Source organism: Corynebacterium sp. HMSC059E07 (assembly GCF_001814395.1).
GTDB classification, from domain to species: domain Bacteria; phylum Actinomycetota; class Actinomycetes; order Mycobacteriales; family Mycobacteriaceae; genus Corynebacterium; species Corynebacterium hesseae.
In genome coordinates this window covers 1-56,292 of the sequence record NZ_KV816315.1, presented here as the reverse complement: position 1 = coordinate 56,292, position 56,292 = coordinate 1, and the positions used below count along the sequence as shown (strand labels likewise).

Below are 56,292 nucleotides of genomic sequence, written 5' to 3'. Positions count from 1 at the left end.
GCGTCGCGCCCAGCGCCAGCATGTCCTCGTGCGTGTGCCCTGCGCACAAGGAGACGACGTGCATGCCGCGAGCGAGTACCCCGAGTAAGTCCCCCAACTTCATGCCTCACACACTAAACCGCCCCTAACTATCCCGCAACCGGAACGCTAAACTCCCAGCTCACGGAAGCTCTAGGTGCGGGAGCGGGAAGCAAAGGCCGCGATGGCTCGCCAGCCAAAGAAGAACAGCGCCGACATTACGGTGGCCACGATGAGGAAGGACCAGTGTGGCAGGCGGCCGTTGACCAGCATCCACAGGGCCATGCCGCCAATGATGGCGCTCAGCCACACGACGACGCCCTCTTTCCACAGGCCGCTCAGCTTCGACGCCATGATGATGACCCAGCCCACGAGTGCGCCCACGGTCCACGGCCAGAAGGCATCAACCCACGAGCTAAAGCTCAGACCACCGTGCGCCAGGCGGGCGCAGATGGCGAAGAGGGCGAGAGCGAGGACGTCGATAAGCGGGGCAACGCGCATTTAGGATTCCTTCCGGTTCAACGCCGCGTAAGAGAAGCCATCGCGGGCGTAGTGGGCGAAGTAGATGACCCATCCAATGATAGTGATGAGCGCAAAGGAAATAAGCCGGTAGATGATGGCCGCGGAGGTGGCGTGCACCACGGTCAGGCCCGTGGCCACCAGCGGGGTGATGAGCGCGGCCTCCACCGTACCCACGCCACCCGGGGTGACCTGCGCGGAGCCAGCCAGCTTCGCCGCGAGGAAGGCCAGGGCCACACCGGCCAGGGTGGTGTCATCGGCGCCGGCGCGCAGCCACGGAATCTCCCCGGTCACCGCCCACACGGATGCCCACAGTGCGCCCATATCGGCCAGGCGGTGAACCAGCGACGCCCCGGCAACCACAGCAAAGGGGCCACGCGAAAGGTGGACCTCGCCCAGGTTGCGGACCTCCTGGATCGCGCGGTCCCGCTTCGGGCCGGGCCGCAGCTTGCGCAGCCAGCGTTCAAGGGTCACCGGGTGCGAGGTCAGCCAGAAAATGCCGCCGAGCGCCGCGAGCATGAGGACAACCGTGGTGATGAGCGACCCCAGCGCCATATCCGCGTTGAGGAAAAACACCCCGACGAGCCCAATGAGCGCGAGGAACATCGAGCTAATAATCGAGGACAAAAACAGGAAGTAGCTGCACAGCGCCACCGACGCACCCCAGCGGCGCTGCACCTGGAAGGTGAGCAAGGCCGAAAAGGCAGGGCCCGCCGGCAAGGTCGTGGACCAGGCATTGGAGGCCAGCGTAATGGCGTAGGTCTCGCGCAACGGCACCTTGACGCCGCCCGCGCCGATGAGCCGCTTCATCACTTCCGCCATGCCCGCGATGGAGAGCAGCGCGAAGAACACCACCAGCACCACGGGGAAAGGCTCAGCGTGGCGCAGGCGGTGCAGCCCCTCGGAGATGAAGTCCAGCTGGTCGCGGAAGAACCACGCCAGCGCGGCCAGAATCAGCAGGGAGATTATCCAGGTCAGCCAGTTCTTTTTCATCGACCATCCGTGGACTTAAGGCGCTTGACCAGCTCGGAGAAGGGGATGAGCTCGGTGTCGGTGTCGGCGCTGCGGTCCCCGCGTACAGGAGCATCGCTTGCCGACGCCTCCTCGACCTGCTCAGCCGTAGTCACAGGGGAGTGGGGCGCGTCGTCCTGCGCAGCCGGTGCGGCCTCTTCGTTGTTCAGTACTGGGGCGGTGGGCACCGGCTCGGCAGCTGGGGAGTTCTCGCCGCCGAGGCGGTGGGTCAGGCGTGTGAGGAAGCGCGGGGCCCACCAGTTGTCCTCGCGCAGCAGGTGCATGACGGCGGGGACGAGGAGCATGCGGACGATGGTGGCGTCGATAAGCAGTGCAAAAATCATGCCGAAGGCGATGTATTTCATCATCACGATGTCGGAGAAGCCAAAGGCTCCCGCGACCACAATCATGATGAGCGCGGCCGCCGTGATGATGCCGCCGGTGTGCGCGGTACCCGCCGCGATGGCCTCGTCCGTGGAAGCGCCCCGGCGGCGGGCTTCTACCATGCGCGAGACTAGGAAGACCTCGTAGTCCGTGGACAGGCCAAAGACGATGGCGATGATGAGCACCAGAATCGGGCTCATGAGCGGACCAGCGGTGAAGTTGAGCAGGCCGGAGCCGAGGCCATCGACGAACATGAGCGTCAAGATGCCCAGCGTTGCACCCAGCGAGAGCAGCGTCATGATGATGGCCTTGAGCGGCAGGATGAAGCTGCCGAAGACCAGCGCCATGAGGATGAAGGTGGCCAGCACCACGTAGAGGGCCATCCAGGGTAGCGTGTCGAAGAGCGCGTCGAGGGACTCGACTTCCATGGCCGGGGTGCCGCCGACATAAAGCTCCACGCCGTCGGGTGCCTCAATGTTCTCGAGCTCGTGGACGATTCGTGCGTAGTCCTCGCGGTCCTGGATACCGGCGCCGAGGACGGTGGTGCCGTCGACGGTCGCGGTCTTCGGGCCCATTGGCTCGGTAAGGCCTTGGATGGAGCGGGCTTGCATGACGACGTCGACAAGCTGCTCATTCGTCGCGTTCTTCACCACCAGCTTGACCGGCTCGGTGCGGAAGGAGGGGAACTGCTCGTTGAACTGATCCTGCGCCACGCGCGCGTCTTGGTTGGGCGGCAGGTAGGTCTCGTTGATACCGCCGAATTTCACGCCCAGCACCGGCAGGGCCAGCGCGATGAGCAGGGCGCAGATGGCGGTGGTCATTAGACCCGCGCGGCCCATGGCCCAGCGTGGCATCCGGTACCACCACGTGTCCTCGATGCGGCGCCCGCGCCGCGAGGTCTTTCGCACAGTCCACTTATCGATATTGTGACCCAGCATGCCAAACAACGACGGCAGCACCATGACCGACAGGAGTGCGGCGAGGCCGACGGCGGAGATGGAGCCGTAGGCAACGGACTTGAGGAAGGCCTGCGGGAAGAGGAAGAGCCCGGAGAGGGACACGGCCACCATCGCGGCGGAAAAGACCACGGTCTGGCCGGCGGTGGCGGTGGTAATCGCCACGGCCTCCTTGGTATCGCGGCCCTTGTCCAGCTCCTCGCGGAAGCGCGAAACCATGAACAGGCCGTAGTCGATGGCCAGGCCCAAGCCCAGCAGCGTGACGACGGCCTGCGCAAACACGTTGACCTGCTGGAAGCCGGCGAGGATCGAGAGGATCCCCAGAGAGCCCAGGATCGACAGGCCACCCACGACGAGCGGCATGAAGGCCGCGACGACGGAGCCGAAGACTACGAGGAGCAGCAGTCCGACGAGCGGCAGGGCGGCTTTCTCCGCGCGGGAGATGTCTTTGGACATGCCTTCATCCAGTGCGTCGGCCACGGCGGTGGCACCCGCTACCTGCACAGGGACGTCGGCAGCGTGCAACGAATCCTCGATGGCGCGGAAGTCCTTGAGGGTCTGTTCGCCGTCGCCTTTCAGCCCGATGGCGGCGAAGGCCGTGGAGTGATCCTGCGTGATGAGGTTCGGGTTGCGCTTATCAAAGTAGCTGGTCACGGAGTCGATCTGCTCCGGGTGCTGCGCCTTGAGCTCATCCAGGAAGGCCTTGGCTTCGGTGGCGTGGGCATCGGGGTCATCGAAAAGCAGGATGACGTCGCCGGAATTGTCCCGGCCGAAAGTCTCGAGCTCGATCTGCGCCGCGCTTGTCGACGCCGCCGAGGGATCCTCCCAGCCCTCCTGGCTCATCCGGTCACCCAGGCGGGTGCCGAAGCCGAAGAAGAGGCCGAGGATGAGACCCACGATGATGAGCGGGATGACCTTGCGGTGGGCATAGGAGAAGCGGCCCCAAGAATAAAACATGCGGCTCCTAATTGTGCTCGGGCGCGCGGTCCGGCAGCAGCGCGGACAGCGGGCGGAAAGGCTGCAGCCAGGCGCCGCCTGGAGGCAGGTTGTCCAGGTTCACGCGCGGCAGCGGTTCGCGGAAGACACCCTCGATGTCTTCGAGGTCGACGAACTCGATATCGGGATGGGTCAGCGCCCAGGAGGTGTGCTCGTGGAATCCAAGCACGCAGGTGGGCAGGCCGGAAGCGGAGAGCTGCTCAAGCAGGTGCTGGAAGTTCTGGCCGTCGGCAGAAGCCACGATGACACCGGAGAGGTTCTCGCGGTTGGCCTTGATGTATTCGACCATGTCGGGGTCGACATCATCGTCCTCGTGGAGCTTTGGCTTGGCAAACACGGCGAAGCCGACGTTGCGGATAGCCTCGACCCAGGGGCGGATGACGTCGGCGCCGCCGGGGCTGACGTTGGTGAAAACGGCGGCCTCAGGGGTGGCGTCGTTATCGAAGGCCAGGTCCACCAGCCAGCGGCCGATGGCGTCGAAACGCGGGCGGTAGGCGGCGGTGGGGCGCCCCCCGAGGATGGCGCCGAGCCCCATGTCCATGTTGGGTGCGTCCCACACCAGAAGGTAGGTTCCGGCCATTACTTCTTCTCCCACAGGTACTCGGTGATGACGTGTTCCTTATCCAGGCCTTTGCCCTCAAACTTGGTGATGACCTGACGGTCGGTGAGGATGGGGCACTCCGGCCAGGGCCAGCCCTTGTAGTCGAGGGAAGGCTCGACCTCGACGAGCTCATTAATCCATTCGGCGTAGCCGGCGTGGTCGGTGGCCACGTGGAGCACGCCGCCGGGTTTCAGGCGGGAAGCAAAGAGGTTGAGCGTGCCGGATTGGATGATGCGGCGCTTGTGGTGGCGGGCCTTGGGCCACGGATCCGGGAAGAAGATGCGGATACCGTCGAGGGACTCGGGCGCGAACATGCGCATGAGAACCTCGATGCCATCGCCGCGGACCATGCGGATGTTCTCAATGTCGTTGCGGATGATGGAGCCCAGCAGCTTGGCCAGGCCCGGCTTGTAGAGCTCGACGGCGATGATATTGGTGTCCTGCTCGAGTGGCGCCATGGCTGCGGTTGAGGTACCGGTGCCGGAGCCGATCTCGACGATGGTCTTCGCCCCCTCGCGGCCGAACCAGGCGGGGATGTCGAGGGGTTCGTCGGCAAGCAGGCGCCCCAACCTAGGCCAGTGCTCCTCGAAGAGGGCGTTCTGGTTGTCGGTGAGGGTGCCGCGACGGAAGGTCACGTTGCCGAGGCGTGGGTAGTCCAAATCATTGTTGAACTCGGCGTTGAAATCCGTCTGGAGGCCGCGGCCGTGAGGCATCTGCGCGGCGGGATTTTGGGAAGAGTCTGCGCTATTCATCAGTTGACATTGTTCCCTTAAGCAGGGGTGAGGGGCAACGTGCCGCGCCGTGGAGGGTGGAGGGGCACCTCGGTGGAGGCCACACAGGTCGCGGTGGGGGTAATAGGACGGGCGTACGGGATGAGCGATCCACAGAAACAGAACCCCCGTATGGGGGCGATTGAGGCCGGTGGGTGCCACATTTCACACTCCGCTGTCCTCGACATAGTCGATATGAACTGGGTGGATATAACCGGGGTGGCGGGCATTACACATTCTGTTATCACCAGTGTCCGTACTCTGGTTGGTGAAACGTCGTTGGAACCTTCGGCGAAATAAAGCACCCTGGCCACACCGACCACAGGAGAATGTGAGATGACCGCAACTATTAAGGGCCTTGTAGGTGAACTGCCCACGAAGAACGAGAAGCTTATTTCGTGGATCAGTGAGAGCGTCGAGCTCTTCCAGCCGGAAGAGGTCGTCTTCGTAGACGGCTCCCAGGAGGAGGCTGACCGCCTCGCCGCCGAGCTAGTGGAAAAGGGCACCCTGATTAAGCTCAACGAGGAGAAGCGCCCGAACTCCTACCTGGCTCGCTCGAATCCTTCGGATGTTGCCCGCGTGGAGTCCCGCACCTTCATCTGCACCGAGACTGCTGAGGACGCTGGCCCGACCAATAACTGGGCCCCGCCGGCAGCCATGAAGGAAGAGATGACCGAGGCCTTCCGCGGCTCCATGAAGGGCCGCACCATGTACGTCGTGCCGTTCTGCATGGGCCCGATTAGTGATCCGGACCCGAAGCTCGGCGTGCAGCTCACCGACTCGGCTTATGTTGTGCTCTCCATGCGCATTATGACCCGCATGGGCCAGCAGGCCCTGGACAAGATCGGGGACAACGGCGACTTTGTCTACGCCCTGCACTCCGTGGGTGCCCCGCTGGAGCCGGGCCAGGAGGACGTCGCCTGGCCGTGCAACGACAAGAAGTACATCACGCAGTTCCCGGAGACCAAGGAGATTTGGTCCTACGGTTCCGGCTACGGCGGAAACGCCATCCTGGCCAAGAAGTGCTACGCGCTGCGCATCGCTTCCGTCATGGCGAAGGAAGAGGGCTGGATGGCAGAGCACATGCTCATCCTGAAGCTCACCAACCCGGAGGGCAAGAAGTACCACATCGCGGCCGCCTTCCCGTCCGCCTGCGGTAAGACCAACCTGGCCATGATTACCCCGACGATTCCGGGCTGGTCGGCAGAGGTCGTGGGCGATGACATCGCGTGGATGAAGCTGCGCGAGGACGGCCTGTACGCCGTCAACCCGGAGAACGGCTTCTTCGGCGTGGCACCGGGCACCAACTACGATTCCAACCCGATTGCCATGAAGACGATGGAGCCGGGCAACACCCTGTTCACCAACGTCGCGCTGACCGACGACGGCGATGTCTGGTGGGAGGAAATGGGCGAGGCCCCGGAGCACCTCATCGACTGGCACGGCAACGATTGGACCCCGGCTTCCACCACCAAGGCGGCGCACCCGAACTCCCGCTACTGCGTGCCGATTACGCAGTGCCCGTCCGCTGCACCGGAGTTTGATGACTGGAAGGGCGTCAAGATTGACGCCATCCTCTTCGGCGGCCGCCGCGCCGATACCGTCCCGCTGGTGACCCAGGCCTTCGACTGGAACCACGGCACCATGATTGGCGCCCTGCTCTCCTCCGGTCAGACCGCTGCCGCTGAGGGCAAGGTCGGCGCCCTGCGCCACGACCCGATGGCCATGCTGCCGTTCATGGGCTACAACGCCGGTGACTACCTGCAGCACTGGGTGGATATGGGTGAAAAGGGCGGCGACCGTATGCCGGCCATCTTCCTGGTGAACTGGTTCCGCCGCGGTGAGGACCGCCGCTTCCTGTGGCCGGGCTTCGGCGAGAACTCCCGCGTTCTTAAGTGGATCGTGGACCGCATCGAGGGCAACGTCGACGCCGTTGAGACCGTCGTGGGCCACACCGCCCGCCCAGAGGATATCGACCTCACCGGCTTGGACTTCGACATCGAGGACGTCCGCGAGGCGCTTGCCGTGAACCCGGCCGATTGGGCTGGCGACATGGAAGACAACAAGGAGTACCTGACCTTCCTGGGCTCCCGCGTTCCGTCTGAGGTGTGGGATCAGTTCACCGCGCTCAAGGAGCGCGTTGAGTCTGCCTCCTAATCATCGCGGTTAAACGGATGCTCCCCTGCGGGGGAGCTTTCGTCGTTTTAGGGGCTTAAGCGCGCAGGACGAAGACCAGGTTGGAGGTGAGGAACTCGCGCAGCACCGGCACCTTGAGCACCCACCAGGCCCAGGCAGGGTGGTAGCGCGGAAAGGCCGCGAGGAATTCTGCGCCCTGTGGACTAGGCGGAGCCACGCTGCGCGCCCAGTCCAAGCCCTCGCGGGCGGAGAGCGCAAAGAGTGAGGTGCCGAAGACGTTTTTCGGCGGGTGGCCGTGGATGCGGGCGTAGCGGTCGCGGGCGAACTCGCCGCCCACGTAGTGCTCCCACAGGCCGGTCTCGTGCCCGCCGAAGGGCCCCAGCCACACCGTGTAGCTCAAGATCACCAACCCGCCGGGCTTGGTTACGCGCAGCATCTCCTCACCCATGTCCCACGGGTTGGGGATGTGCTCGGCCACGTTGGAGGAATACGTGATGTCGAAGGTGTCATCTGCGAAGGGCAAGCTAGTGCCGTCGCCGCGCACGGCTTGGGCCACCTCGATGCCGGCGGCGGCCATCTCGCCCACGTCCGGCTCCAGCCCGACATAGCTGGCCCCGCGCTGGGCAAAGGCCGAAGCGAAATAGCCGGGCCCGCCCCCGACGTCGAGCACGCGCGCGCCGGTGAGGGAGAGGGAATGGTCGCGGGAGAGGGCGTCGACAAGCGCGGCGGTGTCCTCAGCCAGACCGCCATAAAAGACCGCGGGCGCTGTCTGCTCAAAGCGGAAGGAGCGCAGCAGTCGCCAGGAGCGGCGCAGGGTGGCCAAGGCACGGGTGCGTTTCATAACCCACTAGGCTAAAGCATCGTCATGAAAATCCTTCTTTTGTGCTGGCGCGATTCCACCCACCCGCAAGGTGGCGGCTCCGAGCGCTACCTCGAGCGCGTCGGGGAATACCTCGCTGCTCAGGGCCACGAGGTGGTCTTCCGCACCGCGCGCCACATGAACGCCGCGAAGCGCGAGCGCCGTAACGGCGTGCTCTATTCGCGCGCCGGGGCCAAGTTCAGCGTGTATCCGCGTGCGCTGTTGTCGATTTTATTGGGGCGCCGCGCTTTGCGCGGCGCTGATGTCGTGGTGGATACCCACAACGGCATTCCCTTCTTCGCGCGCCTGGCTACCCGCGCGCCCGTAGTGATCCTGACGCATCACTGTCACCGCGAGCAGTGGCCGGTGGCCGGCCCCGTTCTGTCGCGGCTGGGGTGGTTCCTGGAATCTCGCGTGGTGCCCGCGCTGTATCGCGAGAACACGTGGGTGACGGTCTCGGAGGCTTCGAAGCGCGACCTGGAGAAGCTGGGGATTCACGGCGCGCACATCATTGAGAACGGCGTGGACCCCCTGCCGGAGCACGTGCCCACCTTGGAGCGCGAGGCCGATATCCACCTGGTGACGCTGTCGCGCCTGGTGCCGCACAAGCAGATTGAGCACGCGATGGACACCGTGGCGCGGATTCCGGGCGCGCTTCTCGACGTCATCGGTTCCGGCTGGTGGGAATCCCACCTGCGCGAGTATGCGCGCGCCCACGGGGTGGAAGACCGCGTGCGCTTCCGTGGTCAGGTGACGGAGGACTATAAGCATGCGCTGCTCGCGCGAGCCGATGTGCATCTCATGCCGTCTCGAAAAGAAGGCTGGGGGTTGGCAGTCATGGAGGCGGCCCAACATGGGGTTCCCACCGTGGGTTATACATTTGGCCTGCAAGATAGCGTTATCGACGGCAAGACCGGTGTGCTGGTGCAGCGCGAGGAGGAGTTCACGCAGGCGGTGCGCATGCTTGTCGACGACCCCTCCCTCCGTCACCGTTTAGGCAACGCGGCCCGTGAGTTGGCGGCTACTTTTTCCTGGGAGAAAACCGGTGCGCGCTTCGAAGAGCTGCTAGAAGCGGAAGTACGCACCAGGCGGCGCTAAGCCCCCACGGGGCGGGTGCCGGTTGCGCGTTGGTGGTGGCGACGATGCGGCCGTCCTCGACGACCGCGCCCACACCGAGCTCCTCCAACCGGGCGAGGTCGCGCGTGTTCCAGGCTTCGGTGGCCGCCAGGTAGCGCGGCGCAGGCTGATCCACGTTTATGCCGTCGACGGTGAGCTCGCCGGAGTCGAGCTTGTTGGCGGCCTTGGAATAGGGGTCGAGGGCAATGCCGCCGTCAAGCGGCACCATGGCTGAGCGGTCGGCGAAGAAGGTCAGGCGGCCGTCAAGGTCTTCGACGAGCTGGCGGTCGATGCCCGTTTCGCGTGGGAGTAACACGGCGAGCTCCCGCGGTGCATCGGGAGCCTGGAGCAGGCAGGCGCACAGCGCGAGTGCGGCAGGAAGTTGGCGCAGGGATGCGATACCCGCCACGGCCAGCGGCAGGGCGAGCAAGGTGAGCTTGGAGGAATCGCGCAGTAGGCCCGCACCGGGGACGTGCTCCACGGCGAAGGCGGTGAGACCTGGGGCGAGTGCGCCGAGGATGGCCAGGCCCATGCCGAGAACCGCCAGGGCCGCGAGCGGGCGCAGCTCGCGCCGGGGAAGGCGGGCAGCGCCCAGGACAGCGAGGGCGGCGACGGCAAGTCCCGCCAGGGCGAAGCCCTGCTCGCGAGAGGCCGGCACCGCCGCGGCATTCCAGATGCCGCCGAAGCCGAGCAGCGAGCCGACCGCACCCACGTAGGCCTCCGCGCGCGGGGCAAAGGCCGCGGCTTGGGCGGCGGGGTCGCCGTGGGTGGTAGGCGAACCGGCCACGAGGCTTGGAACTAGCCACGGCAACCACAGCAAAACTGAGCCGCCCGCGAAGAGCCACCGCCTTTCGCGCTCACAGACAACCGCGATGAGTCCCCCGAAGAGCCCGCCGGTGGGCGTCAAGGACGCGGCCCACAGCGCCAGCCACGCCACGCGCGGGTGGTAGCTTAAACAACCCCACGCGATCACGGGCGCTAACCAGGCGGCGACTGCCAGCGACCACTGGCCCTGCAGGAGGCGCTCGATGACGAAAGGATTGGCCACCGCGCACGCCATCGCAGCGGCCGCCGCCCACGGGCTGGACTCGCGCGCCCACCGGCCCGCCACCCACGCCGAGGCACTCGCAGCAGCAAGGATGAAGACCCTGGCCAGCCACGCCCCGCCGAATAAGGCAAGCACCCCGTCCTGCGGTGCATTGCGGGCGGGAAGGTCACCGGCGCCGAAGGCGGCAGCGCTCAGGGCTGGGCGGTCAAGCAGCACCATGTCGCGCCACAGGAACTCGCCGGGCAGCACGAAGGGCCAACACACCGCGAGCACGAGCGCCACGCCCCAGGCGCAGAGGGCGGCGCGCACCGCAAGGGATGCTCGGGACGTAATCACGGGCGCCTACGCGCTCTGCGCTGCATGGCGGCGCATGAACATCGCGGCCGCCACCGCCAACAACGCCACGCCGATGGCCTTGCCCAGCCAGCCGACGAGGCTCAAGATTTTGACTGTGTCGATGACCCGGCGAACCGAGTCGAGGCGTTCGGTGCGGGTGGAATCGGACCAGGAGAGGGGGACGTCGAGAAGCGCACGCTCGTGCGTGTCATCGGCATCGACCATCGCCTGGGCCTGGCGTGCGTCCGTAGCCCAGAAGATGCGCGGGTGCTCCTCCTCGTTGACGATGGTGCCGGTCGTGGGCTCCACCCACACCGTGCGGCTCACGGCGTAGAAAGGCTCGAGGATGACGTGTGATTTCGGCTTGAGGTTGTAGCGCTCCAGGGATTCCGCGGAGTAAAAATCGCCCGCGGGGCCGGAGCGGCGGGCTTCGAAGGCGAAGACCTCCCCGAGCGAGACTGGCGCGACATCCTGGTGGAAGACGTAGGTGGGGATGCCGTCGAGCTTCTCATCGCGCAGGAAATCGATGGGCTCCGTGTCCTGGGTCAGCGGATCGAAGAAAGGATAGGAGCGCTGCTCCGCGCCAGCGGGGAAGAAGTAGCTGATGCCATCGCGCTCCACCCGGTCTTCCACCTGTACGTCGAAGGCGGGCAGCTCGATGTGCTGCGTCGTGTTCGGCCCCGCCACCGGGTAGGTGGATTCGCGGTTGAGCTGGGATTCCTCGGTGATGTGCGCGATGGTCTCGCCGTTGAAGGTGAGGTCCACGGTGGACTGCGCGCGGGCCACGGAATCCTTCTTCGCGGGGGCGGTGGTGGTGTGGCGGGTAAACGTGGCTCCATCGTGCTCCGCGTGGATCTCTAGGTTGAGGTCCCTGGGCAGCGGGCGGGACTGGTTGTTATACAGCGGCGGAAGGATGGACCCGAGTATGAGGAACACCGCGGCGGCAATCGTCACCTGCGCTAGGCGGGAGCGAAGGAACACGTCAGCTCCGATCGGTCGAGGGATTTACTGCAGAAATAGTATCGTAGTGGGCCATGCGCTTTCTCCCTGAGCTCGAAGGCGTGCGTGCGCTGGCAGCATTGGCAGTCGTGGTCACGCACGTGTCCTTTCAGACGGCCACCGGCTGGGCCTGGGCTGAGCGCCTGGATTACGGGGTGGCGGTCTTCTTCGTCCTCAGCGGTTTCTTGTTGTGGCGCCGGCGGCACGCGCACACGGCGGGGCAGTACGTGCTCTCCCGCGTGGCGCGCTTGGCACCGCTGTATGTGGTGTGTGTGGTGGTAGTCCTCGCCTTGCTTCCCGACGCTTCCCCCTTAACCCTCCCGCAGGTCATCACCAACCTGACTGGCACGCAGCTCTATATTGCTGATGGCCTGGTTCCCGGGTTAACGCAATTGTGGTCGCTGTGCGTGGAGTTCGCCTTCTACGCGGTGTTGCCGCTGTTGGCGTGGTTGTTGGATAAGCTCTCGGCGCGCCCGCGGGTTGCACTTATTGCTGGAGCTGGCGTGCTGAGTTTGTTCTGGGGTTTTCTGCCGTTTGTGGCCGGATATGAATCCGGCGATGTCAATACGCAGATTTGGCCGCCCGCGTATTTCTCGTGGTTTGCGGTGGGAATGTTGGCCGCGGAGGCCGAGGCCGCGCAGGTGCGCCTGCGTGCTGGGCGGATTGTGCGTCCCGCCTGTTGGGCGGTGGCGGCGGGCTGCGTGTGGCTGGCCAGCCGCGAGTGGTTCGGCCCGCAGGGCTTGGTGCATCCAGAACCGGGTGAGTTTGCGCGGCGCATTGCGGCGGGGGCGGTGTGCGGGGCGTGCATCGTGGTGCCGGTGGCGCTGGCCCCGCGGGAAAGCTGGCTTTCTTCCGAGGTGATGCGAGCGCTGGGCCGCTGGTCTTATGGTGTTTTCATGTGGCACGTAGCGGTGCTGGCCATTGCCTTCCCGCTGTTGGGCGTGTCTGCTTTCTCCGGCTCTGCCGGGGATTTCGCGGTGGTGTTGGTCTTCACGGTGGTCGTTAGCTGTGTGCTTTCTGCTGCGACCTACGCGCTTGTCGAGGTCCCCGGCCGCGACCTCATCCGCTCCTTCGCCCGCGGCCGCATCGCCGTCCCGCGTTCTCTGCCGCGCGTCGCCGCCGATTGCGCAGAAGGCATCTCGTAAAAGGCATCAGTAAAAAGGCGTCTTTGCTCCTAAAAACGCCATTTGCCCCTTCTAGATGGCGTTTTTAGCCCTAAAGATGCCTTCTGCAGGGCGCCTTCTGTGAGATGCCCTTTGACAGGCGCCTTGTGCGGAGCACCACGTGTAGCGGGTCCACGTCGAAACCAGTGGCCCAGAAGGTTGCATCAGTGGGCGGACAAGCTATGTGCAGCGGGGCCGGGTACTTAGGGCGTGCGGCGGGGTGGGAGGCAGGCACACGTGATAGCCGCGACGCAGAGCAGCTGCACCAGAAGCGAGTCGCCGGCGTAGCCGTCCGTGGGCCAGGGTGCGCGGGCGAGCATCGCGCCCGCGGCCAGGGTCAGCGCGCCCGCCAAGTAGTCGGAGCGCAACGTGGTCCAGCGGGTGATGGCCCACGCCGCGGCAGCGGCGGCAACACCGGGCAGGCCCGCGACGAGCGCCATCGTTGCCGCGATGAGCAGGGCTAGAAGGACACGCGCCGAGCTAGACGAGTGGGCAACACGGGCGGGCGAGAGCGTTTGGGAAGCAGCGGAGGCGGAAGCATAAGGCGAGGCGGGGGAAGCGGGGTGAGGGCGCGGACCGCGGGCCATGAGGAGCAGGCACAGCGCGGTGGTCAGCGCGGCGAGCGCGCCGCCGAGGCCCAGGCCGACGCGATAGGCGCGGTCGGCAGCAAAAGACATGTGGAAGGTGCCACTGGCACCGGCGGGAATGAGGAAGGCTTGCGTGTCGGCATCGATGGAGCGCGGTTCGAGGGCCAGCGGTTCCGAACTGGAGGCCGGCGTTGAGGCCGGCGCTGAATCTTGTGCTGAACCTGGCGTCGAGACCGCGGCTGTGCTGGGGGAGCGCAGCTCGCCGCGCAGGCCTTCGTTGAAGGCACGGCCGGTGATGAGGAGGCGGTCGTGGTCGGCGGGCTCGATGGTCTCACCGGCAGCGAGCGGGGTATAGCCGTGGTCAGCGCCCGATGCGGCCGATGGGGTAGCGCCGGCTGCGGCTGAAGGGCGGTCAGAGGAAGCGGGAAGGGGCGCGGGCAAGGAAGACGCGGTATCGGTCAGGGCCGCCCAATCGCCCGTGGTGCGCACGAGGTGCTGACCGGCGGGCAGGTTGAGGGTGGAGTTGGGGGCGTGGGGGGAGCCGTCGATAAGCACTGTTTTCCCACCGGAGACCCGCACCATCATGTCGCGCGGGGTAGTAAAGGAGCGGATGAGGATGTGCTCGCTGTCCTGCTGGAAGAGGAACTGCTCGGCATCGGGCGAGGCATCGGGCACGGTGACGATGCGCCGCGGGGTGGGCTGATCCACGATGGAGGCCTCCGCAATTCCGGTGCGGCGCTGCGGCTCGATGCGGATGGTGGAGGCCTTCGCGCCGGGCACGCGGATATCGCGGGCGCGGTAGGCCTCCATGGTGACCGTCACCTTGGAGTCGCCGTTGTGGATGGTCACCTCAGTCGTGCCGGTGGTCATCAGCCGCAGCTTGGGCGAGGTCCACGTGGAATCGGAGTGCAGCTCTAACCAGCCGGAATCGCCAGGCGCTGGCCACCATGCGGTGGAGTTCTCGTCGTCAACGGCCGCGGTAAGAGAACGCGCCGGGTTCGCCCCGCCGAAGGCCGAGGCATCTGCGGCAGACGAGGACGCTGTGACGCGGCCATCGTGCTCCACCACCTGGGTCAGCGGGCCGGCGGAGGGGTAATCGCGCAGTCGATTGCGCACGGTGGAGGGGTCATCGGGGGCCAGCGGCGCGGAGACCGGGCCAGAGAGCGTGCCGTAGTTGCGGTCACGCAGCGCAGGCGTATCGGTGACGATGTCCGCGTTGGAGGCGACCAGTTCGTGAGGTCCGGAGAGGAGCGCGAGCGATTCCCCACCGCCCGCCACGCGCGGCGGATCCGCAGGCGCTAGGTTCATGGAGAGGTCGGGATCGAAGACGACGACGTCGACCTCCCCGAAGGTGTGGACCTCGCCCGGGATGTGCTCCGAAGAACCAGACATGAGGTCGTGGCGCACCGCGACGGCCCCGATGCCAAGGCGCTGCAACACCACGGGTGCGGTGGCAGGGTCGCGGGAAATCTGCGCCATCGCACCGTCCAGGCCACGAATGGCTTCCGGCGGAATGAGGGGAACGGCGTCGCGGACGGCCCAGGGGACGTCGAGAAGCGGCTGCGCCGGCTCATCGCGCGTCCAGCCCCAGTCCTGCCGCGCAAAGGAGGCCGGTGGGTAGATGAGCACGCGCGTATCTAGGCTGTTCATGAAGGAAGCGGCCTCCTGCCAATAGCCGGGCACCTCCTCGTACGCGCCCTTCGGCAGCAGCCTGCCCGCCCACGCGGGGGCGGTCGCACCCATCACCACGAGGCACACTAAAAGGCCCGCTGCTTCACGACGCCCCGGGGACAACGTCCGCGGCAACCTCACCCGGGCAGCAATCGCGGCCACACCGAGTACCAGCGGGATGCGCACCAGCGGGTCGAACTTGTGCACGTTGCGCAGCGCGGCCAGCGGGCCATCAAGCGCGTCGAGGTACCACGCAGCATGCGTGCCGAGCACGGCCACGCCCACCAGCAGCATGAAACCCCACTCGCGCGGCAGCCGGGCCAGGCCCATGAGTCCTAAGGCGGCAACGCACACGGTGACGAGCACGAAGACCGGCTCGGTGGCCAGCTCGTTGCCGGCAACGCGCTCGGTATCCACAAACGGCGCCCAACTGGTGGTGCCACGCAGGATTTCCGCCAGGTTGAGCCACCGCGTGGTCACGCCGGCGGACTCAATGAATTCCGTAAAAGGCGGGGCATAGCGGCCCAAGATGAGTAGCGGGGTAATCCACCACGCGGATACCGCAGCGCACCCAGCCAACCACACCAGGCCAGTCTTGCCCGCGCGCCGCCACAGCAGAATCACACCCGCCGGCAGGCAGGCAGCCAGCGTGGCCGTGGCGTTGACCGCGCCCATGCAGGCCACCGCCACCACCGAGGGCGCGGCATCCCGCCAACACAGACGGCCCGGCCGCAGGAAAGGAAGCAGCACCCAGGGGGCCAGCATGACCGGCCAGGTTTCTGAGGAAATCGCACCCAGCGTGGTCAGCGTGCGCGGGGAGAGCGCATAGAGGAGGCTGCCCATCAGTGCGGCATAGCCCGGCGCGGCGGGAAGTACTGTGCGGACCACGCGGAAGAAGCCCAGAAAGCCCACGGCCAGGACCAAGAACCACCAGGCGCGCTGCGCTATCCAATCCGGAAGCGGATCCGCCAGCAAGAAGAACAAGCCCTGCGGGAAGAGGTAGCCATAGGCCTGGTTCTGGAGCTGGCCCAGCGTAAAAGTATCGGTATAAGCATGCAGGGCGCCGGCCAAAAACCCAGCCGGGTTGGCCACCAGATCATGCTTGGTATCGGCGGCGGTCAGCCCCCACGGCTGCACCAGAACCACGAGGGCTAAAAAGAAAAGCCCCCCGATGCGTGCGCGCACGCTACTCGCGGGAGCCGTACTCCGGCCCGCCCATCACGGCGTCGGAGGCCTTGACGGAATTATCGTTTGGAACGGCATCTGCCTGCGAGAACTGCGCGATGCCCAGGATGGTCACGACCCCCAGCGCTACGCCAACGACCGCGCTGCCCAGGGCCGGGCCCAGGGTGCGCTTGTTGAGTGAATCGCTGTCGAATGCCATGGCGCCAGATTCTAGCAGTTCGATGCCGCCTTTTAGGAGTGGCTCTCCGCGGCGGCGTCGTCCTCATCATCGTTCTCCGGCGGAACGATGAAGACCGGCAGGCCTGCGTTGCGCACGATGTACTCCGCGGTGGAGTTGTTCCACAGCGAGCGGAAGCCCGTGAGCGCGCGGGTTCCGGTGACGATGACATCGATGTCGAGTTCGTGGGCGGCGTCGACAATCGCGCTCTGAATCGTCGTCACCGATTCCACCAGGTGGGCATGGCCGCGCAGGCCGAGGGACTCGGCCTTGGCAATACCACGGTGGCAGATGGCGAGGGCCTCCTCGTAGGCCGGGTCATCCTCCACGCTGTCCGGTGAGACCGTGGATTGGTGCAGCCCGGTGCGGCTGACCGCGCGGGCGGCTTGGCGCGCGGATGGCTCCCAGGCGGTGAGGATTTCTACGTCGGTGGGGCGCAGGAGCCGCGCGGCGTACTCGAGGGCGCGGTCGGCGCGGTCGGAGCCGTCATAGGCAATGAGCATGGTCTCTCCGTTATTCATGTGACCATCCTAACAACCGCTTGTTTCCCGCGCGGGTGCTTCAGGCACACTGGTGGGCATGAGAAAAGCAATGCCCGCCCTCCTGTTGAGTGCTACCTGTGCGCTGAGCGCGTGTAGTGAGGAGCCTGTGCTTTCCGACGCCCCGCCCAGCGAAACCAGCGCCGCGGCCTCGAGCGCCGCGTCGGGGGACGCGGCAGAACACGATGCCGCGCTTGAGGGCGTCCGCGCTCGCGCTGCCGTCAAGCTCATGCCGCCGGCGCTGAACTACGAGGATGCCCGCGCGAAACTCGAAGCCGGCGTGGGCGGGCTCTTTATCCCCAGCTGGGCCGACCCTGAGCTGCTCAGCGATGGCCCGCGGGGAGTGAACGCTTTGCGCGAGGAGATGGGCCGCGACTTCGAAGTCTCCATCGATTTCGAAGGCGGGCGCGTACAGCGCTTCTCCGAAATTTTGGGCGACTACCCCTCTCCGCGGGCCATGGCGGAGGGCCACAGCCCGGAGGAGGTCGAGGCCCTAGCCACGGAGATTGGGCAGAGCCTACGCGCCCACGGCGTGACGGTGGACTTCGCCCCGGTGCTCGACGTGGATGGGGGAGACCTGGAGGTCGTCGGCGACCGCGCCTTCTCCACCGACCCACAGGCCGCCGGCGAGTATGGCGCGGCCTTTGCCCGCGGTCTGCAGGCCGCCGGTGTGAAGGCCGTGTTCAAACACTTCCCCGGTCACGGGCGCGCCTCCGGGGACACGCACTTGGGTGAGGCGGTGACCCCGCCGCTGGAAGAACTGTACGGACACGAGTTCGTGCCTTTCCACACGGCAATCCCGCAAGCCCCGGAAGCGGCCCTCATGATGGGCCACCTCGTGGTGCCTGGGTTAGGGGACGAGCCCGCCTCCCTCAACCCGCGGGCTTACCAGCTGGCCCGCGAGGAACTGGGTTTCGAGGGCACGATTTACACCGATGACCTGGGAGGGATGGCCTCCATCTCGGAGAACTTCAGCGTGCCGGAGGCCGTGGCCGCAGCCCTCACCGCCGGGGCCGATATGCCGCTGTGGTCCACCGACGATGACATCAACGCGGTCATCGACGCGGCCGCCGACGTGGTGGCCCAGCAAGAGGGCGACTAGTAAAAACTAGCTGGCAGCCGTTAATCTCGTACACGTGAAAAAGGCAATCGGACACAGCCAACAGCGACGCAAGGGGCTCCAGGTGACCCTTGGCGTGCTCGTCGGCCTGATACTCATCGCCGGCATCGCCTATGCGTGGGACGTCATGGCTAACCAGCACAAGGTCCCGCGCGCGACGTCGGTCGGCGGCGTGGACATCTCCCGCATGGAGCGCACCGCTGCGGTGGAGAAGCTGGAGCAGGAACTCGGGGACGTCGCGGCCCAGCCCGTGGATATCCGCGCCGGGGAGAAAAGCTCGCAGCTTATCCCCCAAGACTCCGGCCTAAGCCTGAATTATCAGAAAGCCGTCGACGGCATTCCCGACGCTTCCCTGAACCCCCTCTCGCGCCTGTACAGCTTCATTAAGCCCACCCAGGAAATCCCTGTGGCTGTGGACATCGATGAGAACCAGCTCTCCGGCCAACTCGAGCGCGTGGGCAACGAGCTGAAGATCGAGCCGGAAGACGGAAACTTGGAGCTTATCGACGGCTCCCTCAAAGAGACCAAACCCAAGCTTGGCCAGGCGGTGGAAGAGGGAGTGCTGCACGAGGGCGTCGTGAAGCACTGGCTCGACCCCGAGGGCGTCGACGTCGAGCCGATGGTGGTGGAGCCTCAGATTAATGATGAGGCGATTGAGGCCATGCGCACCGGGGATGCCGCCCGCGCGCTGGATAACCCGCTCACGCTGAAGGGCGAGAACAACACCACCGGCACCTTGCGCAAGCCGGAGATTTCCCAGTTCGTCTCCATCGCCGCGGAGGATGGCGAGCTACGCCTCAAGGTGGATAAGAACCGCGCGCGCGAGCTTTTCCAAGAGCGCATGCAAGGCTCCGAGGTGCCCGGCACCAACGCCAAAATTTCCTTCAGCGGCAACGACAAGCAGATCACGCCCTCGGTGGATGGCTCCATCATCGACTGGGAGAAGACCCTCGAGGGCTTCGAGGACCGTGTGAGCAGCGAGGACGACCGCGAATGGGATGCCGATTACAAGCCGGACCCCGCAGACTTCACCACGGAAATGGCAGAGAAGGCCACCTTCGATGAGACCGTGTCCGAGTTTTCTACCGGCGGTTTCTCCGGGGCCTCCGGCACCAATATCCGCCTGGTGGCCCAGGAGGTCAACGGTGCCGTGGTCAACCCGGGTGAGACCTTCTCCCTCAACGGCTACACCGGCCCGCGCGGTACCGCGCAGGGCTATGTGGAATCCGGCATCATCATCGATGGTCACGCGGGCGCTGCCGTGGGCGGCGGCATCTCTCAGTTCGCCACCACCTTGTACAACGCGGCCTACTTCGCCGGCATGGAGGACGTGGCACACACCCCGCACTCCTATTACATTTCGCGCTACCCGGCTGGCCGCGAGGCCACCGTGTACGAAGGCGCAATTGACCTGCAGTTTAAGAACACCTCCAACCACCCGGTGCGCATCGAAACCAGCTTTGGTGACGAGATCACCGTGCGCTTCAAGGGCGTGAAGACGGTTGAGGTCGAGTCCATCAACAACGGCCGCTGGGCCAAGACCGAGCCGCAGCGCAAGTCGGTGAGCGAGGACTGCTCGCCGTCGTCTGGCACGCCGGGCTTCACCACCTCGGATACCCGCGTGATCAAGGACCTCTCCGGCAAGGAAATCTCCCGGGAGACCACCACCACGGTCTATGACCCGCAGCCCATCGTTACCTGCGGTTAAGCCATGACCCGGCCGATGCACACCGCGGTGAAGGACCCGGCGGACGTCGATCAGCTGGCCCAGCACCCAGTGAAGTTTGGTCGCGTCGCCGGCCTTTTCGCAGCCCACCGCGGCACGCTGCTTGTGGTGGTAGCGCTCATCATCGCGACGTCTGGGCTGACGGTGGTGCAGCCTTTCTTGGTGCGCCGCACCGTGGACGAGGCCATTCCCAACCACGACACCGCACTGCTGTTGTGGCTGGTGGGCGGCATGCTGGCCATCACCGTGGTCTCTCAGGCCATCGGCGTTATCCAGTCCTTTTTATCCGCGCGGGTGGGGCACACCATCATGCACGAGCTGCGCACGCAGGTCTTTGCCAACCTGCAGCGCCAATCGCTGCAGTTCTTTACCAATAACCGGGGCGGCGAGATCCAATCCCGCCTGACCAATGACATCGCGGCGATGCGCGGCATGGTGACCACAACCGCGACATCCGTGGCCAGCAACCTCACCATGACTGTGGCTACGTTGGTGGCGATGGTGGCGCTTTCGCCTACCCTCTCGCTTTTGTCCCTGGTGGTACTGCCACCCGCCGTGTGGCTCACCCGCCGCGCCGCCGTGCTGCGCCGCAGCCTTATGGAGAAAAACAGCCGCGCGCAGGCGACGCTGCAGCAGACCATTTCGGAGAACCTGTCCGTGTCCGGCATGCGCCTGGCGGCCACGCTGGGTGCGCAGGAGCGCGTCTATGACGGCTTTGAGAAAACCTCCCGCTCCCTCATCCGTTTGGAGCTGGAATCGCAGTTGGCCGGGCGCTGGCGCATGGCGCTGACGCAAATCATCTTCGGCGTGATGCCGGCCCTGATTTACCTGGCGGCCGGCTTGCGCCCGGGCATTACGATTGGCACGCTCATCGCCTTTTCCACCCTGCAGACCCAGATCTTCCGTCCCATTACCGGCCTGCTCAACGTGGGCGCGCAGTGGGTAGCGTCGATGGCGCTGTTCAGCCGCATCTTCGAGTACCTGGACTTGGAGCCCGAACTCACGGAGACCACCCAGCCCGCCCAGCTTGCCGACGCCTCCCTCACCCTCCACAACGTCTCCTACCGCTACCCCGGCACCGACACCGACGCGCTTTCCGACGTCTCCCTTTCCATCCCCGCCCACACCACCACCGCGCTAGTGGGGCATACCGGGTCCGGCAAGTCCACGGTGGCCGCACTTTTTGCGCGCCTTGCCGATCCGACCGAAGGCACCGTGCACCTGGGCGGGGTCGACCTGCGCGATATTCCACCTGAGCAGCGCGCGGAGGTCATTGGCGTGGTCTCCCAGGAGACCTACCTGATTCACGGCACGGTGCGGGAGAACCTCCTCTTCGCGCAGCCGAATGCGAGTGAGGAACAGATGTGGGCGGCGCTTAACGCCGCGCGCGTGGACGAGGTCATCGCCGCGCTGCCGGAAGGTCTGGACACAGTGGTGGGCTCGCGCGGCTACCGCTTCTCCGGCGGTGAGCAGCAGCGCCTTTCGCTTGCCCGCACGTTGCTGCGCCAACCACGGGTGCTCATCTTGGATGAGGCCACCTCCGCCCTCGACAACGAGACGGAGCGCGCCATCCAGGAGGCAGTGCTTGGCGCGGATGCTACCCGCTTGGTCATCGCCCACCGCCTGTCCACTATCCGCGATGCCGACCAGATCATCGTCCTCGACGCCGGCCGCGTGGCCGAGCGCGGCACCCACGCTGAGCTGCTGGCCCGCGACGGCGCTTATGCGGCGCTCCTTCGTGCCGCGAAAACTACTGGTGATCGTTCTTAGAGAGCCCCGCCAAGAAACCTAGGGATGTTAGCTTTCTATCTGGAGTTTGTTAAAGACCGAGAAAATATATGGCTTCGGGATTGTCCTGAGGTACCTTCTTGCCGCGCCCCAGTGGTTGCCCATGAAGATTCACGTCTACCTGGCGATATTGACAGTGTTAATGGTTGTGCTGGTGGTTGCATGGCGCTCTTGGTAAGCGTTTCGCAGTGAGATAGTTGCCACCAATGTGCCTGGGCAAGGCTGCTAGAGCCCCCGTAAGGGGGCGGTGAGGTCGATATCACTCAAAGTGGAATGGCAGCTACCAATACCGCAGTTTAACTGCGAATATAATTATTATCTGCGCGGGGGGGGCGATTACTTGAGAGGGCTAGCTGGTTTTATGGGAAGCGGGCATTTGTTCGATATCGCATTTCTTCTTCTAGGTATAGGGTCTAGCTATGTAATCCACAGGCTACCGTTACTTAGGCTAGGGGCCCGGGTAGGTGCCTTACCTTCTTGGGAACGTCGCTCTATGTGGGTGAAAGATTCTTAGCGATGGGCCGGGCCATGGTGTGTAAACCGTGGGGAGTGGATTGCGTACAGCTGATGAGGCGCGGTGTCTCATTACACAACTCATGTAAAGGACCTGTTTCCGTGAACAAGATCTCTCGTACCGCTCGTTCGGTCACTTTCGCAGCAGTCGTAGGCCTCTCCCTGGGGATCTCCGCTCCGGGCGCCCTGGCTCAGGACGATACCGCCGCCGATGCTTCGGCGACTACCACTTCTGAGGCTCCCGCGGGCACCTCCGTTAACCCGGCCAACATCGACTTTTCCAAGAAGGGCTCCATCACCCTCTACAAGAAGAAGGGTGCCGAGTCTGGTAATGCAGCTACCGGCCAGGAGATGGAAGGCGTACAGGGTGAGCCGCTCGCTGGTGTGACCTACAAGATCACCAAGCTGAACTACGACCTGCAGAATGGCGACTGGTCTAAGTTCCCGAAGACGGCTGCCGATGCCAAGGGCCACGAGACTGAAGAAACTTTCGAGACGACCACCGGTGACGACGGCAAGGTGGCTTTCGAGAACCTGGATCTTGGCATCTACCTCGTTGAGGAGACCGATGCTCCTGCCGGCATCGTGTCTGGTGCTCCGTTCATCGTGTCGGTGCCGATGGTCAATGAGGCCTCCGATGCGTGGAACTACAATGTCGTGGCCTACCCAAAGAACACCGAGACCAAGACTGAGAAGACCGTCAAGGATGCAGATAAGCACATCCAGGATGGTTACACCTACACCATTAACGCTTACGCCCCGACCTGGGGCGAGGGCAAGAGCCTGACTGCTTTCCGCTTCGAAGACCAGCTGGATAAGCGCCTGGACTTCCAGAAGGTTACCGAGGTCAAGGCTGGCGACACTGTTCTGGAAACCGGTGACTACGAGGTCAACACTCCGGCTGACAACAGCAACAAGCTCATCGTCAAGCTGACTGACCAGGGCCTGACCAAGGTTGAGTCCGGCGACAAGATGTCCCTGACCTTCGAGGTCAAGCGCAAGGAGGTTGGCGACACCACTGAGCTGAAGAACCAGGCTGACGTCATCTTCAACAACCCGAATACCGGTAAAGAGGTCAAGAACAAGACCAACGAGGTCGTGACCTACCACGGCAAGCTGAAGGTTGTGAAGAAGGACGGCAAGGAGGCCGGTAAGGTCCTGCAGGGTGCGGAGTTTGAGCTCTACCGATGTGCCTCCGCGCAGGATAAGCTCGAGAACCCGCTGAGGGTAAACGGTGCGAACAAGTGGACTACCGGCGCTGACGGTACCTTTACAATCGACGGCCTGCACGTCACCGACTTCGAGGACAGCAAGGAGGTTGCTCCGGCAACCAAGAAGTTCTGTCTGAAGGAGACCAAGGCTCCGGCTGGTTATGCACTGCCGGAGAAGAACGTTACCGAGATTGACTTCACCCGCGAGAATATCGCGAAGACTGGTGAGCTCAACGGTGACGACAAGATTACCCTCGTGTCTGAGATCGACAACATCAAGCAGGACACCCCGAACCTGCCGATGACTGGTGGTGCCGGTGTCGGAATCCTGGCCGCTATTGGTGCAGCCATCGTCGCAGCTGGTGCATGGTTCGCTCGCCGTACCGCGCGCAACTAATAGCCGGGCGTAGTTCCGGTGGCGCAGACTGTCCATGGTGGTCTGCGCTGCGGGTCGGGTAGCCAAGGTAGGCAGCCCGACCCAATGAGGGGACTGGACTAGGCGTAGATTCCGGTCCCTATCTTTCTCTTTCGTTGTAATCCCGGTCGCGCTGCGCTAGCGCGTGGGCATTGTTTTGGGTGGTGCGGGTCGTTGACTTCGGTGGTAGGCCAGGAAATGGGCCGGCGGCACAGGCGCCGTGGAGGCTTAGCTCTTCCGGCGGTAATCGTTGTCGTCGGGTTGTTGGTGATGCTGTACCCAGTGGTCTCGACCGCCTGGAACAACTGGAATGCCTCACGGGTGGCGCAAGAGTATGCGCGACTGGACAAAGAGACACCGGCGCAGGTGCAGGACTCCGTATGGGATGCTGCGCATGCGTACAACGAGGAGCAGACTTCGGGTCCGATCTTGGATCCGTGGCTGAACCGTATCGGTGTGGATAATCCCGATTATGAGGCTTACCTGGAACAGTTGGGTGAGACCGAAGCGATGGCTCGCCTTGTCTTCCCAGCCGTAGACGTTGATCTGCCGGTGTTTCATGGCACCGCGGATAAGACACTGCAGCGTGGACTAGGACATTTATATGGCTCTGATTTGCCGGTAGGCGGACCAGGAACTCATTCCGTCATCACGGGGCATACGGGCCTGGCGAATTCAACGATGTTTGATCACCTCGACTCTGCCACCGAGGGAGATGTGTTCTACATCCAGGTTGCTGGCCACAAATTGAAGTACGTCGTCGACAGCATTCAAGTGGTTCTGCCGAGTGAAGTTGATGGCCTACGGCCAGTCGCCGATCAGGACTACGTCACGCTGATTACGTGCACTCCGTACGGGATCAACACGCATCGCTTGCTGGTGCGTGGCCATCAGGTTCCTATGGAGCCGGGGGAGGAGTCGGTATTTGAAGGCTCCCACGGCCCGGGTTGGCAATGGTGGATGTACGCACTGTTGGCTGCGGTGATTGTCATTGGTTGCTGGCTGGTGTGGTGGCTGCGACGGCAGAAGGCGGCCGGAGCGCAAGAAATTATTGGTGAAGAAAGTAGCGTGCGGGAGTAAGGCGATGAAGAGGTTGACAAATACTTGGTCGGCCCGAGTGGTTTCCGTCGGAGTAGCGTGTGCGGTTTCGTTCGCAGGGCCGGGCGTGGTTGCTGCAGAAGCGGTGCAGGTTGCCGGGCAGCAGTCCACTGGTGCCGAACGCACTTCGGCTACGGATACAGTGACAATCCGGCTGACACAAGGCAATCCCAACGACGATGGCCAGGCGCCCTCGGGAAAAATCCAAGGTGTCACAATTCATCTGGACCGGCTTGCCGGCTTGGACCCGACCAACGCTGACGACGCAGCCCGCGTACGGAACGCGAATCTCGACGAGGTTCGTGATTGGCGCACCGATGTGCACGTGGATCTGGTCACCAATGCCAATGGCGAGGTGACGTTTGATGGTCTAGCTCATGGCTTCTATGTGGTGACGTCTACAGCGCCGGATGATTCCTACCGAGAGATAAACCCGTTTGTGGTGGCGGTTCCATTCCACACGGTGGTAGATAACCCGAAACCAGTACCAGGAGTGATTGTGGCCAAGACCCACAAACCGGGTGAAACGCCGACGCCACCCACGTCGTCATCTGCTCCGAGCGCTCCGCCGTCACGCCCGGATACCCCGCAAACACCTCCGAACTATCCACCGACTAAACCAGGGAAGCCACCTCACCAACCCGAGACAACGCCGCCGGGTACTCCAAGTGCCGGTAAGACCTCAACCCCAGTAACGCCGTCGGGCAATGGTGGCTCATTGGCGATGACCGGTGCACAGGTAATCGGTGTAGTAGCCGCAGCGTTGGCATTGATTGCCACTGGTTTCGTGATGATTGCCTTTAGCCGTAGGAAGAATTCAGAAAGCGAGGGACGGTAATGTCCTGGACAGATTCTCATCTGGTCGAGCCGGTAGCGTATCGCTGGCGCGTCGTAGGGGCGTTCGCTGCAGTGCTGGCCCTAGTTTTTAGCGTCGCTGCGCCGGCTGCTCTTCCAGGTTTCATTGGCGCTGTCGCCGAGGCACAAACCACAGCGTTGCGTGTCGAGCTTGATTCCGCAGACCAACTGAGCCTGACTGTTGGCGACTCCGCAACATTTGAAGGCCACTTTGTTGACGCCGGAACCGTGGAGGAGTTGGAATTCACTGTTGAGACTGCAGGACTGGAGTTCGACGGCTCGGCCTACACACTGACTATCGACGGCGAAGTGATCCCCGTCCGCGAAGGAGACAACCTCGTTGTAAAATCAACCAGTTCTTCAGTGACTTTCCGAATCGCTGGCCTTTCTACTGACGTGCCAGCAGGGGCAGCTTTCTCACTGAAGATCCCAGCGGTCGCAGAGGAATCCGAACTGAGCGGGATGTCCGTCGACGTGCGTGGAGTAGCCGAGGAGACTACCAGCACGTCATCACCTGAATCCAGCGAAGCCTTAGAAGCCCCTTCGGAGGTGACTGAGCCGCTTGATATTGCTGACGTTGACGCGGCCCCAGCCCGTCTGATGGCGGCGCCGAACATTACCCCGTACGCTGCAGGCGACCGCACCATCACGATGGTAAACGATGGATACGTGCTTAAGGGAAGCCGATATATCCCGAACTTTAAGATTCCGTCCGGTGAGCTTTTTGGCGGCCAGCTGTCCATTCCGCAAGGCACGGTGGTTACCCTCAAATCCAGCGTTAACAGTTATTTATCGACTAACCCTGATGACCTGACGATCTATTACACCGGTGCCAACGGAGGTTGGTATGAGGCGAAGGTGACCTACAAAAGGATTAGCGCCAAGGAATACCAAGTCATCCTGCCGCAGATTACTATTGGTGGCACCGCACAGATTCAGTTTAAGGGTGTTCACCGCGGGCCAGACAATACAGTGTTTACAGCTTCCTTCACTGTTCCTGCGAAAGAAGAGTGCCAAGATCCGGTTACAAGCAGGCAGCCAAAGCGCGAGCTCACCCCAGCTGAATTTGCTGACGGTAGCCCTGTCTACGTTGTGACCAGTGAGCCTGCAGGCCGGACCCGCGATACCTCTGTCCTGCGCCGGCAGATCGACCAGGGCCGCGATTACCGGCAAGTAGGCGAGAAGACCCCATGGGTTTATAACTCTCTAGCATTCAATTCGAGCGACAACTGGCTCTACGCGGTGAGCCAGATTCGCGGCGAAAATGGTGATCCTTGCTACCCAGCAGGACATCTCCTGCAGATTAATCCGGCGACCGGTGTGGTACATAACCTTGGGCCTATCCTTACGTCCGGAAGCACCGGTACCCCTTTCGAAACGAGCAGCGACCGGGATCTGCTTAACGCGGGCGTGTATACCAGCGAGGGTTTCTTCGTGGCTAACACGTCTACCTCTGGTACTCGGCGCCTTTATAGAATCGATGTCGATAATGTCACTGCTAAACGCGTGTTCGGAAACCAGCAGTCTTTTTCGGAGGACTGGGCGGTGCTCCCTCAAGCCCAGAAGTACATGTGGGGCTTCCAGAGTAGATCTCAGGCCGGCGACAAGCTGATTCTTGAACGCATCGATACTCAGACCGGGGCAGTCAAGACCTGGGATCTCACGGGAATCAAGACTTTGGACGGGCGCACTATCTCCAACCCCTCCGCCTCGTGGGGCAAGGCATGGACCTATTCCAATGGAAACCTAGGGTTTGGATCGGGTAGTTCGGCTGCGAATCAGCTGGGTTTTGAGCTAAAAATCAGTAACCCGGACTCCGAAAGTCCGACGTTCGAGTTGGTCAACATAATGAACAACCTGCCTGCTTCATTTAACACGGATGCTGCTTCCGATCTGGTGCCGCCGCCGCCAGCGCTGCAATCCAACATTGCAGTGAAGAAGCAACGCTCCGAGACCAAGGCGGTAAACGGCGAGGTCCGTACTTTCTGGACCATTTCGGTGGAAAACACCACAGCTAACGCCAGCTCGGGAGGCACGTTCTGGGAGTACCTACCAACGGATACTCACTATGGGGTGAATGCTTCCGGTCCCACTGCTAAGTTCGAAGGCTTTGGGCCTGGATCCACACTCGTCAACGGGCGTAATCCAGGGCCTAACGAGATTGGCCCGGGGGCCGGTATTTATGCAGGCATGACTGTCCCGTCCGGAGCGGACGGTGAGTCCCGATACATGAAGGGCTATGTTGGTACACTTCCAGGACACGCGAAGGTAGAGTATGTCGTCTCTGCGCCGGTGCGAACGGATAAATACGGCAACCTCAAGACGGTGTGTAGCCCGAACAAAGTGGCTTTCCAAGCCACTGATGGTGAGGCCGGTAGCGACAACGTTGCTACTGAAGCCTGCTTCAGCAAGGTTGCTGTCGACAGTGCACCGCAACCTGTTCCTGGTGCGGCGAATGAATATACCGCGAAGTACAACGTCGTAGTAGCCGCCCCGGATGCTCCCGGCTTCGACACCAATGAGGTGATCTACGGAAAGCTGACGGATACCCCGAAGTTCGTTGGTGCCGCCACGGTTACTGGGGCCACTGTGGTCTTCAAGGACGAGTTCAACAAGACCAGCCAGCCGCAGTCGTACCAGGGGGCCGGTCCGTATGAACTCAACAAGAACGACACTCCAAAGATCATTAAGCCCAAGGGCGTCAATGGAAGCTCCGGGCAGCACGTCTACGAGGTGACGGTGCGCTTCAAGCTGGATCGAACCAAATTGAATAGCACATCCGTCCCTGCCGGGTACCCGAGTCAGCCTGCCGGTAACTCCCGCTGCTACACCAAGGATGGCCTACATGAACCCAACTTTGGCCTCATGAACGAGGCAGAGATGGGCGGTTGGAAAGACACCTCTTGTATCCCGCTGGAGACCAAGCAGATGGATGTCCTGCTTGAAAAGGTGAGCTATGATCCAGCCGCGCCGGACAAGATTCAAACCGACGAGTTGCTCGACGGCGCGCAGTTCACCGTCCACCGTGGTGACGCTGACGGCAACTTGAAGCTCAACGCGGATGGCACCGTCAATACTGATGCTAACCCCGTAGTGAAGCAGTCCACGACCACCACCACAGGCCGCGTCAAGCTCGAAGGCTTGGATGCCCCTGGCGTGTACTACCTCATCGAGACCAAGGCGCCGAACGGCTATAACCTGCTGCCCGCGCCAATCAAGTTCTCGACGGAGTGGGATCAGAATGGCAATGCAGTCATCAAGGTGCTCTCCGGAGGAACTGCTATCACCAGTAGTAGGTGCGCTGAGTCCGACACTGCTGCCAATTGCGTAAAGAAGGTCGGCATCCTTCAGGTCGCCGACATCACCAAGGGTGCACTGCCCAAGACCGGTGGTGAGGGCGTAGGCCTGTGGGCTCTCGCTGGCGCCGCGATTGTCGCGGCAGGGTGCCTCGCTTTGCGACGTCGCCGGGTATAGAACCAGCGCTTGCGGCGACTTTTAGAAAAGGCCCGCTCTTCCAGGGAAGGGCGGGCTTTATTGCAGTTTTATTGGCGGTTAGGAGTCTTGCGGGTCGTCGTTAAGCGCGGTGTCCTTGGCGTTGCTGACATATTTGCGCCACCAGTAGATGAGCAGAAGCACGATGATGGCAGCGGCAGCCAGGATGGCCCACATCCACCACTGCCAGTGAACACCCGAGCTGTTGAATGCGGCCTCGTCTTCCGGATCCATCGGCACTCGGTGGCCTGTGACGAGCAAGCGGTGGGTATTTACGCCGTAGGGAGTGCACGTAATGAGCGTAACGAGGTCCTGGCCAGGCTCACGGTGAAGCGAGCTGGTGTCCGCAGGCTCGACGACCCGAATATCGTGCACCTCGTACTTGAGCTTCTCGCCGCCGGCGGCAATATAGAAAGCATCACCTTTCTTGACCTTGGTGAGATTGTCCCACAGCGTGGCGTTTTGTAGGCCGGTGTGAGCAGAGAGTGCTGCGTGCCGGCCCTCGCCATCACCTACGCCGCCGACAGGTAGGTCTGTGCCATAGAGGTGGCCAGCGCCGCGGGAGAGTGCCTTCTCCGACGTGCCGTGATAAATAGGCAGATCAGAATTGATGGAGGGGATAACGATGCGGCCCATGGCATCGGTCTCCGACAACACAGACAGGTACTGACGGTAGTGCTGGTACTCGGGAGAGTCTTCGTCATCGGTGGTGGTCCAAGCGTCTTCCACACTGATGTGGCCCAGCTGGGCATTGTAGGTCTGTGCCTCGTCCCACGCGGTGTGCAGGACCTCAGGCGGGGCTTGCTTCTCCAGCTTGGCGTATTCCTCCGCGGCGCGGGATTGGGTGTGGTTGTTCCACTGCGTGGCCACCACGGGGTAGAGCAAGACGCCGAGGCCGACGAGGATCAGAATTAACGCAATGATGGCGTTGGGGTTGACGCCCTTTTTCTTGGGTGCGTCGGTGTTTTCCGCTGGTTCGTGCTTGCCCATTGTGTCCTGCCTGTGTGGGGGTCTGTTGCCGCACGCCCTGGTATTGACGTGGGGGTAGTTTTTGAATCTCAGGCTAGGGACGATGTAGCTCTGAGAGAAAACGTGTCTGTCTAGTCGCCGATAACGAAGCACAGGGCTTCATACCGATTCAGAGTGGCCTCGTCGATGGCTAAAATTTGATCAACCGCGCGCTGTTCGCGGAGCTCATCGATTGTGCGGGGCGCAAGATCTTGAAGTACATGCTCACGTTCAGCGCGAAGCTCCGCTGTGGTTTTGGGCGTGAAGATAGGGGCTGTCATGGTCCATCCTGTAGGTATGAAATTAGTCCATGAACTGGGAAAATACGTGGAGCCGACGACGGGAATCGAACCCGCACTCTCAGCTTGGGAAGCTGATGTTCTACCACTAAACTACGTCGGCGCAATGCAGATTGTGCATCGTTGTAAAGCTTAGCACCGCCGCCGCCCGAGGCCATAAACACCCCAGTGGGGAGGTAGACTGTGTGCCGTGCTTCTTTCTGATCGTGATATCCGTGCCGCCATTTCCGCCGATGATTCAGAGCGTTTGAGCGTTGAGCCTTATGACGCCGAGATGATTCAGCCTTCCTCCATCGATGTGCGCCTAGACAAGTTCTTCCGCGTGTTTAATAACTCGCGCTACACGCACATCGACCCCAAGCAGGAGATGCCGGACCTCACCAGCGAGGTGGAGGTGGCTGAGGGCGATGCCTTCGTGCTGCATCCGGGTGAATTTGTGCTCGGTGCAACGCTGGAGAAGTTCACCCTGCCGGCCAACCTTGCAGGCCGCTTGGAGGGCAAGTCCTCCCTGGGGCGCTTGGGCCTGCTGACGCACTCCACGGCCGGATTCATTGATCCGGGTTTCTCCGGACACATCACGCTCGAGCTGTCTAACACCGCGAACTTGCCCATTACCTTGTGGCCGGGGATGAAGGTGGGCCAGCTGGCCATCTTCCAGATGTCCTCGCCGGCGCAGGCCCCGTATGGCTCCGGCGCGTTGGGGTCGAAGTATCAGGGTCAGCGCGGGCCTACACCGTCGAAGTCCTATCTAAACTTCCGCTAAACAATCCGCATCTCGCCGGGCGAGACGGTAGCGCAGCGCCTAAAATAGCCGGTTATGCGTATGACTGTTATTGGTACCGGCTACCTAGGTGCGACTCACGCCGCCTGTATGGCGGAGCTCGGCCACGAGGTACTCGGTGTAGATGTTGATGAAAACAAGATTGAAGCCCTCAAGAATGGCCGCGTGCCGTTCTACGAGCCCGGCCTTCCGGAGGTGCTCGAGCGCAACATCGAGTCTGGCCGCCTGGGTTTTTCCACCAGCTATGACGACGCCGCGGAATTCGCCAACCTGCACTTCCTCGGCGTAGGAACCCCGCAGGCACACGGCTCCTATGCGGCGGACCTGACCTACGTGAAGTCCGTCATTTCGGAACTCGTGCCGCGCTTGAAGGGCGAGCACATCATCTTCGGTAAGTCCACCGTCCCGGTGGGCACCGCAGCGGAGCTGCAGCAGATGGCCAATGAGCTTGCCCCGGAGGGCACCAGCGTGGAGATTGCGTGGAACCCGGAGTTCCTGCGCGAGGGCTACGCCGTCAAGGACACCATCACCCCGGACCGCATCGTCCTCGGCGTCGGCGAATTCGCCGAGAGTCGTGCCGAAGAGGTTGCCCGCGAGGTCTATGCCAAGCCGCTGGCGCAGAACACCCCGTTCATCGTGACCGACCTGCAGACCGCGGAACTGGTGAAAGTCTCCGCCAACGCCTTTTTGGCCACCAAGATTTCCTTCATCAACGCGGTCTCTGAAATTTGCGAGATTGCCGGTGCGGACGTGGTCAAGCTTGCCGACGCCATCGGCTACGACGAACGCATCGGCCGCAAATTCCTCGGTGCGGGCTTGGGCTTCGGCGGCGGCTGCCTGCCCAAGGATATCCGCGCCTTCATGGCGCGCGCCGGCGAGCTGGGTGCGGACCAGGCTCTGACCTTCCTCCGTGAGGTCGACGCCATCAACATGCGCCGCCGCGATCGCGTCGTGGACTTGGCCAAGCAGGCTTTCGACGGATCCCTCCTCGGCCACCGCGTCACCGTTCTGGGCTGCGCTTTCAAGCCCAACTCGGACGACGTCCGCGATTCGCCAGCACTCTCCGTGGCCGGTTCGCTTTCCCTAGCAGGAGCCGCCGTGACGGTCTATGACCCGCAAGGTATGGAGAACGCTAAGAAGGTGTTCCCGACGTTGAACTACGTGGCGTCGGCAAGCGAGGCGCTCAAGGACACCGAGCTGGTCATCCTCGCTACTGAGTGGCAGGAATTCCGCGACCTCGACCCGGCTGAGGCCGGCGAGCTCGTGGCCCGCCGCCACATCATCGATGGGCGCAACGTGCTCAGCGTCGATGCTTGGCGCGAGGCTGGCTGGACCGTCGAGGCGCTTGGTCGCGTCCTTCCGGCACAGTAAACGCCGCAATCGCGGTGGTCAGCGGTACCGCAAGTGTCAAGGCCATCGCGCCCAGCAGGGAGCGCAGAACCTCCGTGGCGACGAGGTCACTGGAGAGGATCTGCAGGGCTGGGCGCTGCGCCGCCGTGATGAGCATGAGCAGGGGCAGGGCCGCGCCGGTATAGGTCAGCACGATGGTATACACCATGGAAGCGATATGGTCGCGGCCCACCTTCATGGCTGACATGAAAAGCGCGCCGGGCCCGGCTGCGGGGTCGGCGGCGTGGAGCTCGCGCACGGTGGAGGCCTGCGCCACCGCGATGTCGTTGAGGCTGCCGAGCGCGCCGATGATGAACCCGCACAGCAGCACGCCCACCACGGAAACCCCTGGCATGTAGAGCAGTAACTTGAGGTTATCTTCCGAGCTCGAGCCTGTTAGCGCCGTGCTGCTTATCGACGCCCACCCCAACGCCCCCGACAACGCTAGCGCCACCAATGCGCCTCCCAGGGCGGAGGCTGATTTCCAGTTCACGCCGTGCACGAGAGGAACGGCGAGGAAAAGGATGGCCGCGCAGGTCACGAGCGCTAGTGGCAGCGCCGAATGGCCCTCAATGAGAGAGGGGATGAGGTAGAAGAAGACGATTGCCAAGCTGATTACAAGACCCACCAATGCGCGCAGTCCGTGCCAAGCGGCGAAGCCGACGATGACAAGGGCCGCGATGATAGCCCACAACGCAAGGTTTCCATTGCGCTGAAAATCAGCGAAGGCATAGGTGCCGTCGCTGGAAACTGTCAGAATTACCTCGTCACCGGGGTGGAGGGTCGGGTCACTGGCCACGCCATAGAATACGAGCTGCGTCTTGCGGCCTGCGTCTGCGCCGGAGGTCAGGTCAATGAGGGCGCGGGAGCAGGAGGTGTCGTCGCCCTCGGCGGGGATGAGCGGGGCCTCATCGAAGGCGCGGCCCGTGTGGGGATCGGAGCACAGGTGGTTATCCACGGTCTCGACGGTGCCTTCGACTTGTGGATGATTGAGGGCGTAGGTGGTGGAAAAGTCCGGGCTGGTGTGCTCGGATGGCGGGGTGGTGGGGCGTAGTAGAAACAAACCCGCAAGCGTTATCAGAGCGGTGAGGCTAAGAAAACTGATGAGCCCAGTACGCCACGGATTCAGGTTAGTCATGCCTATCATTGTGAATGAGTTTCATTAAAAAGAAAACTAATGATGACGCGATCAACAAGTTATCCACAGGCTGGCGGCGGCGCCGTTGTGCGGTGCGGGTGGGGCGTTTAGCGTTGCTGGCATGAACCTTGTGGAAGCGCATCTTCGCAGCCAGGCGGCGGGCATCGAGCTTGTCGCCGGCGTTGCGGGGCTCAGCTTCGAGCAGCTCCGGGCGTGGGGTCCGGAGTCTGCGGCACGCTCTCTGCTGGCGCTTTTCGACGTCTACTTTGCCTCCACCGCCTTCACCCGCAAACAGGCGCGTGCGGTTGCGGCCGCCCGTGCCAATGGGCACGACCTTCCCACGTTGCTTCTCATTGAACGCTTCGCGGGAAGGCTGAAGAAACAGCGCCAGGCGTGGGATCTGCGCATTGAGCTGTGCGGAATCACTGGCGATGAGAAGGCCGTGGCCCGCTATGCGCGCAAGCGCATTCGCGAGCTCAGCCCGCCGCCCACGCCGAAGCCGGGCGTGACAATTCGCCGGGGTAAGGAGCTGTCCAAGCTCACGCTCACAGCCCCGGCCGCGCTCATCGAGGACTTGCGCCCTAACTTCGATGAAGACGATCCGGTAGGTTCCTTCACCGCCGCGTTCCGCGAGGGGCGCCTCGCCCGCCCCGTGGCCCAGACCCTCGCCGTCATGGAGCTTCCCGAGTACGCCACAATCCTGGGTCGCCTCGGTGATCCCTCCACTCCGCGCCCCGATTCCGCGGCTCCAATACCCCCAATTTCTACTTCGGACCAGCCCTGCGCCGACGAGTCTCGGGACAACGCAGCCCCAGACCTCGGGGATATCGTGATTCAGCTATCCAACGGCGCCAAGATCACGGGCAAAGAGCTCATCGAGCGCGAGCTCGCCGAAGAAGGCCTCGTCATGATTGTTGACCGCGTCAAAGGCCCCGTGGAACTCCACCGCACCCAGCGCGTCGCCTCGGAGAAGCAGCGCATCATGGCCTGCGGCGAGCAACCCACCTGCGCTTGGGATCGCTGCCTGTGCGGCGCCGATTATTCCCAGATACACCACATCACAGAATGGAGACACGGCGGCGAAACGAACCCCGAGAACCTCACTCCGCTGTGCAAGTACCACAACGCCATCAATGGTCTCCCAGGCCGTGGCCGTATCGTGCGTGAAAACGGCAAGATTAAATGGGTGCCAGCCGGCCCTCGCGATCCGCGGGAACCAGCCCACCCGCATCGCGCGCCGCGAGCCCAGCGCATCCGGGAGCATCGTGACGGCACAGCAAGCCACAGCGGTACTGAGCCAAGCACCCGCACACCCGCCGCGCCGCCGAAATCCGCACCTTCCGAGCCGGGAAGCCCCGCTCCGCCCGACCGCTAGTGCTTGAGGCAAGGGGTCGCGCACGCTTTTGCGCCGTACGCTTGCCCGATCGTGGGAAGCCTAGTTGTCAGTAGCGTGCAGTGCTACTGGCGGTAGCTCACCAGGAAGTTGCCGAGCCGCTCGATCGCGTTCTCCAGCTGCGAAGCCCACGGCAGCGTGACCACGCGGAAGTGATCCGGCGTGGGCCAGTTAAAGCCGGTGCCCTGCACCATGAGGATTTTTTCGGCGCGCAGGATGTCGAGCATGAGCTTCGAGTCATCGTGAATCTCATACACGTCCGGATCCAGACGCGGGAAACAGTACAGCGCGCCCATCGGCTTCGTCACCGACACACCCGGAATCTCATTGAGCTTCTCGTAGGCAATATTGCGCTGCTTGAGCAAGCGACCACCCTCACCGGTGAGCTCATAAATCGACTGCCGCCCACCAAGTGCGACCTGAATCGCGTGCTGCGCCGGTACATTCGGGCACAGGCGCGTGCCCGCCAGCAAATCCAGGCCCTCAATGAAACCGCGGGCATGGGACTTCGGGCCCGTCAGCACCATCCAGCCCGCGCGGTAGCCGGCCACGCGGTAGGCCTTCGACAGGCCATTAAACGTGATCGTCAGCAAGTCCGGCGCCAGGGAGGCAATCGAAATGTGCTTCGCACCGTCATAAAGAATGCGGTCATAAATCTCATCCGCCAGAATCAGCAGATTGTATTCGCGTGCTACCTCAACGATTTTCTGCAGCGTTTCACGCGAGTACACAGCACCCGTCGGGTTATTCGGATTAATGACCACAATTGCCTTGGTCTTCTCCGTTACTTTTGCGCGAATATCCTCAATGGACGGATTCCAATCATCCTCTTCATCGCACAAATAGTGCACGGGCGTGCCACCCGCCAGCGACGTCGCCGCCGTCCACAGGGGGTAGTCAGGGGCGGGGATGAGAACCTCATCGCCGTCGTCAAGCAGCGCCTGCGTGACCATCGAAATCAGTTCGGAGACGCCGTTGCCCAGGTACACGTCATTGACGTCGAAGCTGGGGAAATCCTCCAGCTCATAGCGCGTCACAATCGCGCGACGCGCCGGGATAATTCCCTTCGATGTGGAGTAGCCCTGGGAGGTCGGCAGCGCCGCAATCATGTCGCGCATGATGACGTCCGGCGCATCGAAACCAAACACTGCCGGGTTGCCGGTGTTGAGCTTCAAAATGCTGTGCCCGTCGAGCTCCATGCGCTCGGCCTCCGTGGAAACCTCGCCGCGAATATCGTAGGCAACGCCTTGTAGTTTGGTGGATTGATCAAAAATCCGGTTGTGTGTCATGCCGGATATGTTACTTCTGGTTCCACTGCTCCAGCTTGCGTTTGGCCAGATTCATCGCATCGCCGGTGATTTCGCTTGCTTGACGACGCCTCTCCGCCCATTGCGCCTGCTCCAACGCCCGCATCTGCGCGCGTTCCTCCGCGCCCGCGGCCTTGAGCTCGCGCATGCGCTGGCGCTCGATCTGGCGCGGCGACGGGCGATGCCAGGATTCCGGGCCCACCTTGGCCACGTACAGCATGATCCACAACGCGGGGATGAGGAAAAGCAGGCCCGTTCCGGTCAGCGCGGCGGTGACGCCGGACATGGCACCGAAAGATGCAATCGAGCCGAACAACAACCCCAGCGTGCCTACCATGGCCGTGGCCAGTCGAGGCTTCTTCGTAGCCTGGTAGGCGCGCTCCATTTCACCTTGGGAGTAGATCTTGAGCTCCGTGCTGGCTTTGGTGGGGATATCCATGAAGACGGCCGCCAGCTCGCGGCGAGTCGTCGCCTCCAATATCGCGTCGGTGCGCTGTTCAAACTCGTCCATCGATAGACGGCCTTCACCCAATGCCTGGGCGAGGTCGTTGACGGCGTTGGTCCGTTCGGCGTCGGAAAGCCGCATGCTGAAAGGATTAGTCACAATAGCCATCCTAACAGCCTATTTAGCTTGCTCCTTTTCGCGCACGAGGCCGGAGAGGAACGGGAAGATTGCGACGGTGAGGGCACCGCCGGCGATGAAGATCGAGGCCATTTCTGTATCGACGATGCCCGAACCCACCGCAAGCGTCATCACCGCCACGATGATGGGCAGGCCGGTTGCCGCATAGAGCGCCACTTGGAGGCGCTCGCGGGTGGTTTCGACGTCGGAGCCCGTGTGGTGGATATTTTCGCGCAGGAACACCGGAAGGCCGCGGGTGACCAGGATGAGAAGCGGGATGCCGAGGACCTTGAGGGGCTCGTCCACGATGACCTTCCAGTCAATCGCCATGCCGGAGACCACGAAGAAGACGGGAATGAGCATGGAATAAAACACCACGTCGAGGCGGTTCTCCAAGCCCTTATGGAACTCGTCGGGCACGATGCGGTTCAGGATGATGCCCGCCGCGAAGGCACCCAGCACGATATCGAGCTCAAAGACCGCGGTGACCGCCATGAGGATAGCCAGAATCAAAATGATGAGGCGCATGATGGTTTGGTTAGTGGAGCCCGCCCCGGAGATGAATGCGTCCTTGAACCACGGCATGAGCGTCGTAATGGCAAAGGGCATGATGGCCACGGCGACCGCGATTGCGATGAAGGCCAGAAGAATCAACATCGTGGTCCACGTGGAGCGCGTTCCCAAAAGGAGCGCCATCGCGGTAATCGGCGCAACCTCACCGATGGCGCCGTGGATGACCACGGAATCTCCCACCCGCGTGCCAAGCAGCTTGTCTTGCTTGAGCATTGGCGTGATGGTGCCCAGTGCCGTCGACGTCAAAGCAATTGCCATGACGATGGCGCCGGGGATGTCATCCATGAGGAAGTACGCGCCAACGCCACACACCACCATGCAGATGAGCCAGGTGGAGAGCCCCGTCGCGGCTTCTTTCGATTTCAGGCTGGCGAGGTCGATTTCAAAACCCGCAAGCAGGAACAGCGCGCCAACGCCAAGCTCCTTGAGCATTCCGATGCCGGGGTCTTCATGGGCCAGGCCCAGCATCGATGGGCCGATGAGCATGCCGAAGAAAATGAGCAGCGCCACGGCCGGCATCTTCTTGCCTAGGGCATGGGATACCAACGGTGCCAACAGCGCCACCGCCATAATCCATGCGAAGGACACCAGCGAGTTGGTGTAGTTGGTCTCGCCCGAGGCGAGGACGTAGGTTACGTCAGTTTGCATGGGGTAGAGCGTACCTGTGGGGTATCAGGCACGCCTACCCCGTGCGTTGGTGGTGTGGCCGACGTCGCACTAGTCGCCCTTGCTTGCCGACGCCCCCGGAGCCTTCGGCGCCGCTGGCGCGTCTGGCACAGATGGTGCTTTCGGTGCGGCTGGTGCGCTTGGCGCTGCTGGAGCAGCCGGCGCACTGGGCGCAGCCGGCGCTGCGGGTGCTTGCGGGGCGCTTGGTGCGGACGGCGCGGCGGGTGCGCTGGGGGCGGATGGAGCCGTTGGGGCCGCCGGTGGTGTCGGTGCGGACGGCGCCGCAGGAGTGCTGGGCGCAGTTGGGGGCGTCGGTGCCGAAGGAGTAGCCGGGGCACTAGGCGCTGCGGGTGCTTGCGGGGCGCTTGGTGCGGACGGCGCGGCGGGTGCGCTGGGGGCAACCGGAGCCGCCGGTGCAATCGGAGCGCCAGGAGAGGAAGGAACCGTTGGAGCAGTAGGCACGGTTGGCACGGACGGAGCTTGGGGCGCAGAGGGAGCGCTTGGTGCGGACGGCGCAGCGGTGGGGGCCTGCGGGGAGCTTGTCGGGGCAGATTGCGCAGCGGGTCCTTCCGGGGAAGGCGCGTCGGAATCTTCCACGGGCAGGCGGCGAGGCGTATCGAGGAAGGCCTTCTCACGCGGAGCAGGGAGGTCGCCGGAGGGGGCGATGGCGCTGTGCAGCATGAGCGCCACATCGCTGACCTGAGTTTCCGGTGCGATGGATTTCACGCCGCCCGTGAGCATGACGTTGCAGAACGGGCAGCCCGTCGCGATCTGTTCCGCGCCCGTCGCCACGGCCTGCTCCGAGCGGAACTCGTTGATGCGCTTGCCCAGCTTTTCTTCCATGAACATGCGCGCGCCACCGGCGCCGCAGCAGAAGGCCTCGTCGCGGTTGTGGTCCATCTCCGCCAACGATGCACCGGTGGCCTCCACGAGCTCACGCGGCGGGTCGAAGACCTTGTTGTGGCGGCCCAGGAAGCACGGGTCGTGGTAGGTCACCGGCTTGCGGTTCTCCGGGGAGCGCGGCACCGGGACCAGCAACTTCTCCCGCACCAAACGGTTGAGCAGCTGCGTGTGGTGCAGCACGTCGAAGTGGCCGTCGAAGTCGGGGTACTCGTTGCGAATCGTATTGAAGCAGTGCGGGCACGTCGTGATGATTTTGCGCTGGCCTTTGGGGACGCCTTGGAAGGCGTCGTTAAGCGTGGCGACGTTCTGCTCCGCCATCACCTGGAACAGGAACTCATTTCCGGCACGGCGCGCCGGGTCACCGGTACAGGTCTCGCCCGTAGCCAACACACCGAACTTCACGCCGGCGGTGTGCAGCATGTCCACCACGGCGCGCGTCGTGGCGCGGCCCTTGTCGTCGTAAGTACCCGCGCAACCGACCCAGAACAGGTACTCCAGGTCCGAAAAGTCTTCCGCGTCCTCGCCGATAATCGGCACCTCGATGCCATCGGCGCGCGCCTCGTCGATCCACGCGCGCCGTTCCGAGGCGTTGCGTCCCCACGGGTTGCCCTTTGTCTCGATGTTCTTAAACAGTCCGGTCAGCTCCGACGGGAAGTCGGACTCCGCCAGCACCTTAAACCGGCGCAGGTCCGCCACGTGGTCGATGTGCTCGATGTCCACCGGGCACTGGTCCACGCACGCACCGCAGTTGGTGCAGGCCCACAGGACGTCATCATCAATCGTGCCCGCCATCGCCAGTACGTTGAGCCCCTCGTGCGGGTTGTAATTATCCAGCGCGCCTTGGCGCAGGTCCATCATGAGCTTCTTCGGGCTCAGCGGCTTCTCGGTGTTCCACGCGGGGCACAGGTCCTGGCAGCGGCCGCATTCGGTGCAGGAGGAGGCGTCGAGAAGCATCTTCCAGCTCCCCGGCTCGAGGTCCTCCAGGTCCGGCGTGGGTACAGCCCCCAGCGCCTTCTCACCGTCCGCGTTGCGCTGGAAGAAGATATTGAAGAAGGCCATGAAACGGTGCCACATCACGCCCCACTGGAAATAGCGCGCGATGCACGCGATGAACACCAGGCCCGTCAGCAGCTTCACCAGGGCAAAGAACTGCACCATGCTTGGCGACGCCTGCATAACCCCCGCCACACGCATGGTCAAGAAATCAGCCCACGGGGAGCCGCCGCCATACGTGGCGATGGCGGAGGCCTTGACGGCGAGCATGCCTAGGCCCTCGAGGAGAACGATGGCCTCCACCAGGCGTGCGGGGAAGACCTGCGAATTGTAGAAGCGGCTGCCGCGCTCGGTGTGGCCGAGTTTCAGGCGCACGCCAATGAGGAAGCAGATGCCCAGCACGGTGCCGATCGCGAGGACCTCTTCGATGAAGTGGTAGACCGGCCAGTCGCTGAGCCACGGCCAGCCTTTATCGGGCGCGAAGGTTTGGATATAGGCCTCGAACCACACGATGGCGCCGAAGAGGAAGCCCACCATGACGAGCCAGTGTGCGGCGTTGACTAGTGGCCGGCCCTTGAAGTGGGTGTGGCCGAAGACTTCGATAAGCACGCGCCCGAGGCGCGCCAGGGGGCGGTCGGTACGGTTTAGCTGCGTGGGGCCGCCGGAGCGGATGAACCGAAACAGCGCCGTGAGGCGGTAGAAAAAATACAGCCACACCGGGACCGATGCGGCGATGGCAACCCAGCCGAACATGCGCGCTCCTTTAATTGCTGCTGTGTGTGCCTCTTACCTTAAATCCTCGGCCCCGAAATCAGTGAGTCAGCATTCAGCTAGTGTTTTGAGAGGCCGAGAAATAAGCTGACGTGTATGGGAAGAATCAGTGCGCCGAAGGCGGCGGTGGGGCTCATCGCAGGTTTTGCGGCTTTCGGCGTGACGGGGTTTGCGGTGGCGCAAGGCGGTCTGACGGCAAACCTGGCGCTATCGGGAACGTTCTTCAACGTCAACATGCGGCACTTGGAGGGCGAGGCTTTCTCGCTCTTCGTGGATAGTGACAAGAAGGGCGAGGAGGACGTGCCGACGGCCCGGTTGAAGATGGAGCACGCGGTGGCCTCGGATCTTTGCCTCTACGTCACGACGGACCTGCCGGCGGTGGGGGAGGCCACGCTGGCGCTGAAGGCGAAGGGCGATAACAGCGTGGAGGCCACCGACTTGTTGGTTGGTGCGTCGGACATCGAGGGTTCGTTGGTCATGGAGGATGCGAACGTGGGCATCGACGCGCGCCAGCTGTCCACCACCGCGGATCCCGGAACGTGGGGCCTGTATGCAAAGAAGGTTTCGCTGACTGCCGACGACGTCCGCGCCACCTCCATCGGCGCCAAGACGCTGGCAGCACAGAACGTGGGCGTGTCCGTGGAACGGGGCCGCGGAAATGGCTGCTGATCGGTTTAAGGCGTGGCGCGGTGGGCGACCCTTCATCCCGGGACTGCTGCTGATTCTTTCTGGTGTTGTCATTGCCTTTCCCGCCTATTTCACGGTGCAGATTTCGGACCTGTTGGTCATGATTTCCACGGTGTCGGGCGTGTCCACGCTGCTTATCGGGGCGCTGTTGGTCATGTTCGGCCTCGGTGCGTGGTTCCGCCCGGCCACCTCGACGTACCTGGGAGTGCTCGGCATCATCGTGGCCGTGATTGCGCTGCCTACCTCTAACTTGGGAGGCTTCCTTATCGGCACGCTGCTCGGCATCATTGGCGGCGCGCTCACTCTGGCGTGGGAGCCCACCGATGTTTAAGCACCGTCCTTCGCGCTCACGGAGCGTGTTGTTCGTGGCCGCCATGGTCGCTGCGGCGAGTGCGACGGGCGTGAGCGCGCAGGTCGCCCCGGCGCAGCCCTACTTTTCCACCGTGAAGGCGGACGAGGTCACGCTAACGGGAAACGTGAAAGCCACGCTGGGCACGATGCCCACCCGCGACGGCGAGGTGCGCGTTATCGAGCTGACTGGTGATCGCCTTGCCGTGCACAACCTGGCCATCACCTTGCCCGGAAAATCCGGCGATGGCCTGCTCACCACCGGTGGTTCAGTAACCACCGTGGAGCCCGCGCGCATCGTGGCGACCTCGCTGACCGCCACGCCCACCGTCGAGGGCGCGCGCACCGTGCCCGTCACGGCGGATCTCACCAGCGGCGATATCAATGCCGTCCTCGATCAGCTAGGGATCCCGGACGCCGAGCTTCCCGACGCCCTCATGGAGCACCTTTCCTTAAGCGACGTCACCCTCGAGTTGGCGAACCTCACGGGTGACACGTTCTCGGCCCCGAGGATGTCCGTGACCGTCGACTAGTCCTCGCGGAACTGGGACTGGTGGAGGCGCCAGTAGGCGCCGTGGGCGTCGAGAAGCTCGGCGTGGGTGCCCTGTTCCACGATGCGTCCTTCCTCCATGACGATGATGATGTCGGCGTCACGAATCGTGGACAGGCGGTGCGCGATGATGAAGGACGTGCGGTCCGCGCGCAGCGCGTTCATGGCGTCCTGAACAAGCACCTCGGTGCGGGTATCCACGGAGGAGGTCGCCTCATCGAGGATAAGGAGCGCCGGCTGCGCCAGGAAGGCGCGCGCGATGGTGATGAGCTGGCGCTCGCCGGAGGAAATCGCGCCATTGTCCTGATCGATGACCGTGTCATAGCCCTCAGGCAGCGCGTGGACGAAGCGGTCCACGTAGGTGGCCTTGGCGGCGGCGATGACTTCCTCGTCGGTGGCGTCGAGGCGGCCGTAGCGGATGTTGTCCATGATGGTGCCTTCGAAGACGACGGCGTCCTGCAGCACCATGCCCACCTGCGAGCGCAGCTCGTGGCGCGACATCTGCGCGGTGTCGATGCCATCGAGGCGGATGGTGCCGGAATCGATGTCGTAGAAGCGCATGATGAGGTTGACCAGCGTGGTCTTGCCAGCGCCCGTGGGGCCGACGATGGCCGCGGTCTGGCCCGGCTCCACGCGGAGGGAAAGGTCCTGGATGAGCGGGGCATCGTAGCCGAAGTCCACGTCATCGAACTCGACGAGGCCCTTGGCGCGTCCGCCCAGGCGGGAGGTGGTCTCCTCGGCGGGTTCTTCCTCCGCGTCGAGGAACTCGAAGACGCGCTCGGCCGAGGCCACGCCCGATTGCACCTGCTGCATCATTCCGCCGAGCTGGCCCAGCGGCTGGTTGAACTCGCGGGAGTACTGGATGAAGGCCTGGGCACCACCCAGCGTGAGGTTGCCGGAGGCGACCTTCAACGCGCCGAGCACCGCGATGACCACGTAGGACAGGTAGGAGATGAACTGCATGATCGGCATCATCATGCCCGCCAGGAACTGCGCCAGTGACGCGGAGCGGAAGAGCTCCTCGTTGCGCTTATCAAAGTCCTCCGTCATGGAGTCGATGCGCCCGAAGACGGTCGCCAGGTCGTGGCCAGAGAAGGCTTCCTCTACCTGCCCGTTGAGGTCACCGGTGGCCTTCCACTGCGCCTTAAACTGCTTCTGCGCGCGCGAGCCGACGACCCCGATGACCACACCGGTCAGCGGCAGCGCCAGCAGCGCCACGAGGGCCAGCTGCCAAGACACGGTGAACATCATGACCGTGATGCCGATGACCATGAGCAGGTTATAGAACAGCTGCGAAATGGCCTGCTGCAGCGCCGTCTGGACGTTGTCGGCATCGTTGGTGGTGCGCGAAAGAAGGTCGCCGCGCGACTGCGTATCGAAGTAGTTCAGCGGCAGCCGGTTGATCTTCGCCTCGATGTGCTCGCGCAGATCGAAGACAACCTTCATCACCAGCGAGTTAAGAAGGTAGCCCTGCCACCACTGGAAGAGCGAGGACACCACGTACATCGCAATCACGATGCCGATAATCGTGCCCAGCTTGGAAAAATCAATGCCGAAGCCGGGGTTCAAGTCCATGGCGGAGGCCATGTCCGCGAACTTATCCTGCCCGCCCGCGCGCAGAGCGGCGATGGCCTGCTCCTTGGTCATGCCGGCGGGCAGGTGGCGGGAAATGACGCCGGAGAAGATGACGTCGGTGGCCTTGCCCATCACCTTGGGCGCGGCCACGGCGAGGAACACGCACACGAGGTTCATCGCGGCAATCGCGACAAGCTGCGCCTTGAACGGCGCGAGCAGGCCAAAGAGGCGCTTGGCGGAGGGCCAGAAGTTCTTGGCCTTGCGCGGCGCGTTCTCGCCGGTCTTCTCCTCGATCTCGGCTTCTAACGTCGCGTTGTCTTGCTCAGCCATTTATGCCACCTCCTGGGATTCCACAATTTCGCGGTACGTCGTCGAGCTTTCCAGCAGCTCCTCGTGCGTGCCGCGGGCCACGACGCGCCCGGCGTCCATGACCAGAATCTGATCCGCGTCCACGATCGAGCTCACGCGCTGCGCCACGATGATGGTGGTCGCCTCCGCGGTGTATTCCCGCATGGCGTCGCGCACCGCGGCATCCGTGAGGACATCGAGCGCGGAGAAGGAATCATCAAACAGGTACACCAGCGGCCGCGCCACCAGCATGCGCGCGATGGACAGGCGCTGGCGCTGGCCACCGGAAACGTTGGTGCCGCCCTGGGAAATATGCATGTCGAGGTCCTCGACAAAGTTTGCCTGGGCCACGCGCAGCGCTTCCCACAGCTCCTCATCGGTGGCGTCCGGGGCGCCGAGGCGCAGGTTGGAGGCCACGGAACCGCTAAACAGGTACGGCTTCTGAGGAACGAGGCCCACACGCTTGACGACGTCCCCTCGTGCCATATCGGCGATATTGGTGCCGTCGAGAAGCACGCGCCCCTTCGTCGGGAGGTAGAGGCGCGGGATCAGGGAGAGTGCGGTGGTTTTGCCGGAACCGGTCGCGCCGATGAGCGCGGTGGTGGTGGCGGGGGTGGCGGTGAAGGAGACGTCGTGAAGCACGGGCGCTTCGGCGCCGGCGTACTGGAACGTGACGTTGTCGAACTCGACTACTCCCTCGGAGCGTTCCGGGGTGAGCGGGGTAGCGGGCTCGACGATGGAGGGATCGTGCTCGAGGACGTCGGTGATGCGGCGCGCGCAAATGACGGCGCGGGGCAGCATCATGGCCATGAAGGTGCCCATCATGACGGCCGCGAGGATCTGCAGCAGGTACTGCAAAAAGGCGGTCAGTGAGCCGATTTCCACGAGGCCATCGTCGACGCGGTGGCCGCCGAACCACAGGACCGCGCCCGTGGCTACGTTCAGGATGACGGTGATGATGGGGAACATGAGGATGAACAGCTGGCCGACCTTCAGGGAGAGGTTGGTGATGTCACGGTTGGCGGTACGGAAACGCTCGGCCTCGTGCTCCTCGCGGGTAAAGGCGCGGACGACGCGAATGCCGGCGATTTGCTCGCGCAGCGTGCCGTTCATGACGTCGAGTTTTTCCTGCCACGAGCGGAAGAGCGGCATGAGGCGGACGATAATAACGGAGATGGCGGCCAGCAGCACGATGACGGAGACCGCGACGAGCCAGGACATTCCGGCGTCTTCCCGGATGGCCATGATGATGCCGCCGATCGACATGATCGGTGCTGCAACCATGAAGTTGAGCATCATCATGTAGACCATCTGGACCTGCTGGACATCGTTGGTGCCGCGGGTAATGAGGGTGGCGGTGCCGAAATTGCTCATGTCTTCGGCGGAGTAGCGGGTGACGCGGCGGAAGACTTCGGAGCGCAGGTCGCGGCCGAGGCCCATGGCGGTGCGGGAGCCGAACCAGATGGCGGCGATGGCGGCGCTGACCTGGATGAAGGCCACGATGAGCATGATGCCGCCGGTGTGCCAGATGTAGTCGATGTCTACTTGGGCAACGCCCTTGTCGATGATCTTCGCGTTGAGCGAAGGGAGGTAAAGCGTTGCTGCGGTGGACAATGCTTGGAGAAGCAGCACCGCGATGACGTAGCCGGTATACGGCTTCGAACGGGATATGAGGATACGTAGGAGTTCCATAGACCAACGTTTCATGTGAGCGGCCTGGAAAGGCCAAAGGTCAATGACCGCGCAAGTCTATCCCCTAGTACGCGCGATCGCTAGCCCGGGCGCTAGCTCGCGCGTGGGGTGTGCAAGATGAATGACTCCGGTGGGGTTAGGCGCTCAACTGCGAGAGCGATCCGCGGCGTCGAAGTCTCTCCCACGCGCATGGCGTGGTGGAGGACTGCTCCTTCGTAGAGGGCATCAAGCCCCAGCGTGGTGGGTTCATCAAAATATGTGGCCAGGACTTTTTGGCACGCCCGTGTCCACTCCAGAAGGATCATGCGGTGGCGTGGGCGGCGCAGCGACAACGAGTAAAGCTCGCTGCCCAGGATGATATCGGTGCGTGAACGGGCGGTAGCCGAGAGCATGTCCACAGTGGCGACCCGTGCTTCCTCGAGGGTGGAGACGCCTTCGTAGAAATCCCGAAACTCAGTCACCGAGCGGTGCGTGAAGTCCTGGAATGCGGCGTTGATGAGGCCGTCTTTATCGGTGAAATAGTAGGCAATGGAGCCGAGCGCCACGTGTGCCTCGGCGGCGACCGCTCGTAAAGATAGCCCGGCAACGCCTTCGCGAACGATGGTGTTAAGGGCCGCAGCCAGGATGAGTTCTCTGCGCTGTGGCTGTGCATCTTCTCTAGACATCGTGCTCCCTGTGTGTGACGGGCCTTCAGTCTAGTGCCCGTTTGCGCCGGGCGGCGAGGGTTTTATCGGGCCTGGCTGGGGGCCTTCTTCGTGAAAATCTTCCAGAGGCCAAGAAGCGCGACGACGGCCCATACTGTCTCAACAATGAACAGGCCTGGGTTAAAGGGAGAAATGGCGGTGTAGACGAATCCGGTCGCGCCGAGGAAATTAAGGGATTGGTACAGCGGGGAATCGGCTGTCAGGACGCGGAAGTTGAGCAGGCCGTAGGCCACGACGAACAGGATGCCGGCGATGATGCCGATTTCGAAAGCGAAGCTCATGGGGGTGATTCTTTCTGTCAAAATGGAAGCGGGTCGGGTGAGCCCTAGCTTTGGGCAGTGTTCTTCTTACGGTCTAGGTAGATGCGGATAATTCCATACAGGCCGAAGAGGGACCAGATGAGTTCAGTGAAGAAGACGCCGGCGTTGAAGGGCGTGGCGGCTGAGGCGGCGAGGAAACCGGCGCCAATGAAGTTGAGGATTTGGTATGGGTAGTCATCAACCGTCCATTTCCCAAGGTTGAGCATTGCGAAGGCGAAAAGCAGTGCTACAGAGGCGATGAGTCCGAAAATGACCATGGCAGACATTTAAGAAGCATGTCCTTTCAAGAATGGTGTGGGTGGTACATCGATGCTTCTCCGGAGCGTGGCTACCCTTGAAGCGCGTAGCGAATTGAGCGCGAGGATGAGGGCAGAAATTAGCGTTGAGCTCGACATTGCCAAGTTAAACACCGCCTCATCGCGTGCGATAAATGGGACAAACGGACGGGTTCTGAACGCTTGTCTAAACCGCAGCTAGTAGACGTGGGCGCAATTTGAACAGTCGTCCATATTCGCCGTAACTCATGGTGTGGGGTTTACTGAGTTTCAGGGAGCTGAGAAGAGCCCCAGCCTGCCTCGAGCGTTGCCAATCTCCGGTAGGGCAGGCGTTGCCAGCAGGTGACGGTAGCGAGTCATCTGGACACGAGTGCCCAGCAATGGTCACGGGCGCAGCACGCCTGCGGACCGCAGCGGGCGCGATAGGAGAAGTAGCTCATGTCTGCCATACCTTCATCGGTTGACCCAAACCTTCATGACATCTCTTTGCACGTCAAGCCGGGCAAAGAGCGTGCACCGTTCTTCCGCTATATCCGCATCAACTTGCCAAAGCTAACCCGCGCCATGATAGTGGCCATCATGGCCCTACAAGGGGGATTGGCCTGGTACGTGGCGCGGGCCGAGTTTTCGATTTTTCCCGAGCAAGAGATTGTCCTCTATCTCCTCGTTGCATTGTGCGCCGTCGTCGTTGTTCTTGGTGCCGTGACGCCGTGGCGTGTGTGGGATTTCGGACTCATTCCCGCCGTGGGTTCATTGCTTCTGTTTTTCGGTGGTCTCGCCGGCACCCCGCCATGGGTATGGAACGGAGCCGATGTGTACCTCGCCGCCGCATGGAATACCACAGCACTGTGTGGTCTCGCCTACCTCGTCGTGTACTGGGCGCTGGACTATGGCGTGCTCGTTGCTTATCCCGACGATCAAGGTTTTGAGGACTAATCATGTTGACTGAATTTCCCGTTTGGCTACGTATCGAACATTTTGTCAATATCCTCTTTGTCACGCTGTTCATCCGTAGCGGTATCGAAATCCTAGGCACGTTCCCTAAGCTGCATCGTTCGATTCACACGCCCCTAGGCAAACAATGGGCGCAGTTTTCTATCAAACAAAAGCGCAAGCGCAAGTACTTCCCAGTCTCCGGCGAATACGAAAACTACAGTCCAATCGTTTCCCTTCCAGGCTATGGTGCCTTGGGGCAAGGCCGCTATTGGCACTTCATCTCAGTGATGGGGTGGATGCTCCTACTGGTTATCTACTGGGGGCTCTTGCTGGCTACCGGCCAGTGGCGCCGCTACTGGCCCGAAAGCTGGGGAGTCTTTGCCCAAGCATGGGATGATCTAGTCCACTACCTTGGCTTCCAAATCCCCGGCGCGATGGACGGCTACCCGTTCAATGCAATCCAACAGCTGTCTTATGGGTTTGTTGTCCTCATCTTGCCAATGTGGATGATCCTCACTGGCATGTTCCAGTCGCCCGCTATCAATAACCACTTCCCGCGGATTTCCAAGGCGATGGGAGGCCGTCAGGTCATCCGCACCCTGCACTTTTGGGGCCTTGTGGCCTACCTTGTCTTCATCATTATTCACGTAGGTATGGTGATCATGCATGGATACGGTCACGAGGTATCCAAGATGGTCTTTGGGCATGCCGATAAGCCGGTAGCTGGCGGCATCATTTTCACCATGGGCATAATGCTTATTGTCTTTGTCCACATTTGGGCCACGAAGACCTCCCTTAAGCGCCCGATGACAGTTGCCGCGTTGCATAACGCCGTGGTGCGCCCCTTCACCCGTTTCCTGCGCTCGAAGGTTCCTTCGCGCCAACGCGGGGTGTATGCCGATTCAGAGGTCACCAAGGCACCGCATCACCGGGCCTCGGGCATGCCACCCGGTACCGAGGAATACATGGCGCTCCTTTGTAATGGATTTGAAAAGGACTACGTGCTGGAGATTGGTGGGTTCGTCGAAAAGCCCATGCGTCTGACGTTGGAGGACCTACGCCGGCTTTCGGCTGGGTATTCCCAAAATACGGTGCACCATTGCGTTCAAGGATTTACCTCTGTCGGAAAGTGGGAAGGCGTTCCGTTGGCGCAGCTCTTGGATTTGGTCAAGCCACTGGACGGGGCTTCCGACGTCGTCGTGCACAGTTTCCAGAACATGACTCGCGACGACGATAACTACAACGGTTCGTACTACTACGAGTCCATGCCCATGGTGGAGGCCCGTCAGCCGGAAACGCTCATCGCAATTGGTTATGACGGCGGCGAGATTCCCATCAAGAACGGTGCGCCCATGCGCTTGCGACTGGAGACCTCCACCGGTTTCCGCTCTGCGAAGTGGCTTGACCGCATCGAAGTTGTCAATCGTTTCGACATTGTGGGCAACGGGCGCGGTGGCTTTTTCGAAGACACCGACAGCTATGACCGCCTACAAATGCTTTAGGAGTACGCCATGTCACGAGCACTCTATGAGGATCTTTACTTAAGCCCCGAACAGGTTGCGCGAGTGCGCAGCTACATCCGCCAGGTGGACTTCCACCTGCCAGGAGCGTCCAGCGCAGACTTTTCCATCAATCCACACGCTCGCTACCTGGGATACATGTTCCAACAGGAAGATTTGGAATCCTATGGCGTGGGTTTGGAATGCACCGCACCGGGAATGGAACACCAGCGCACGTTTATCAGAATGTCGCGCGGTCAGTTGTTGGGGCACGAGGATGCGCCTACTCTGCCGGTCAACGATCCCGTTATGGCAGCAGACGCCATGACGTTGCATCGCTTCTACGATAAAGAGCGCCGCCCGTTGCGCCATGGCGAGGAAACCTACTCCTCCGATGAAGGCGCTCCCGGCGCAGACATGGATTTGTCCATGGTTGAACAACAACTGCGCGATATCATGGCGTTTCACAATGGCGAACCGGTGCCAGGAAACCAGGAGATCTTGGATCTGCGCGTCTACTGGGGAACGCTTTTGGCAGGGCGCTACCCACGCTTGAAGTATTTGGAGAAAGCCGGACAGCTGTCAGCGCTGCAAGCTGACAGGTTGGGTGCGGTAGAGGCCGAGATCAACTCGGTCGAGGGGATCCTGCGCTCCCTGGGCTTAGCTACTCTTGAGGATCTCAACAAGCCCAAGCGCGAGGACGGTTAAAAGCAGACCGGTGCGCGCTGCGCGCGGGCCGTGACGGCGGCCCAGTCCTCAACGTCGTCGGTGGGGCCGCACAGGCCCTCCCACGTGGTGATGGCCACGCCGCGGGCCATGAGTTCCAAAAGAACAAGGTGGCGGTCGCCGGAGGCGGAGAGCTGGTTGAGATCCGAGTGGTTGATGTCCGCGTCCGGGCCATAGCCCACGCGGACGTTGCCGATGAGCCGCAGCCGCGGCGTTGTCCCCTTTGGGCACGGCTCAGCAACGGATTCCGCGCCGGAGAGCCCGGCGAAGCGGCGCAGCAAACCGAAGGGCGCGGGGCGCTCGCAGTAGAGGTCCACGCACAGCCCGGCCCTGATGAGCCGTTCGGCGGTGGAGAGCGCGGCGGGGCTGTCCCCGACAATTGCGACACGCTGCATGAGAACCTCTTCAGTTCGGTAGAAATAGACTGTCTAGTCTGTAAATCTAGTCCGCTCGGTTCATTCTGGCTAATTTTTATTCTCCCTAGTACCCAAGCTCACAGCCCCCGCGCCCCACTGTGGGGCTGCGCACACGTCCGCCTCCCTTTAATGTGAGGTGTCATGACCGAACCGATAAACCTGCTGGACCGCGGCGACTACCGCGATCCCAGCATTAGCCCCGAAGGCACCCGCGACACCGCGCCGCTCGAGCTTGCCGTGGCCGAGCGCAACCAGGAACTCGTCGAGGAGTGGGCCGACAAGCTTTATGACGCCTCCGCCGAGACCATCACCGAATGGGCCGCCGAGCACGCACCCGGCCGCCTCGCCGTCACGATGTCCATGGAAAACACCGTGCTCGCCGAGCTCGCGCACCAAGCGCACCTCGACGCCGACCTCCTCTTCATCGACACCGGCTGGCACTTTCCGGAGACGTTGGAGGTGGCGGGGGACGTCGCCAAGCGCTATGCGGACCTGCCGCTGGTGCGCGTCCTGCCTATCTTGAGCCCCGAGGAGCAGGACAAGATTTATGGCCCGCGCCTGTACGCGCGCGATGTCGCGGCCTATAACCGCATGCGCAAGGTGGAGCCGCTCAACATGGCTATGGACCCGTATGTCGGGTGGGTCACCGGCCTGCGCCGCGCCGATTCCGAGCACCGCGCCACCGCCCCGGCGCTGAGTCTGGACCGCACGGGGCGGCTGAAGATTTCCCCGATTATTACGTGGGACCTCGATGACACCGACGCCTACATCAAGGAACACGACCTCATCATCCACCCCCTCACCCTCCAGGGGTACCGCTCTATCGGCTGCGCGCCGTTGACCTTCCCGGTAGGCGAGGGCGAGGATGCGCGCTCCGGGCGCGTTTTCGCTGACGGCAAGACAGAATGCGGGTTGCACGACTAATGACTCTTTCACCACACCTTAAAGACTTAGAGAACGAATCCCTTCACATCCTGCGCGAAGTCGCCGGGCAATTCGACAAGGTAGGCCTGCTCTTTTCCGGCGGCAAGGACTCCGTCGTCGTCTTCGAGCTCGCCCGCCGCGCCTTTGCGCCGGCCACAGTGCCCTTCGAGCTCATCCACGTCGATACCGGGCACAACTTCCCGGAGGTCATCGACTTCCGCGATCAGCTCGTCGCCGAGACCGGCGCGCGCCTGCACGTCGCTCACGTCCAGGATTGGATCGACCGCGGCGACCTCCAGGAGCGCCCCGATGGCACCCGCAACCCGCTGCAGTCCGTGCCGCTGGTGGAGACCATCGCGGAGCGCGGTTACGACGCCGTCCTGGGTGGCGCGCGCCGCGACGAGGAGCGCGCCCGCGCCAAGGAGCGCATTTTCTCCATCCGCGATTCCTTCGGCGGCTGGGACCCGCGCCGCCAGCGCCCCGAGCTGTGGGACCTCTACAACGGCGGCAAGATGGCCGGCGAAAACGTCCGCGTCTTCCCCATCTCCAACTGGACCGAGTCCGATATTTGGGAGTACATCGGCGCGCGCAATCTGCAGCTTCCCTCCATCTACTACTCGCACCAGCGCGAGGTGTTTAACCGCAACGGCATGTGGCTGACCCCGGGCGAGTGGGGCGGCCCGCGCGAGGATGAACCGTTGGAGACCCGCACCGTGCGCTACCGCACCGTGGGCGATATGTCCTGCACCGGTGCTGTGGAATCCACCGCCGCCTCCCCCGATGAGGTGCTCGCGGAAATCTCCATTTCCACCCTGTCCGAGCGCGGCGCCACCCGCGCCGATGACAAACTGTCCGAGTCCGCCATGGAGGACCGCAAGAAGGAAGGCTACTTCTGATGACGACTACCCTCGCACCGAATGTCGGCGCGCTCAAACAGCGCGATACCCTGCGCCTGTGCACCGCCGGTTCCGTCGATGACGGCAAGTCCACCTTCGTGGGCCGCCTGCTCTACGACACCAAGTCCGTGCTGGCGGACCAGGTGGAGTCCATGGAGCGTTCCTCTGCCGACCGCGGCTTCGACGGCATGGACCTCTCGCTGCTTGTCGACGGCCTCCGTGCCGAACGCGAACAGGGCATCACCATCGACGTGGCCTACCGCTACTTCGCCACCGATAAGCGCACCTTCATCCTCGCCGATACCCCGGGCCACGTGCAGTACACGCGCAACACGGTCACCGGCATGTCCACCTCCCAGGTGGTGGTGCTGCTTGTCGACGCCCGCAATGGCGTCGTCGAACAAACCCGCCGACACCTCAACGTGGCCGCACTCCTGGGCGTGCGCCACGTGATCCTGGGCGTGAACAAGATCGACCTGGTGGACTACGACGAGGCCACCTTCCGTGCGATCGAGACTGAGTTCAACGAGGTCGCCGCGCGCTTGGGTATCACCGATTCGGTGGCCATCCCGATTTCCGCGCTCAAGGGCGATAACGTGGTGGAACGCTCTACCACCATGGACTGGTATGAGGGTCCGACGGTCCTCGAAACGCTAGAGACCGTCCCCGTGGCCACCGGCCGCGCCGACGATCTGGACATGCGTTTCCCCATCCAGTACGTCATCCGCGAGCACGCCTCCGACTACCGCGGCTATGCCGGCCGCGTGAAGGCCGGGCACGTGGCGGTGGGAGACACCGTGACGACGCCGGGCGGGCGTTCCACGACCGTAACGGGTATCGACACAGCTGATGGCCCGCTCGCGGAAGGCAATCAGGCCACGGCTGGGGATTCTGTCGTGCTGTTGTTGGCTGATGACATCGATCTTGCTCGCGGTGATCTCCTCGCCGGCCCGCAGCGCCCCGAAGCAGTCCGCGAGTTCGCCGCGACTGCGGTCGTGCTCACCGACAAGGACCTCACACCAGGCCAGATGCTCAAGCTGCGCTACGGCACGGACCTAGTCAAGGCTCGTATCGCGTCGGTGGACCGCGTCCTCGACCTCGACGGCGTGGCCGACGACGAATCGCCGGAAAAGGCCTCCCTGAACGACATCGCCTACATCACCGTCCAGACTCAGGCGGAGCTGCCGGTGGAGGACTACGCTGCGCGCGGCGCGGTGGGCAACTTCTTGCTTATCGATGCCTCCAGCGGCAACACGCTGGCCGCGGGCTTTGTGGGCCAGAGGCTGCGTTAACGGTTGCGTTGCGGCGGCCGAACCGCCGCGTTTAGCTTCCTGGTGGGACGTCGCCGCTCATGATGACTTTCTGTTCGGCATCGTCCCAGCGGAAGCCGGCCTCCGTGGTCCCGGTGTGTTCCGCATTGGCTTCGCCCTCGCGCGGCCAGTGGTAGGTCACAGCAATCTCAGTGCCACTGACCTGCTCGACGGTGGGGAAGAAACCGTAGGGCTCGGCGGTGGCGGTTCCGATGTACTCGCCCTTGTGGAAGAGCATGATGTGGTACGGCGAGGAGGCCGTTCCGCGCTCGATGGTGATGATTTGCCAGCTCAGCTCCGCACAAGGATCAAACTGTGAGAAATCCACCAGCGTCCAGTTGTTGTCCTTCCATGGAGGAATCGTGCCGATTCCTGATTCATAGGCCGCGTGGGCGTCGATAGACTCGCAGGATTCTGCGTCCTCTTCTTCTGCCGGGGATTCAGCAGGAAGCGTCGGCGAGACGCCCGCGGCCGGTGCTTCGGGGTCATCAGTGCTCTCCGTGTTATCCGGAGCGTTGTCCGTCGTGCTGTTTCGGACGGTGTCGAACGCTGGCGAATTATCCTGCGCCGCGTCGCCGGAGCAGGAGGCGAGCGGGAGGCAGAGAAGGGCAGCGCCCAAAAGTGCACAGCTACGCCTCAACATTGATGTTCCTTCCTCGCATTGTGCGCCTCCTGTGGGGCGCACGACTGGCTCTATCTTATCTAGGCCTTCGGGGGAACATCGCCGTTCATGATGACCTTCTGCTGGGCGGCGTCCCAACGGAAGCCGGCATGGGTCTGGCCCGTCGGCGCCGCATTGGCGTCGCCTTCCTGCGGCCAGTGGTAGGTCACGGAAATCTCGTTACCGTTGACCTGCTCGATGCTGGGGAAGAAGCCATAGGGCTCAGCGGTCGCGGTGCCGAGGTACTGGCCTTTGTGGAAGAGCATGATGTGGTGCGGCGAGGAAGCGGTGCCGCCCTCGATGGAAATGGTCTGCCAGCTCAGATCCGCGCACGGGTCGAAGTGGGAGCTATCGACAACCTTCCAGTTGTGGCCATTCCACTGCGGAACCTGCGCGATGTTGGCGTTGACAGCCGCTTGGGCGTTTCCTACCCCGCAGACTTCGGCGACGGGGCTGGCTTGGACTTCTTCGGGACTGCTGCAGGCGATGAGGGGGAGGCAGAGTAGTGCTGCTCCGGCGAAAGCTCGTGGTGTGAACATGGTGTTCTCCTTTCTGAGGTCTCGGTGTGTTTCCAGACCCTACAAGCGGCCGTGGACCCCAGACCAGAGCCGCGGAGAACATTCCTCGGGTCACCGGGTAGTCTCGCAGGCATGGAGAATGTCTTGTTTGTTGCCGCCGTTGACGCTGAAGCTTCCCACGTCCCGGAGGGCGCGCCGCTGCTCATCACGGGGATCGGCACGGTTCCTGCCGCGATTGAGCTGACGAACGCGCTGGCCTCGGCTGAGGTGCTGCCGGAGCGTGTCATCAACATTGGTACTGCGGGCGCGCTTGTCGACGACCTCTCTGGCGTCTTCGAGATCTCCCACGTGAGAAAGCACGACTTCCACTTGGACGTGCTCAGCGATGTTTCCCGCTATCTCCTTCCGGAGGTCATCGAGCTGGAGACCTCCGGTAAGTTGCCCACGGCGTCGCTGGCGACGGGTGATTCCTTTATCTCCGATACCCCAACCCGCACGCGCCTTGCCCAGGATTCCGAGCTGTGCGACATGGAGGGCTATGCCATCGCGGCGGTGTGCCGAAAGTTCGGTGTGCCGTGCACGTTGCTCAAGCAGGTCTCGGATACCGCCAACGAGGAATCCTATGGCTCGTGGGCCTCGGTACTGGACCGCGCAGCGGAGGAGCTGGCCGAGGCTTTCGGCACGGTCACCGCAGACTAGCTTTGTTATGTCCATAGGGTTTTTGGACATGGAGTC

50 protein-coding genes and 1 tRNA gene (1 of these 51 only partly in view) are annotated in these 56,292 nt (G+C 62.9%); 23 read left to right on the top strand and 28 right to left on the bottom strand.

What is annotated here, in order from left to right; genetic code table 11:
- The 6 genes from HMPREF2967_RS07570 to trmB all read right to left on the bottom strand — a co-directional run.
- Positions 1–103: the 5' end (the start) of an HNH endonuclease signature motif containing protein gene (locus HMPREF2967_RS07570; RefSeq protein WP_070685879.1), read on the bottom strand. Its footprint begins 911 nt before the window's first position; the window shows 103 of its 1,014 coding nt (coding positions 1–103); the start codon lies at positions 101–103; its stop codon lies off the left edge, out of view.
- Positions 104–171: 68 nt separating this feature from the next.
- Positions 172–519 (bottom strand): DUF3054 domain-containing protein, encoded by a 348-nt coding sequence (locus tag HMPREF2967_RS07565; RefSeq protein ID WP_070685877.1) that lies wholly within the window; start codon positions 517–519, stop codon positions 172–174.
- Positions 520–1,530: a lysylphosphatidylglycerol synthase transmembrane domain-containing protein gene (locus tag HMPREF2967_RS07560; RefSeq protein WP_070563398.1), complete on the bottom strand. Its 1,011-nt coding sequence runs from the start codon at positions 1,528–1,530 to the stop codon at positions 520–522.
- The gene (locus tag HMPREF2967_RS07555; protein WP_070685875.1) at positions 1,527–3,845 is read right to left on the bottom strand and encodes an MMPL family transporter; all 2,319 of its coding nucleotides are present in this window, start codon (positions 3,843–3,845) and stop codon (positions 1,527–1,529) included. Before HMPREF2967_RS07555 ends, HMPREF2967_RS07560 begins: the two co-directional genes overlap by 4 nt.
- Before the next feature lie 7 nt (positions 3,846–3,852).
- Complete coding sequence (locus HMPREF2967_RS07550; protein ID WP_070523775.1) at positions 3,853–4,464, bottom strand: NYN domain-containing protein; 612 nt, start codon at positions 4,462–4,464, stop codon at positions 3,853–3,855.
- The gene (gene trmB, locus HMPREF2967_RS07545; RefSeq protein ID WP_070523772.1) at positions 4,464–5,237 is read right to left on the bottom strand and encodes a tRNA (guanosine(46)-N7)-methyltransferase TrmB; all 774 of its coding nucleotides are present in this window, start codon (positions 5,235–5,237) and stop codon (positions 4,464–4,466) included. Before trmB ends, HMPREF2967_RS07550 begins: the two co-directional genes overlap by 1 nt.
- A gap of 354 nt (positions 5,238–5,591) precedes the next feature.
- Here trmB and HMPREF2967_RS07535 point away from each other — a divergent pair, with 354 nt between their 5' ends.
- The gene (locus HMPREF2967_RS07535; protein ID WP_070685871.1) at positions 5,592–7,412 is read left to right on the top strand and encodes a phosphoenolpyruvate carboxykinase (GTP); all 1,821 of its coding nucleotides are present in this window, start codon (positions 5,592–5,594) and stop codon (positions 7,410–7,412) included.
- 55 nt (positions 7,413–7,467) lie between these two features.
- Here the strand turns inward: HMPREF2967_RS07535 and HMPREF2967_RS07530 are convergent, their stop codons facing one another.
- Complete coding sequence (locus HMPREF2967_RS07530) at positions 7,468–8,232, bottom strand: class I SAM-dependent methyltransferase (RefSeq protein WP_070563389.1); 765 nt, start codon at positions 8,230–8,232, stop codon at positions 7,468–7,470.
- A 24-nt stretch (positions 8,233–8,256) separates the two neighbouring features.
- On the opposite strand from HMPREF2967_RS07530, the gene HMPREF2967_RS07525 reads away from it, so the two are divergent.
- A complete protein-coding gene (locus HMPREF2967_RS07525; protein ID WP_070685869.1) occupies positions 8,257–9,348 on the top strand; it encodes a glycosyltransferase family 4 protein in 1,092 nt (363 codons plus the stop codon).
- Here the strand turns inward: HMPREF2967_RS07525 and HMPREF2967_RS07520 are convergent.
- On the bottom strand, positions 9,272–10,750 hold the full coding sequence (locus HMPREF2967_RS07520) for an MmpA family trehalose lipid delivery protein (protein ID WP_232770731.1): 1,479 nt from the start codon (positions 10,748–10,750) through the stop codon (positions 9,272–9,274). The genes HMPREF2967_RS07525 and HMPREF2967_RS07520 overlap by 77 nt on opposite strands.
- 6 nt (positions 10,751–10,756) lie before the next feature.
- The gene (locus tag HMPREF2967_RS07515) at positions 10,757–11,731 is read right to left on the bottom strand and encodes a PorA family protein (protein ID WP_070685865.1); all 975 of its coding nucleotides are present in this window, start codon (positions 11,729–11,731) and stop codon (positions 10,757–10,759) included.
- Between the two features lie 53 nt (positions 11,732–11,784).
- Here HMPREF2967_RS07515 and HMPREF2967_RS07510 point away from each other — a divergent pair, with 53 nt between their 5' ends.
- Positions 11,785–12,894 carry an acyltransferase family protein gene (locus HMPREF2967_RS07510; RefSeq protein ID WP_070685863.1) on the top strand — a complete coding sequence of 370 codons (1,110 nt, stop codon included), beginning with the start codon at positions 11,785–11,787 and terminating at the stop codon, positions 12,892–12,894.
- A gap of 221 nt (positions 12,895–13,115) precedes the next feature.
- Here the strand turns inward: HMPREF2967_RS07510 and HMPREF2967_RS07505 are convergent, their stop codons facing one another.
- The 3 genes from HMPREF2967_RS07505 to HMPREF2967_RS07495 are packed head-to-tail and all read right to left on the bottom strand — an operon-like array spanning position 13,116 to position 17,093.
- Positions 13,116–16,355, bottom strand: a complete 3,240-nt coding sequence (locus HMPREF2967_RS07505) for an alpha-(1->3)-arabinofuranosyltransferase domain-containing protein (RefSeq protein WP_070685861.1) — start codon at positions 16,353–16,355, stop codon at positions 13,116–13,118.
- 1 nt (position 16,356) lies between these two features.
- Positions 16,357–16,554, bottom strand: a complete 198-nt coding sequence (locus HMPREF2967_RS07500; RefSeq protein ID WP_010188604.1) for a DUF2613 domain-containing protein — start codon at positions 16,552–16,554, stop codon at positions 16,357–16,359.
- A gap of 32 nt (positions 16,555–16,586) precedes the next feature.
- Positions 16,587–17,093, bottom strand: a complete 507-nt coding sequence (locus HMPREF2967_RS07495; RefSeq protein ID WP_070685859.1) for a universal stress protein — start codon at positions 17,091–17,093, stop codon at positions 16,587–16,589.
- Between the two features lie 58 nt (positions 17,094–17,151).
- Here HMPREF2967_RS07495 and HMPREF2967_RS07490 point away from each other — a divergent pair, with 58 nt between their 5' ends.
- From HMPREF2967_RS07490 to HMPREF2967_RS07465, 7 genes are all read left to right on the top strand, one after another.
- Positions 17,152–18,213: a glycoside hydrolase family 3 N-terminal domain-containing protein gene (locus HMPREF2967_RS07490; protein WP_070685857.1), complete on the top strand. Its 1,062-nt coding sequence runs from the start codon at positions 17,152–17,154 to the stop codon at positions 18,211–18,213.
- Positions 18,214–18,247: 34 nt separating this feature from the next.
- On the top strand, positions 18,248–19,939 hold the full coding sequence (locus HMPREF2967_RS07485; RefSeq protein WP_198531029.1) for a VanW family protein: 1,692 nt from the start codon (positions 18,248–18,250) through the stop codon (positions 19,937–19,939).
- A 3-nt stretch (positions 19,940–19,942) separates the two neighbouring features.
- A complete protein-coding gene (locus HMPREF2967_RS07480) occupies positions 19,943–21,727 on the top strand; it encodes an ABC transporter ATP-binding protein (RefSeq protein ID WP_070510963.1) in 1,785 nt (594 codons plus the stop codon).
- Between the two features lie 633 nt (positions 21,728–22,360).
- Positions 22,361–23,866, top strand: coding sequence for a SpaH/EbpB family LPXTG-anchored major pilin (locus HMPREF2967_RS07475; RefSeq protein ID WP_070455355.1), 1,506 nt, complete (start codon positions 22,361–22,363; stop codon positions 23,864–23,866).
- Between the two features lie 216 nt (positions 23,867–24,082).
- A complete protein-coding gene (locus HMPREF2967_RS07470; protein ID WP_070432260.1) occupies positions 24,083–24,964 on the top strand; it encodes a class C sortase in 882 nt (293 codons plus the stop codon).
- Positions 24,965–25,049: 85 nt separating this feature from the next.
- Positions 25,050–25,820: an isopeptide-forming domain-containing protein gene (locus HMPREF2967_RS12855; RefSeq protein ID WP_232770728.1), complete on the top strand. Its 771-nt coding sequence runs from the start codon at positions 25,050–25,052 to the stop codon at positions 25,818–25,820.
- Complete coding sequence (locus tag HMPREF2967_RS07465; protein WP_070685853.1) at positions 25,820–29,311, top strand: prealbumin-like fold domain-containing protein; 3,492 nt, start codon at positions 25,820–25,822, stop codon at positions 29,309–29,311. The genes HMPREF2967_RS12855 and HMPREF2967_RS07465 overlap by 1 nt, the downstream gene beginning before the upstream one ends.
- 78 nt (positions 29,312–29,389) lie before the next feature.
- On the opposite strand, the gene HMPREF2967_RS07460 is transcribed toward HMPREF2967_RS07465, so the two are convergent.
- The 3 genes from HMPREF2967_RS07460 to HMPREF2967_RS07450 all read right to left on the bottom strand — a co-directional run bounded on the left by HMPREF2967_RS07460 (position 29,390) and on the right by HMPREF2967_RS07450 (position 30,739).
- Complete coding sequence (locus HMPREF2967_RS07460; RefSeq protein ID WP_070685850.1) at positions 29,390–30,319, bottom strand: class C sortase; 930 nt, start codon at positions 30,317–30,319, stop codon at positions 29,390–29,392.
- 110 nt (positions 30,320–30,429) lie between these two features.
- Positions 30,430–30,618 (bottom strand): hypothetical protein, encoded by a 189-nt coding sequence (locus tag HMPREF2967_RS07455; protein ID WP_070448130.1) that lies wholly within the window; start codon positions 30,616–30,618, stop codon positions 30,430–30,432.
- Positions 30,619–30,665: 47 nt separating this feature from the next.
- A tRNA-Gly gene (locus HMPREF2967_RS07450) sits at positions 30,666–30,739 on the bottom strand.
- An 87-nt stretch (positions 30,740–30,826) separates the two neighbouring features.
- Between HMPREF2967_RS07450 and dcd the strand changes: the two genes are divergently transcribed.
- Entirely contained in the window at positions 30,827–31,399 is a 573-nt protein-coding gene (gene dcd / locus HMPREF2967_RS07445; RefSeq protein ID WP_070685848.1) for a dCTP deaminase, read from the top strand.
- Between the two features lie 60 nt (positions 31,400–31,459).
- On the top strand, positions 31,460–32,788 hold the full coding sequence (locus HMPREF2967_RS07440) for a UDP-glucose dehydrogenase family protein (protein WP_198531031.1): 1,329 nt from the start codon (positions 31,460–31,462) through the stop codon (positions 32,786–32,788).
- Here the strand turns inward: HMPREF2967_RS07440 and HMPREF2967_RS07435 are convergent.
- Positions 32,718–33,944, bottom strand: coding sequence for a YibE/F family protein (locus tag HMPREF2967_RS07435; RefSeq protein ID WP_070525852.1), 1,227 nt, complete (start codon positions 33,942–33,944; stop codon positions 32,718–32,720). The two genes, HMPREF2967_RS07440 and HMPREF2967_RS07435, sit on opposite strands and share 71 nt — an antisense overlap.
- Before the next feature lie 121 nt (positions 33,945–34,065).
- On the opposite strand from HMPREF2967_RS07435, the gene HMPREF2967_RS07430 reads away from it, so the two are divergent.
- Positions 34,066–35,319, top strand: coding sequence for an HNH endonuclease signature motif containing protein (locus tag HMPREF2967_RS07430; protein ID WP_070685844.1), 1,254 nt, complete (start codon positions 34,066–34,068; stop codon positions 35,317–35,319).
- An 83-nt stretch (positions 35,320–35,402) separates the two neighbouring features.
- Here HMPREF2967_RS07430 and HMPREF2967_RS07425 read toward each other — a convergent pair whose 3' ends face one another.
- From HMPREF2967_RS07425 to HMPREF2967_RS07410, 4 genes are all read right to left on the bottom strand, one after another.
- Entirely contained in the window at positions 35,403–36,626 is a 1,224-nt protein-coding gene (locus tag HMPREF2967_RS07425; protein ID WP_070531971.1) for a pyridoxal phosphate-dependent aminotransferase, read from the bottom strand.
- A gap of 10 nt (positions 36,627–36,636) precedes the next feature.
- Positions 36,637–37,257 (bottom strand): DUF1707 SHOCT-like domain-containing protein, encoded by a 621-nt coding sequence (locus HMPREF2967_RS07420; RefSeq protein WP_369816028.1) that lies wholly within the window; start codon positions 37,255–37,257, stop codon positions 36,637–36,639.
- Between the two features lie 9 nt (positions 37,258–37,266).
- Positions 37,267–38,487 carry a cation:proton antiporter gene (locus HMPREF2967_RS07415; RefSeq protein ID WP_070523707.1) on the bottom strand — a complete coding sequence of 407 codons (1,221 nt, stop codon included), beginning with the start codon at positions 38,485–38,487 and terminating at the stop codon, positions 37,267–37,269.
- A 69-nt stretch (positions 38,488–38,556) separates the two neighbouring features.
- Entirely contained in the window at positions 38,557–41,154 is a 2,598-nt protein-coding gene (locus HMPREF2967_RS07410; RefSeq protein ID WP_070685842.1) for a (Fe-S)-binding protein, read from the bottom strand.
- 114 nt (positions 41,155–41,268) lie between these two features.
- On the opposite strand from HMPREF2967_RS07410, the gene HMPREF2967_RS07405 reads away from it, so the two are divergent.
- Genes HMPREF2967_RS07405 through HMPREF2967_RS07395 form a run of 3 tightly spaced genes read left to right on the top strand, consistent with a single transcriptional unit; the run spans position 41,269 to position 42,740 of the window.
- On the top strand, positions 41,269–41,841 hold the full coding sequence (locus HMPREF2967_RS07405) for a DUF6230 family protein (RefSeq protein ID WP_070685840.1): 573 nt from the start codon (positions 41,269–41,271) through the stop codon (positions 41,839–41,841).
- Positions 41,831–42,190, top strand: coding sequence for a DUF6114 domain-containing protein (locus HMPREF2967_RS07400; protein ID WP_070685838.1), 360 nt, complete (start codon positions 41,831–41,833; stop codon positions 42,188–42,190). The genes HMPREF2967_RS07405 and HMPREF2967_RS07400 overlap by 11 nt, the downstream gene beginning before the upstream one ends.
- A complete protein-coding gene (locus HMPREF2967_RS07395) occupies positions 42,183–42,740 on the top strand; it encodes a hypothetical protein (RefSeq protein ID WP_070685836.1) in 558 nt (185 codons plus the stop codon). The genes HMPREF2967_RS07400 and HMPREF2967_RS07395 overlap by 8 nt, the downstream gene beginning before the upstream one ends.
- Here HMPREF2967_RS07395 and HMPREF2967_RS07390 read toward each other — a convergent pair.
- From HMPREF2967_RS07390 to HMPREF2967_RS07370, 5 genes are all read right to left on the bottom strand, one after another.
- Positions 42,737–44,662, bottom strand: a complete 1,926-nt coding sequence (locus HMPREF2967_RS07390; protein ID WP_070685834.1) for an ABC transporter ATP-binding protein — start codon at positions 44,660–44,662, stop codon at positions 42,737–42,739. The two genes, HMPREF2967_RS07395 and HMPREF2967_RS07390, sit on opposite strands and share 4 nt — an antisense overlap.
- Positions 44,663–46,372, bottom strand: a complete 1,710-nt coding sequence (locus tag HMPREF2967_RS07385) for an ABC transporter ATP-binding protein (RefSeq protein WP_070685832.1) — start codon at positions 46,370–46,372, stop codon at positions 44,663–44,665. It lies immediately after the preceding gene.
- A gap of 92 nt (positions 46,373–46,464) precedes the next feature.
- The gene (locus tag HMPREF2967_RS07380) at positions 46,465–47,037 is read right to left on the bottom strand and encodes a TetR/AcrR family transcriptional regulator (RefSeq protein ID WP_070685830.1); all 573 of its coding nucleotides are present in this window, start codon (positions 47,035–47,037) and stop codon (positions 46,465–46,467) included.
- Positions 47,038–47,099: 62 nt separating this feature from the next.
- Complete coding sequence (locus HMPREF2967_RS07375; RefSeq protein ID WP_070532003.1) at positions 47,100–47,357, bottom strand: CBU_0592 family membrane protein; 258 nt, start codon at positions 47,355–47,357, stop codon at positions 47,100–47,102.
- Between the two features lie 44 nt (positions 47,358–47,401).
- Positions 47,402–47,662, bottom strand: coding sequence for a CBU_0592 family membrane protein (locus tag HMPREF2967_RS07370; protein ID WP_070532007.1), 261 nt, complete (start codon positions 47,660–47,662; stop codon positions 47,402–47,404).
- Between the two features lie 447 nt (positions 47,663–48,109).
- Here HMPREF2967_RS07370 and HMPREF2967_RS07365 point away from each other — a divergent pair, with 447 nt between their 5' ends.
- From HMPREF2967_RS07365 to HMPREF2967_RS07355, 3 genes are read left to right on the top strand one after another with little or no spacing between them, the layout of a single operon-like run.
- Entirely contained in the window at positions 48,110–48,607 is a 498-nt protein-coding gene (locus HMPREF2967_RS07365; protein WP_070532011.1) for a hypothetical protein, read from the top strand.
- A gap of 2 nt (positions 48,608–48,609) precedes the next feature.
- Positions 48,610–50,109 (top strand): molybdopterin-dependent oxidoreductase, encoded by a 1,500-nt coding sequence (locus tag HMPREF2967_RS07360; RefSeq protein ID WP_070532015.1) that lies wholly within the window; start codon positions 48,610–48,612, stop codon positions 50,107–50,109.
- A gap of 9 nt (positions 50,110–50,118) precedes the next feature.
- On the top strand, positions 50,119–50,814 hold the full coding sequence (locus HMPREF2967_RS07355) for a hypothetical protein (RefSeq protein WP_070532020.1): 696 nt from the start codon (positions 50,119–50,121) through the stop codon (positions 50,812–50,814).
- Here the strand turns inward: HMPREF2967_RS07355 and HMPREF2967_RS07350 are convergent.
- Positions 50,811–51,227 carry a methylenetetrahydrofolate--tRNA-(uracil-5-)-methyltransferase gene (locus HMPREF2967_RS07350; RefSeq protein ID WP_070685827.1) on the bottom strand — a complete coding sequence of 139 codons (417 nt, stop codon included), beginning with the start codon at positions 51,225–51,227 and terminating at the stop codon, positions 50,811–50,813. The two genes, HMPREF2967_RS07355 and HMPREF2967_RS07350, sit on opposite strands and share 4 nt — an antisense overlap.
- Positions 51,228–51,389: 162 nt before the next feature.
- Between HMPREF2967_RS07350 and HMPREF2967_RS07345 the strand changes: the two genes are divergently transcribed.
- From HMPREF2967_RS07345 to HMPREF2967_RS07335, 3 genes are read left to right on the top strand one after another with little or no spacing between them, the layout of a single operon-like run.
- Entirely contained in the window at positions 51,390–52,172 is a 783-nt protein-coding gene (locus HMPREF2967_RS07345) for a phosphoadenylyl-sulfate reductase (RefSeq protein WP_070532030.1), read from the top strand.
- Positions 52,172–53,068, top strand: coding sequence for a sulfate adenylyltransferase subunit CysD (cysD, locus tag HMPREF2967_RS07340; protein WP_010188641.1), 897 nt, complete (start codon positions 52,172–52,174; stop codon positions 53,066–53,068). Before HMPREF2967_RS07345 ends, cysD begins: the two co-directional genes overlap by 1 nt.
- Complete coding sequence (locus HMPREF2967_RS07335) at positions 53,068–54,360, top strand: sulfate adenylyltransferase subunit 1 (RefSeq protein WP_070685825.1); 1,293 nt, start codon at positions 53,068–53,070, stop codon at positions 54,358–54,360. Before cysD ends, HMPREF2967_RS07335 begins: the two co-directional genes overlap by 1 nt.
- Before the next feature lie 31 nt (positions 54,361–54,391).
- On the opposite strand, the gene HMPREF2967_RS07330 is transcribed toward HMPREF2967_RS07335, so the two are convergent.
- Both HMPREF2967_RS07330 and HMPREF2967_RS07325 read right to left on the bottom strand, forming a co-directional pair.
- Entirely contained in the window at positions 54,392–55,021 is a 630-nt protein-coding gene (locus HMPREF2967_RS07330; RefSeq protein WP_070685824.1) for an LppP/LprE family lipoprotein, read from the bottom strand.
- 59 nt (positions 55,022–55,080) lie between these two features.
- A complete protein-coding gene (locus HMPREF2967_RS07325) occupies positions 55,081–55,578 on the bottom strand; it encodes an LppP/LprE family lipoprotein (RefSeq protein ID WP_070685822.1) in 498 nt (165 codons plus the stop codon).
- Positions 55,579–55,689: 111 nt separating this feature from the next.
- Between HMPREF2967_RS07325 and HMPREF2967_RS07320 the strand changes: the two genes are divergently transcribed.
- Positions 55,690–56,256: a nucleosidase gene (locus HMPREF2967_RS07320; RefSeq protein ID WP_070685820.1), complete on the top strand. Its 567-nt coding sequence runs from the start codon at positions 55,690–55,692 to the stop codon at positions 56,254–56,256.
- The last annotated feature ends 36 nt before the right edge of the window (positions 56,257–56,292 follow it).

Excerpts from the sequence above, each read along its gene's own strand:
- HMPREF2967_RS07380 (WP_070685830.1), bottom strand. The coding sequence starts at position 47,037 with ATGTCTAGAGAAGATGCACAGCCACAGCGCAGAGAACTCATCCTGGCT.
- HMPREF2967_RS07390 (WP_070685834.1), bottom strand. The coding sequence starts at position 44,662 with ATGGCTGAGCAAGACAACGCGACGTTAGAAGCCGAGATCGAGGAGAAG.
- HMPREF2967_RS07410 (WP_070685842.1), bottom strand. The coding sequence starts at position 41,154 with ATGTTCGGCTGGGTTGCCATCGCCGCATCGGTCCCGGTGTGGCTGTAT.
- HMPREF2967_RS07385 (WP_070685832.1), bottom strand. The coding sequence starts at position 46,372 with ATGGAACTCCTACGTATCCTCATATCCCGTTCGAAGCCGTATACCGGC.
- HMPREF2967_RS07365 (WP_070532011.1), top strand. The coding sequence starts at position 48,110 with ATGTCTGCCATACCTTCATCGGTTGACCCAAACCTTCATGACATCTCT.
- HMPREF2967_RS07350 (WP_070685827.1), bottom strand. The coding sequence starts at position 51,227 with ATGCAGCGTGTCGCAATTGTCGGGGACAGCCCCGCCGCGCTCTCCACC.
- HMPREF2967_RS07480 (WP_070510963.1), top strand. The coding sequence starts at position 19,943 with ATGACCCGGCCGATGCACACCGCGGTGAAGGACCCGGCGGACGTCGAT.
- HMPREF2967_RS07435 (WP_070525852.1), bottom strand. The coding sequence starts at position 33,944 with ATGACTAACCTGAATCCGTGGCGTACTGGGCTCATCAGTTTTCTTAGC.
- cysD (WP_010188641.1), top strand. The coding sequence starts at position 52,172 with ATGACTCTTTCACCACACCTTAAAGACTTAGAGAACGAATCCCTTCAC.
- HMPREF2967_RS07420 (WP_369816028.1), bottom strand. The coding sequence starts at position 37,257 with ATGGCTATTGTGACTAATCCTTTCAGCATGCGGCTTTCCGACGCCGAA.
- HMPREF2967_RS07455 (WP_070448130.1), bottom strand. The coding sequence starts at position 30,618 with ATGACAGCCCCTATCTTCACGCCCAAAACCACAGCGGAGCTTCGCGCT.
- HMPREF2967_RS07495 (WP_070685859.1), bottom strand. The coding sequence starts at position 17,093 with ATGAATAACGGAGAGACCATGCTCATTGCCTATGACGGCTCCGACCGC.
- HMPREF2967_RS07415 (WP_070523707.1), bottom strand. The coding sequence starts at position 38,487 with ATGCAAACTGACGTAACCTACGTCCTCGCCTCGGGCGAGACCAACTAC.
- HMPREF2967_RS07510 (WP_070685863.1), top strand. The coding sequence starts at position 11,785 with ATGCGCTTTCTCCCTGAGCTCGAAGGCGTGCGTGCGCTGGCAGCATTG.
- HMPREF2967_RS07370 (WP_070532007.1), bottom strand. The coding sequence starts at position 47,662 with ATGTCTGCCATGGTCATTTTCGGACTCATCGCCTCTGTAGCACTGCTT.
- HMPREF2967_RS07490 (WP_070685857.1), top strand. The coding sequence starts at position 17,152 with ATGAGAAAAGCAATGCCCGCCCTCCTGTTGAGTGCTACCTGTGCGCTG.
- HMPREF2967_RS07525 (WP_070685869.1), top strand. The coding sequence starts at position 8,257 with ATGAAAATCCTTCTTTTGTGCTGGCGCGATTCCACCCACCCGCAAGGT.
- HMPREF2967_RS07465 (WP_070685853.1), top strand. The coding sequence starts at position 25,820 with ATGTCCTGGACAGATTCTCATCTGGTCGAGCCGGTAGCGTATCGCTGG.
- HMPREF2967_RS07430 (WP_070685844.1), top strand. The coding sequence starts at position 34,066 with ATGAACCTTGTGGAAGCGCATCTTCGCAGCCAGGCGGCGGGCATCGAG.
- HMPREF2967_RS07470 (WP_070432260.1), top strand. The coding sequence starts at position 24,083 with ATGGGCCGGCGGCACAGGCGCCGTGGAGGCTTAGCTCTTCCGGCGGTA.
- HMPREF2967_RS07345 (WP_070532030.1), top strand. The coding sequence starts at position 51,390 with ATGACCGAACCGATAAACCTGCTGGACCGCGGCGACTACCGCGATCCC.
- HMPREF2967_RS07500 (WP_010188604.1), bottom strand. The coding sequence starts at position 16,554 with ATGGCATTCGACAGCGATTCACTCAACAAGCGCACCCTGGGCCCGGCC.
- HMPREF2967_RS07335 (WP_070685825.1), top strand. The coding sequence starts at position 53,068 with ATGACGACTACCCTCGCACCGAATGTCGGCGCGCTCAAACAGCGCGAT.
- HMPREF2967_RS07460 (WP_070685850.1), bottom strand. The coding sequence starts at position 30,319 with ATGGGCAAGCACGAACCAGCGGAAAACACCGACGCACCCAAGAAAAAG.
- trmB (WP_070523772.1), bottom strand. The coding sequence starts at position 5,237 with ATGAATAGCGCAGACTCTTCCCAAAATCCCGCCGCGCAGATGCCTCAC.
- HMPREF2967_RS07320 (WP_070685820.1), top strand. The coding sequence starts at position 55,690 with ATGGAGAATGTCTTGTTTGTTGCCGCCGTTGACGCTGAAGCTTCCCAC.
- HMPREF2967_RS07375 (WP_070532003.1), bottom strand. The coding sequence starts at position 47,357 with ATGAGCTTCGCTTTCGAAATCGGCATCATCGCCGGCATCCTGTTCGTC.
- HMPREF2967_RS07440 (WP_198531031.1), top strand. The coding sequence starts at position 31,460 with ATGACTGTTATTGGTACCGGCTACCTAGGTGCGACTCACGCCGCCTGT.
- HMPREF2967_RS07535 (WP_070685871.1), top strand. The coding sequence starts at position 5,592 with ATGACCGCAACTATTAAGGGCCTTGTAGGTGAACTGCCCACGAAGAAC.
- HMPREF2967_RS07330 (WP_070685824.1), bottom strand. The coding sequence starts at position 55,021 with ATGTTGAGGCGTAGCTGTGCACTTTTGGGCGCTGCCCTTCTCTGCCTC.
- HMPREF2967_RS07400 (WP_070685838.1), top strand. The coding sequence starts at position 41,831 with ATGGCTGCTGATCGGTTTAAGGCGTGGCGCGGTGGGCGACCCTTCATC.
- HMPREF2967_RS07425 (WP_070531971.1), bottom strand. The coding sequence starts at position 36,626 with ATGACACACAACCGGATTTTTGATCAATCCACCAAACTACAAGGCGTT.
- HMPREF2967_RS07560 (WP_070563398.1), bottom strand. The coding sequence starts at position 1,530 with ATGAAAAAGAACTGGCTGACCTGGATAATCTCCCTGCTGATTCTGGCC.
- HMPREF2967_RS07555 (WP_070685875.1), bottom strand. The coding sequence starts at position 3,845 with ATGTTTTATTCTTGGGGCCGCTTCTCCTATGCCCACCGCAAGGTCATC.
- HMPREF2967_RS07565 (WP_070685877.1), bottom strand. The coding sequence starts at position 519 with ATGCGCGTTGCCCCGCTTATCGACGTCCTCGCTCTCGCCCTCTTCGCC.
- HMPREF2967_RS07325 (WP_070685822.1), bottom strand. The coding sequence starts at position 55,578 with ATGTTCACACCACGAGCTTTCGCCGGAGCAGCACTACTCTGCCTCCCC.
- HMPREF2967_RS07550 (WP_070523775.1), bottom strand. The coding sequence starts at position 4,464 with ATGGCCGGAACCTACCTTCTGGTGTGGGACGCACCCAACATGGACATG.
- HMPREF2967_RS07355 (WP_070532020.1), top strand. The coding sequence starts at position 50,119 with ATGTCACGAGCACTCTATGAGGATCTTTACTTAAGCCCCGAACAGGTT.
- HMPREF2967_RS07405 (WP_070685840.1), top strand. The coding sequence starts at position 41,269 with ATGGGAAGAATCAGTGCGCCGAAGGCGGCGGTGGGGCTCATCGCAGGT.
- HMPREF2967_RS07360 (WP_070532015.1), top strand. The coding sequence starts at position 48,610 with ATGTTGACTGAATTTCCCGTTTGGCTACGTATCGAACATTTTGTCAAT.
- HMPREF2967_RS07530 (WP_070563389.1), bottom strand. The coding sequence starts at position 8,232 with ATGAAACGCACCCGTGCCTTGGCCACCCTGCGCCGCTCCTGGCGACTG.
- HMPREF2967_RS07395 (WP_070685836.1), top strand. The coding sequence starts at position 42,183 with ATGTTTAAGCACCGTCCTTCGCGCTCACGGAGCGTGTTGTTCGTGGCC.